The organism is Devosia sp. A449 (genome assembly GCF_054489375.1).
Genome location: NZ_JBTMWU010000004.1, coordinates 227,028 through 282,189 on the forward strand (window position 1 = coordinate 227,028; position 55,162 = coordinate 282,189).

55 protein-coding genes and 1 pseudogene (1 of these 56 running past the window's edge) are annotated in these 55,162 nt (G+C 63.5%); 39 read left to right on the top strand and 17 right to left on the bottom strand.

From position 1 onward, the window contains the following. The first annotated feature begins 83 nt into the window (after positions 1 to 83). A complete protein-coding gene (locus ACX3OW_RS13555; RefSeq protein WP_459096318.1) occupies positions 84 to 230 on the top strand; it encodes a DUF1127 domain-containing protein in 147 nt (48 codons plus the stop codon). Between the two features lie 65 nt (positions 231 to 295). On the opposite strand, the gene ybaK is transcribed toward ACX3OW_RS13555, so the two are convergent. Together ybaK and ACX3OW_RS13565 are read right to left on the bottom strand one after the other, a co-directional pair. Then, positions 296 to 769 (bottom strand): Cys-tRNA(Pro) deacylase, encoded by a 474-nt coding sequence (ybaK, locus tag ACX3OW_RS13560; protein ID WP_459096319.1) that lies wholly within the window; start codon positions 767 to 769, stop codon positions 296 to 298. A gap of 207 nt (positions 770 to 976) precedes the next feature. After that, positions 977 to 1,855, bottom strand: a complete 879-nt coding sequence (locus tag ACX3OW_RS13565; protein WP_459096320.1) for a LysR family transcriptional regulator — start codon at positions 1,853 to 1,855, stop codon at positions 977 to 979. Positions 1,856 to 1,950: 95 nt separating this feature from the next. Between ACX3OW_RS13565 and ACX3OW_RS13570 the strand changes: the two genes are divergently transcribed. Continuing rightward, entirely contained in the window at positions 1,951 to 3,447 is a 1,497-nt protein-coding gene (locus ACX3OW_RS13570) for a CoA-acylating methylmalonate-semialdehyde dehydrogenase (protein ID WP_459096321.1), read from the top strand. A gap of 155 nt (positions 3,448 to 3,602) precedes the next feature. On the opposite strand, the gene rhaI is transcribed toward ACX3OW_RS13570, so the two are convergent. Both rhaI and ACX3OW_RS13580 read right to left on the bottom strand, forming a co-directional pair. Next, positions 3,603 to 4,892 carry an L-rhamnose catabolism isomerase gene (gene rhaI, locus ACX3OW_RS13575; protein WP_459096322.1) on the bottom strand — a complete coding sequence of 430 codons (1,290 nt, stop codon included), beginning with the start codon at positions 4,890 to 4,892 and terminating at the stop codon, positions 3,603 to 3,605. Positions 4,893 to 5,021: 129 nt separating this feature from the next. Further along, positions 5,022 to 7,121, bottom strand: a complete 2,100-nt coding sequence (locus ACX3OW_RS13580; RefSeq protein ID WP_459096323.1) for a bifunctional rhamnulose-1-phosphate aldolase/short-chain dehydrogenase — start codon at positions 7,119 to 7,121, stop codon at positions 5,022 to 5,024. Between the two features lie 184 nt (positions 7,122 to 7,305). On the opposite strand from ACX3OW_RS13580, the gene ACX3OW_RS13585 reads away from it, so the two are divergent. The 7 genes from ACX3OW_RS13585 (at position 7,306) to rhaM (ending at position 13,616) form a co-directional block, all read left to right on the top strand. Then, complete coding sequence (locus tag ACX3OW_RS13585; RefSeq protein WP_459096324.1) at positions 7,306 to 8,106, top strand: DeoR/GlpR family DNA-binding transcription regulator; 801 nt, start codon at positions 7,306 to 7,308, stop codon at positions 8,104 to 8,106. Between the two features lie 40 nt (positions 8,107 to 8,146). Further along, on the top strand, positions 8,147 to 9,133 hold the full coding sequence (gene rhaS, locus ACX3OW_RS13590; protein ID WP_459096325.1) for a rhamnose ABC transporter substrate-binding protein: 987 nt from the start codon (positions 8,147 to 8,149) through the stop codon (positions 9,131 to 9,133). Positions 9,134 to 9,303: 170 nt separating this feature from the next. Next, positions 9,304 to 10,809, top strand: a complete 1,506-nt coding sequence (locus ACX3OW_RS13595; protein WP_459096326.1) for a sugar ABC transporter ATP-binding protein — start codon at positions 9,304 to 9,306, stop codon at positions 10,807 to 10,809. Then, positions 10,806 to 11,780: an ABC transporter permease gene (locus ACX3OW_RS13600; protein ID WP_459096327.1), complete on the top strand. Its 975-nt coding sequence runs from the start codon at positions 10,806 to 10,808 to the stop codon at positions 11,778 to 11,780. Before ACX3OW_RS13595 ends, ACX3OW_RS13600 begins: the two co-directional genes overlap by 4 nt. A gap of 113 nt (positions 11,781 to 11,893) precedes the next feature. Beyond that, positions 11,894 to 12,298, top strand: coding sequence for an endonuclease domain-containing protein (locus ACX3OW_RS13605; protein ID WP_459096328.1), 405 nt, complete (start codon positions 11,894 to 11,896; stop codon positions 12,296 to 12,298). After that, positions 12,295 to 13,287 carry an ABC transporter permease gene (locus tag ACX3OW_RS13610; protein WP_459096329.1) on the top strand — a complete coding sequence of 331 codons (993 nt, stop codon included), beginning with the start codon at positions 12,295 to 12,297 and terminating at the stop codon, positions 13,285 to 13,287. The genes ACX3OW_RS13605 and ACX3OW_RS13610 overlap by 4 nt, the downstream gene beginning before the upstream one ends. Then, positions 13,284 to 13,616 (top strand): L-rhamnose mutarotase, encoded by a 333-nt coding sequence (rhaM, locus tag ACX3OW_RS13615; RefSeq protein ID WP_459096330.1) that lies wholly within the window; start codon positions 13,284 to 13,286, stop codon positions 13,614 to 13,616. The genes ACX3OW_RS13610 and rhaM overlap by 4 nt, the downstream gene beginning before the upstream one ends. Before the next feature lie 3 nt (positions 13,617 to 13,619). On the opposite strand, the gene ACX3OW_RS13620 is transcribed toward rhaM, so the two are convergent. Next, complete coding sequence (locus tag ACX3OW_RS13620; RefSeq protein WP_459096331.1) at positions 13,620 to 14,885, bottom strand: DUF3422 family protein; 1,266 nt, start codon at positions 14,883 to 14,885, stop codon at positions 13,620 to 13,622. A gap of 73 nt (positions 14,886 to 14,958) precedes the next feature. Next, positions 14,959 to 16,092, bottom strand: a complete 1,134-nt coding sequence (locus tag ACX3OW_RS13625) for a LysR family transcriptional regulator (protein ID WP_459096332.1) — start codon at positions 16,090 to 16,092, stop codon at positions 14,959 to 14,961. Positions 16,093 to 16,196: 104 nt separating this feature from the next. On the opposite strand from ACX3OW_RS13625, the gene ACX3OW_RS13630 reads away from it, so the two are divergent. The 9 genes from ACX3OW_RS13630 (at position 16,197) to ACX3OW_RS13670 (ending at position 27,748) form a co-directional block, all read left to right on the top strand. Then, positions 16,197 to 17,756 (top strand): aromatic amino acid lyase, encoded by a 1,560-nt coding sequence (locus ACX3OW_RS13630; protein ID WP_459096333.1) that lies wholly within the window; start codon positions 16,197 to 16,199, stop codon positions 17,754 to 17,756. A gap of 95 nt (positions 17,757 to 17,851) precedes the next feature. After that, entirely contained in the window at positions 17,852 to 18,763 is a 912-nt protein-coding gene (gene osmF, locus ACX3OW_RS13635) for a glycine betaine ABC transporter substrate-binding protein OsmF (RefSeq protein ID WP_459096334.1), read from the top strand. 271 nt (positions 18,764 to 19,034) lie between these two features. Then, positions 19,035 to 20,228 carry an ABC transporter permease gene (locus tag ACX3OW_RS13640; protein WP_459096335.1) on the top strand — a complete coding sequence of 398 codons (1,194 nt, stop codon included), beginning with the start codon at positions 19,035 to 19,037 and terminating at the stop codon, positions 20,226 to 20,228. Continuing rightward, entirely contained in the window at positions 20,225 to 21,160 is a 936-nt protein-coding gene (locus ACX3OW_RS13645; protein WP_459096336.1) for an ABC transporter ATP-binding protein, read from the top strand. Before ACX3OW_RS13640 ends, ACX3OW_RS13645 begins: the two co-directional genes overlap by 4 nt. Further along, entirely contained in the window at positions 21,157 to 21,909 is a 753-nt protein-coding gene (locus ACX3OW_RS13650) for an ABC transporter permease (protein ID WP_459096337.1), read from the top strand. Before ACX3OW_RS13645 ends, ACX3OW_RS13650 begins: the two co-directional genes overlap by 4 nt. A gap of 167 nt (positions 21,910 to 22,076) precedes the next feature. Continuing rightward, positions 22,077 to 23,435: a dihydroorotase gene (locus ACX3OW_RS13655; protein ID WP_459096338.1), complete on the top strand. Its 1,359-nt coding sequence runs from the start codon at positions 22,077 to 22,079 to the stop codon at positions 23,433 to 23,435. A 160-nt stretch (positions 23,436 to 23,595) separates the two neighbouring features. Beyond that, the gene (locus tag ACX3OW_RS13660) at positions 23,596 to 24,849 is read left to right on the top strand and encodes a Zn-dependent hydrolase (RefSeq protein ID WP_459096339.1); all 1,254 of its coding nucleotides are present in this window, start codon (positions 23,596 to 23,598) and stop codon (positions 24,847 to 24,849) included. Next, entirely contained in the window at positions 24,849 to 25,949 is a 1,101-nt protein-coding gene (locus ACX3OW_RS13665; protein WP_459096340.1) for a DUF917 domain-containing protein, read from the top strand. Before ACX3OW_RS13660 ends, ACX3OW_RS13665 begins: the two co-directional genes overlap by 1 nt. Before the next feature lie 137 nt (positions 25,950 to 26,086). Beyond that, positions 26,087 to 27,748, top strand: a complete 1,662-nt coding sequence (locus tag ACX3OW_RS13670) for a urocanate hydratase (protein ID WP_459096341.1) — start codon at positions 26,087 to 26,089, stop codon at positions 27,746 to 27,748. A gap of 226 nt (positions 27,749 to 27,974) precedes the next feature. Here ACX3OW_RS13670 and ACX3OW_RS13675 read toward each other — a convergent pair whose 3' ends face one another. Next, the gene (locus ACX3OW_RS13675; RefSeq protein ID WP_459096342.1) at positions 27,975 to 28,832 is read right to left on the bottom strand and encodes an NAD-dependent epimerase/dehydratase family protein; all 858 of its coding nucleotides are present in this window, start codon (positions 28,830 to 28,832) and stop codon (positions 27,975 to 27,977) included. A 143-nt stretch (positions 28,833 to 28,975) separates the two neighbouring features. Between ACX3OW_RS13675 and ACX3OW_RS13680 the strand changes: the two genes are divergently transcribed. From ACX3OW_RS13680 to ACX3OW_RS13690, 3 genes are all read left to right on the top strand, one after another. Further along, complete coding sequence (locus tag ACX3OW_RS13680) at positions 28,976 to 29,314, top strand: SH3 domain-containing protein (RefSeq protein WP_459096343.1); 339 nt, start codon at positions 28,976 to 28,978, stop codon at positions 29,312 to 29,314. 205 nt (positions 29,315 to 29,519) lie between these two features. Further along, positions 29,520 to 30,518 carry an asparaginase gene (locus ACX3OW_RS13685; protein ID WP_459096344.1) on the top strand — a complete coding sequence of 333 codons (999 nt, stop codon included), beginning with the start codon at positions 29,520 to 29,522 and terminating at the stop codon, positions 30,516 to 30,518. A gap of 112 nt (positions 30,519 to 30,630) precedes the next feature. After that, positions 30,631 to 31,671: a GSU2403 family nucleotidyltransferase fold protein gene (locus ACX3OW_RS13690; RefSeq protein ID WP_459096345.1), complete on the top strand. Its 1,041-nt coding sequence runs from the start codon at positions 30,631 to 30,633 to the stop codon at positions 31,669 to 31,671. Between the two features lie 137 nt (positions 31,672 to 31,808). Here ACX3OW_RS13690 and ACX3OW_RS13695 read toward each other — a convergent pair whose 3' ends face one another. Further along, positions 31,809 to 33,083, bottom strand: coding sequence for a TIGR03808 family TAT-translocated repetitive protein (locus ACX3OW_RS13695; protein WP_459096346.1), 1,275 nt, complete (start codon positions 33,081 to 33,083; stop codon positions 31,809 to 31,811). A 131-nt stretch (positions 33,084 to 33,214) separates the two neighbouring features. Between ACX3OW_RS13695 and ACX3OW_RS13700 the strand changes: the two genes are divergently transcribed. Both ACX3OW_RS13700 and ACX3OW_RS13705 read left to right on the top strand, forming a co-directional pair. Next, positions 33,215 to 34,711, top strand: coding sequence for a helicase HerA-like domain-containing protein (locus ACX3OW_RS13700; protein ID WP_459096347.1), 1,497 nt, complete (start codon positions 33,215 to 33,217; stop codon positions 34,709 to 34,711). Further along, positions 34,708 to 35,274, top strand: coding sequence for an LOG family protein (locus ACX3OW_RS13705; RefSeq protein WP_459096348.1), 567 nt, complete (start codon positions 34,708 to 34,710; stop codon positions 35,272 to 35,274). The genes ACX3OW_RS13700 and ACX3OW_RS13705 overlap by 4 nt, the downstream gene beginning before the upstream one ends. A gap of 67 nt (positions 35,275 to 35,341) precedes the next feature. On the opposite strand, the gene ACX3OW_RS13710 is transcribed toward ACX3OW_RS13705, so the two are convergent. The 4 genes from ACX3OW_RS13710 to ACX3OW_RS13725 all read right to left on the bottom strand — a co-directional run bounded on the left by ACX3OW_RS13710 (position 35,342) and on the right by ACX3OW_RS13725 (position 39,125). Next, a complete protein-coding gene (locus ACX3OW_RS13710) occupies positions 35,342 to 35,641 on the bottom strand; it encodes a DUF6958 family protein (protein ID WP_459096349.1) in 300 nt (99 codons plus the stop codon). 3 nt (positions 35,642 to 35,644) lie between these two features. Further along, positions 35,645 to 36,190 carry a response regulator gene (locus ACX3OW_RS13715; RefSeq protein ID WP_459096350.1) on the bottom strand — a complete coding sequence of 182 codons (546 nt, stop codon included), beginning with the start codon at positions 36,188 to 36,190 and terminating at the stop codon, positions 35,645 to 35,647. Between the two features lie 158 nt (positions 36,191 to 36,348). Then, positions 36,349 to 36,954 carry a superoxide dismutase gene (locus ACX3OW_RS13720; RefSeq protein WP_459096351.1) on the bottom strand — a complete coding sequence of 202 codons (606 nt, stop codon included), beginning with the start codon at positions 36,952 to 36,954 and terminating at the stop codon, positions 36,349 to 36,351. Between the two features lie 74 nt (positions 36,955 to 37,028). After that, a complete protein-coding gene (locus ACX3OW_RS13725; protein ID WP_459096352.1) occupies positions 37,029 to 39,125 on the bottom strand; it encodes a S9 family peptidase in 2,097 nt (698 codons plus the stop codon). Between the two features lie 203 nt (positions 39,126 to 39,328). Between ACX3OW_RS13725 and mbhE the strand changes: the two genes are divergently transcribed. The 12 genes and pseudogenes from mbhE (at position 39,329) to ACX3OW_RS13785 (ending at position 47,864) form a co-directional block, all read left to right on the top strand. Continuing rightward, positions 39,329 to 41,668, top strand: a complete 2,340-nt coding sequence (mbhE, locus tag ACX3OW_RS13730; protein ID WP_459096353.1) for a hydrogen gas-evolving membrane-bound hydrogenase subunit E — start codon at positions 39,329 to 39,331, stop codon at positions 41,666 to 41,668. Further along, positions 41,665 to 42,090, top strand: a complete 426-nt coding sequence (locus ACX3OW_RS13735; protein WP_459096354.1) for an MnhB domain-containing protein — start codon at positions 41,665 to 41,667, stop codon at positions 42,088 to 42,090. The genes mbhE and ACX3OW_RS13735 overlap by 4 nt, the downstream gene beginning before the upstream one ends. Then, on the top strand, positions 42,090 to 42,467 hold the full coding sequence (locus tag ACX3OW_RS13740; RefSeq protein WP_459096355.1) for a Na+/H+ antiporter subunit C: 378 nt from the start codon (positions 42,090 to 42,092) through the stop codon (positions 42,465 to 42,467). Before ACX3OW_RS13735 ends, ACX3OW_RS13740 begins: the two co-directional genes overlap by 1 nt. 1 nt (position 42,468) lies before the next feature. Further along, entirely contained in the window at positions 42,469 to 44,031 is a 1,563-nt protein-coding gene (locus ACX3OW_RS13745; RefSeq protein WP_459096356.1) for a proton-conducting transporter transmembrane domain-containing protein, read from the top strand. Continuing rightward, positions 44,028 to 44,507, top strand: coding sequence for a Na+/H+ antiporter subunit E (locus ACX3OW_RS13750; protein ID WP_459096357.1), 480 nt, complete (start codon positions 44,028 to 44,030; stop codon positions 44,505 to 44,507). Before ACX3OW_RS13745 ends, ACX3OW_RS13750 begins: the two co-directional genes overlap by 4 nt. After that, positions 44,504 to 44,800: pseudogene (locus tag ACX3OW_RS13755) on the top strand (cation:proton antiporter); the annotation flags it as partial. The gene ACX3OW_RS13750 and the pseudogene ACX3OW_RS13755, both read left to right, overlap by 4 nt. After that, entirely contained in the window at positions 44,800 to 45,153 is a 354-nt protein-coding gene (mnhG, locus tag ACX3OW_RS13760) for a monovalent cation/H(+) antiporter subunit G (RefSeq protein WP_459096358.1), read from the top strand. The pseudogene ACX3OW_RS13755 and the gene mnhG, both read left to right, overlap by 1 nt. Positions 45,154 to 45,279: 126 nt before the next feature. Then, a complete protein-coding gene (locus ACX3OW_RS13765; protein ID WP_459096359.1) occupies positions 45,280 to 45,705 on the top strand; it encodes a Ros/MucR family transcriptional regulator in 426 nt (141 codons plus the stop codon). 171 nt (positions 45,706 to 45,876) lie between these two features. Beyond that, entirely contained in the window at positions 45,877 to 46,248 is a 372-nt protein-coding gene (locus tag ACX3OW_RS13770) for a helix-turn-helix domain-containing protein (RefSeq protein ID WP_459096360.1), read from the top strand. Further along, positions 46,238 to 46,744 carry a DUF6456 domain-containing protein gene (locus ACX3OW_RS13775; RefSeq protein WP_459096361.1) on the top strand — a complete coding sequence of 169 codons (507 nt, stop codon included), beginning with the start codon at positions 46,238 to 46,240 and terminating at the stop codon, positions 46,742 to 46,744. Before ACX3OW_RS13770 ends, ACX3OW_RS13775 begins: the two co-directional genes overlap by 11 nt. Positions 46,745 to 46,797: 53 nt before the next feature. After that, the gene (locus ACX3OW_RS13780) at positions 46,798 to 47,457 is read left to right on the top strand and encodes an acyltransferase family protein (protein ID WP_459096362.1); all 660 of its coding nucleotides are present in this window, start codon (positions 46,798 to 46,800) and stop codon (positions 47,455 to 47,457) included. Beyond that, on the top strand, positions 47,391 to 47,864 hold the full coding sequence (locus ACX3OW_RS13785) for an acyltransferase family protein (RefSeq protein ID WP_459096363.1): 474 nt from the start codon (positions 47,391 to 47,393) through the stop codon (positions 47,862 to 47,864). The genes ACX3OW_RS13780 and ACX3OW_RS13785 overlap by 67 nt, the downstream gene beginning before the upstream one ends. Position 47,865: 1 nt before the next feature. Here ACX3OW_RS13785 and ACX3OW_RS13790 read toward each other — a convergent pair whose 3' ends face one another. The 4 genes from ACX3OW_RS13790 to ACX3OW_RS13805 form a co-directional block, all read right to left on the bottom strand. Further along, positions 47,866 to 48,291, bottom strand: a complete 426-nt coding sequence (locus ACX3OW_RS13790; RefSeq protein ID WP_459096364.1) for a SufE family protein — start codon at positions 48,289 to 48,291, stop codon at positions 47,866 to 47,868. A gap of 68 nt (positions 48,292 to 48,359) precedes the next feature. Then, the gene (locus ACX3OW_RS13795; RefSeq protein ID WP_459096365.1) at positions 48,360 to 48,701 is read right to left on the bottom strand and encodes a hypothetical protein; all 342 of its coding nucleotides are present in this window, start codon (positions 48,699 to 48,701) and stop codon (positions 48,360 to 48,362) included. Between the two features lie 105 nt (positions 48,702 to 48,806). Next, entirely contained in the window at positions 48,807 to 49,016 is a 210-nt protein-coding gene (locus ACX3OW_RS13800) for a cold-shock protein (RefSeq protein WP_459096366.1), read from the bottom strand. A gap of 339 nt (positions 49,017 to 49,355) precedes the next feature. Next, the gene (locus tag ACX3OW_RS13805) at positions 49,356 to 49,649 is read right to left on the bottom strand and encodes a hypothetical protein (RefSeq protein WP_459096367.1); all 294 of its coding nucleotides are present in this window, start codon (positions 49,647 to 49,649) and stop codon (positions 49,356 to 49,358) included. Between the two features lie 358 nt (positions 49,650 to 50,007). On the opposite strand from ACX3OW_RS13805, the gene ACX3OW_RS13810 reads away from it, so the two are divergent. The 3 genes from ACX3OW_RS13810 to ACX3OW_RS13820 are packed head-to-tail and all read left to right on the top strand — an operon-like array spanning position 50,008 to position 53,245. After that, the gene (locus ACX3OW_RS13810; protein WP_459096368.1) at positions 50,008 to 51,783 is read left to right on the top strand and encodes a PAS domain-containing sensor histidine kinase; all 1,776 of its coding nucleotides are present in this window, start codon (positions 50,008 to 50,010) and stop codon (positions 51,781 to 51,783) included. After that, positions 51,780 to 52,907 carry a peptidoglycan-binding domain-containing protein gene (locus ACX3OW_RS13815; RefSeq protein WP_459096369.1) on the top strand — a complete coding sequence of 376 codons (1,128 nt, stop codon included), beginning with the start codon at positions 51,780 to 51,782 and terminating at the stop codon, positions 52,905 to 52,907. The genes ACX3OW_RS13810 and ACX3OW_RS13815 overlap by 4 nt, the downstream gene beginning before the upstream one ends. Continuing rightward, a complete protein-coding gene (locus ACX3OW_RS13820) occupies positions 52,907 to 53,245 on the top strand; it encodes a DUF1491 family protein (protein WP_459096370.1) in 339 nt (112 codons plus the stop codon). Before ACX3OW_RS13815 ends, ACX3OW_RS13820 begins: the two co-directional genes overlap by 1 nt. 4 nt (positions 53,246 to 53,249) lie before the next feature. Here the strand turns inward: ACX3OW_RS13820 and ACX3OW_RS13825 are convergent, their stop codons facing one another. Next, on the bottom strand, positions 53,250 to 54,398 hold the full coding sequence (locus ACX3OW_RS13825; protein WP_459096371.1) for a DUF2336 domain-containing protein: 1,149 nt from the start codon (positions 54,396 to 54,398) through the stop codon (positions 53,250 to 53,252). A 363-nt stretch (positions 54,399 to 54,761) separates the two neighbouring features. Here ACX3OW_RS13825 and ACX3OW_RS13830 point away from each other — a divergent pair, with 363 nt between their 5' ends. Next, positions 54,762 to 55,162 carry the 5' end (the start) of a hypothetical protein gene (locus tag ACX3OW_RS13830; RefSeq protein ID WP_459096372.1) on the top strand. The gene runs 415 nt beyond the window's last position, so the window shows 401 of its 816 coding nt (coding positions 1–401); it begins with the start codon at positions 54,762 to 54,764; its stop codon lies off the right edge, out of view.

Consider the following 55,162-nt stretch of genomic DNA (forward strand, 5'->3'; position numbering starts at 1 on the left):
ATAACGGATGTGCACAAAGCCTACCTTCTAATCACGACTGGATGGCTCTAGATATAGGTCATCAAAACGAAGGGGAACCGAAAATGAACATCCGCCAGAAAATCGCACAGTTTGCTCAGTATCAGCGCACGATGCGCGAGCTTAACGCTCTCGACGCCCGTCAGCTGAACGACCTCGGCATCACCAAGGGCGACATCAAGAACATCGCTCGCGGCGCTCTGGTCCGCTAATAGCGACCAAATACTGCTGACTTAGATGAAGGCGTCCACTCGGGCGCCTTTTGTCTGTCTGGGGTCTAGCGGATCAGATCCGCCGCCTTGCCGCCAAGCGCCGTCACCAGATCATCCGGCTTCATCCGGATCTGCAGCCCACGCTGGCCGCCATTGAGAAAAATCTCATCCTCCAGCGTCGCCAGTTCCTCGATTGCCGTCGGCACCAGTTTCTTCTGTCCGAACGGGCTGATGCCGCCGACCTTGTAGCCCGTCAGCCGCTCGGCATCGGCCGGCTTCATCATCTGCGCCGACTTGCCGCCAAACGCCGCCGCCAGCTTTTTCATGTTCACTTCTTCGTCCGACGGCACGACGACGCAAACCGGCTTGCCATCGACCTCGGCCATCAGCGTCTTGAGCACGATGGACGGCAACACCCCCATCGCCTCCGCCGCCTGCAAGCCGACCCGGTCGGCAGCGGGGTCATAGTCATAGGTCGCGGTGGCAAACGGCACACCAGCTTTGGTCAACGCCAGCGTGGCGGGAGTGGTCTTGGACATGGGCTATTTCTAGCGCAGCAAACACAAGAGGCAAGGGGGCTTCGCCCCGCTTCCTTGGCGCACCAGCGTCACCCCACCCCCGATGTCACCCCGGCCTTGAGCCGGGGCCCATCCTGAGATCCTGCCAAGGCCATCAATCTCAAGATGGAGCCCGGCTCAAGTCCGGGATGACACCGAGATTGGAGTGCGTCTCAAGGGACAAGCGACCTACCCAAACATCGCCCGATCCCGCATCACCACCTCGCTCAAAAATTCCGCCACCAGCGCCACGCGCCGCACCGCGCGCAAATCCTCATGCATCACCGTCCAGTAGCTGCGGGTCAGCCTCTGCTCGGGCAGCACCGGCACCAGGTCGGGATCGCCGATGGCCATGAAGCTGTGCAAAATCCCGATCCCAGCCCCAGCGCGCACCGCCTCGGTCTGGCCCATGGCGGAGGAGACGGCGAGGCTCGAGCGCCAGCTTTTGAGGAATTCGCCGGTATAGTCGAGCGAGGCGGTATAAAGCAGGTCTTCCACGTAACCGACAAGGCGATGCCCCGCGAGTTCGTCGTTCGTCACCGGCGTGCCATGTTTCGCCAGATAGTCCGGCGCCGCATACAGCCCGAGCCGATAATCGGTGAGCTTGCGCGCCACCAACCGCCCCTCACGCGGCCGCTCCAGCGTCACCGCGATATCGGCCTCGCGGCGCGATAGCGAGAAGGCCCGCGGCACCGGCACCAGCTCCACCCGCAGCCCCCGATGCCGCTCGGTGAGTGCGCCCAGCCGGGGCGCCAGAAACGCCACGCCAAATCCATCCGGCGCGCCGACCCGCACCGTGCCATCAATCAGGCTGTCGCCGCCGACCGATTCATGGGCGGCCAGCATGGCGCTTTCCATGCGCTCGGCATGCACCAGAAACCGCTCGCCCTCGCCCGATAATTCAGAGCCATTGGTGCGCCGGGTGAACAGCTTGCTGCCCAGCGCCTGTTCCAGCGCCGTCAACCGCCTCGCCACCGTGGCGTGATTGAGCCCCAGCGACTTCGCCGCGCCCAAAATCTGCCCGCTCCGGGCCACGGCGAGAAAGATGCGAACGTCATCCCAATTCATCGGGCTATAATTTCCGCACAACGGATGCCAAATCTATCGCGTTGCGATGCGGAAAATATAGCGCGAAGAAGGGTCAGCAAACAAGGGAGACCGCCATGCGCACCATTGGCCATTTCATCGACGGCAAGCAGACCACCGGCAACAGCGCCGAATTCCAGGATGTCTTCAATCCGGCGACCGGTGAAGTGCAGGCGCGCGTGGCGCTGGCCACCCAGGCCGATCTGGAAGCTGCGGTGGCCTCGGCCGCTGCCGCGCAGCCCGGCTGGGCCGCGACCAATCCGCAGCGCCGCGCCCGGGTATTCTTCAACTATGTCGCGCTGCTCAACCAGCATATGGACGAGCTTGCCGAACTGCTCAGCCTCGAGCACGGCAAGACCTTTGAAGATGCCAAGGGCGATGTGATGCGCGGGCTCGAAGTCAGCGAATTCGTCGCCGGCGCGCCGCACCTGCTTAAGGGTGCCTTCACCGAAGGCGCTGGCCCGGGCATCGATATGTATTCCATGCGCCAGCCGATCGGCATAGGCGCCGGCATCACCCCGTTCAACTTCCCGGCGATGATCCCGCTGTGGATGCTGTCGCCGGCCATCGCGGCGGGCAATGCCTTCATTCTCAAGCCCTCCGAGCGCGATCCCTCCGTGCCGGTGCGGTTGGCCGAACTGGCCATCGAAGCCGGCCTGCCCAAGGGCATTCTCAACGTGGTGCATGGCGGCAAGGCCACCGTCGACGGCATTCTCGAACACGAAGCCATCTCGGCCGTGTCCTTTGTCGGCTCCACCCCGATTGCCCGCTATGTCTATGCCACCGCTGCCGCTCACGGTAAGCGCGTGCAGGCCTTTGGCGGCGCCAAGAACCACATGATCATCATGCCCGACGCGGACATGGAAAAGGCCGCCGACGCACTGATGGGCTCGGGCTATGGCGCCGCCGGCGAACGCTGCATGGCCGTTTCGGTCGCCGTGCCGGTGGGCGACGACACCGCCGACAAGATCATCGCCGCCCTGCGTCCGCGCATCGAAGCGCTCAAGGTTGGCCCCGCCACCGACCGCGCCTCCGAAATGGGCCCGCTGATCACCGCCGCCGCCAAGCAGCGCGTGCTCGGCCTGGTCGACAAGGGCGTCGAGCAGGGTGCCACGCTGGTGGTCGATGGCCGCGACTTCTCGCTGCAGGGCTATGAAGGCGGCTATTTCGTCGGTCCATGCCTGTTCGACAACGTCACCACCGACATGGACATCTACACCGAAGAAATCTTCGGCCCGGTGCTCTCGGTGGTCCGCGCCAAGAACTACGAGGAAGCCCTCGCGCTGCCCTCCAACAATCCCTACGGCAATGGCGTGGCGATCTTCACCCGCGACGGCGATGCGGCGCGCGATTTCGCGGCTCGGGTCAATGTCGGCATGGTCGGCGTTAACGTACCGGTGCCGGTGCCAGTCGCCTATCACAGCTTCGGCGGCTGGAAGGCCAGCGCCTTCGGCGACCTCAATCAGTACGGCACGGATTCGATGCAATTCTGGACCAAGGTCAAGACCGTCACCACCCGCTGGCCCTCCGGCATCAAGGACGGCGCCGAATTCCAGTTCCCCACCATGAAGTAAGGGGCTTCGCCCCCCTTTTCACCTCTCCCTCTGGGGGAGAGGTCGGCGCGCAGCGCCGGGTGAGGGGGCCTTCTCCACACACGACTGAGACGACAAAGGCCCGTGGATCACTCCACGGGCCTTTGCCTTTTTCCACGCGGGGAGGGGCGTGAAACTCAGATAATGCCGCCGGTGCCGCCTTCGACAGCCGGGCGGATTGCCGCCACCTGCTGGCGATAGCCCGAAGCGCGATAGGCCCCCAGCAAATCAATCGCGCCGCCCTTTTCCAGCCGCGCCATCGCCAGGATCGGCTCGACATCGGTGCGATAGGCCACGCGCAGCGCCTGCGTCCCAGCCAGCGCATCATTGTTATTCTGCGCCTCGGTGAGCCCCACCCGATCCACCAGCAACGCCTGCGCATAAGCCCGCTGCACATCCGACGCCGACAGCATCAGCGATTCAATCGGATCGGTGACATTGTGGTTCTGGTCCAGCATATGCGCCGGCCGGAAATCAGCGTCATTGCGCTCGATATCCACCAGCTCGTTGAACACAAGGAACAGCCGGTACGGATCAATCGAACCGGCATCCAGATCGTCGTCGCCATATTTGCTGTCGTTGAAATGGAAGCCGCCGAGCTTGCCGAACTGGGCCAGGCGGGCGACGATCATCTCGATATTGACGTTGGGCGCATGGTGCCCAAGATCGACCAGGCAAAACGCCTTGTCGCCCAGTTCCTTGGCGATCAAATAATTGGTGCCCCAATCCTGCACCACCGTCGAATAGAAGGCCGGCTCATACATCTTGTGTTCGGTATAGATGCGCCAGTCATCGGGCAGGGCGGCATAAACCGCCTTCATCGACTCCAGATAATGCTCGAACTGCCGGGTGAAATTGACCTGGCCGGGGAAGTTTGAGCCGTCGCCGACCCACACCGTCAACGCCTTGGAGCCGATGGTCTTGCCGATCTCGATGCATTCGAGGTTATGCTCGATCGCCTGCTGCCGCGTCGCCGCATCGGCTGCCGAGAGCGAACCGAATTTATAGCTCTGCAACTGCCCCTTGGCATCCGAGAAGGTATTGGAGTTCATCGCGTCATAGCCGAGATTGAACCGGCTCGCCGCCTGCTTCAGCCGATTGGGATCGGCCTTGTCCCAGGGAATATGCAGCGAAATCGTATTGGTCGCCTGCGTCAGCTGCGAGATGACGGCGCAGTCTTCGATCTTGTCAAAGATATCGCGCGGCTCGCCCGGCCCCGGAAACCGAGCAAAGCGCGTGCCCCCGGTGCCAACGCCCCAGGAGGGCACGGCAATGGAAAACTCGGCAATCTTCGCCTTGATCGCCGCAATGGAGATCCCGCGCCGATCCAGCCGCTCGCCCAGACTGTCATAATCAGCCCGAAGATCCGCCTCCCGCTTGGCATTGTCGGCGGCGATGATGTCTGGATTGATGATGTGTTCAGTCATTTTTTCCTCCACGGCCGCACCCAACTCGGTGTCATCCCGGCCTTGAGCCGGGATCCATCTTGAGATCTCAGGATGGGCCCCGGCTCAAGGCCGGGGTGACATCGTGGTGTGGTTGACCCGTGCCCCTCTTTACCGCGTAAACGACTGGGCGTTGCCCGCGTCGACATTGATGATATTGCCCGTCGACTTCGCCGAGGCGTCCGAGGCGAAAAAGTAGATCGCCTCCGCAATATCCTCGGGAAACACGCTGCGCTTCAGCAGCGAGCGCTCGCGATACATTTCTTCCAGACCATCCTTGTCGGTCTTGTAGGTCGATGCGCGCTGCTCGAGCCATTCGCCGGCCCAGATTTTGCTGCCGCGCAGCACCGCGTCGGGATTGACCACATTGACGCGGATCTGCTCGCCCGCACCCTCAAGCGCCAGGCACCGCGCCAGATGAATTTCCGCCGCCTTGGCCGTGCAATAGGCCGCCGCATTGGGTGACGCGGCCAGCCCATTCTTGGACGCCACGAACACCACATTGCCGCCGATCTTCTGCGCCCGGAACAGCCGGAAGGCTTCGCGGCTGACCAGGAAATAGCCGGTGGACAGAATGTCCATGTTCTTGTTCCACAGCTCCAGCGTCGTCTCCTCGATCGGCGCCGACGAGGCCAGCCCGGCATTGGACACCAGAATATCCAGCCCGCCAAACTCCACCACCGCATCGGCAAACCCGCCGATCACCGCGTCTTCCTTGGTCACATTGATGATAGCCGGGCGCACGAAGTCCGCCCCGAACACTTTGCCCAATTCCTCATTGGCCGCGGCCAGCGCCCTCTCGTCGATATCGGCCAGCACCACGCAGGCGCCTTCGCGCAGCAGCCGCACCGCAGTCGCCTTGCCGATGCCGCCAGCGCCGCCGGTGACCAGCGCAATCTGCCCGGCCAGCGCTTTCGGCTTGGGCATCCGCGCCAGCTTGGCCTCTTCAAGCAGCCAATATTCGATATCGAAGGCTTCCTGCTCGGGCAGGCCGACATAGGTGGACACCGTCGACGCGCCGCGCATCACATTGATGGCGTTGACATAGAACTCGCCCGAAATCCGCGCCGTCGCCTTGTCCTTGGCGAAGGTGAACATGCCGACGCCCGGCATCAGATACACCACCGCATTGGGGTCGCGCACGGCAGGGGAATTGTCGTGCTTGCAGCGATCGTAATAGGCCTGGTAGTCGACGCGATAGGCGGCGATGTCCTCGGGAATCTTGGCAACCACCGCATCCACATCGGGCTTGGCCGGATCGAACTCGATCACCAGCGGCCGGATTTTGGTGCGCAAAAAATGGTCGGGGCAGGAGGTGCCCAGCGCCGCCAGCGGGCGGAGGTTTTTCGAATTGACGAATTCCAGCACAGCCGGGCTGTCATCGAAATGCCCCAGCTTATGGCTGTCTTCCGAAATCAGCCCACGAATCTTCGGCATCAGCTTGGCGGCAATGGCCCGGCGCTGCTCGGCCGGCAGAGCCTGCACCGCTTCTCCACCGAAAATCACCTTGCCCGCCGTCTGCTGCTCAAACCACTCGATGGCCTGATTGATCACCGCAATGGTGGTTTCGTAGCATTCCTTGGGCGTGTCGCCCCAGGTGAACAGCCCATGCGACTCCAGGATCAGCCCCTTGGCCTTGGGGTTTTCCTCGCAGAACTTGCCCAGCCACAGCCCCAGCTCAAAGCCCGGCTTCTTCCATGGCAGCCAGCCAATGGAGTCGCCAAAAATCTGCTGGGTCAGTTCTTTGGAATTGCTCGACGCCGCAATGGCGATGATGGCGTCCGGGTGCATGTGGTCGACAAACGGCCGGTTCACATAGGCATGCAGCGGCGTATCGATGGATGCAGCGCGCGGATTGAGGTTGAACGTGGCGTGGGGCAGATAGCCCACCATCTCGTCCTCGAATTCCACGCCGCGATAGAGGCCCTTCAGGCCCCGGAGCTTCTCCATATACAGCGTCGAAAACCCATCGAGCTTGATGGACGCATTGTCGCCGCCCGAGCCCTTGACCCACAACACTTCCACCGTTTCGCCGGTCAGCGGGTCTTTCTGCATGATCTTGGAGGAGGTGTTGCCGCCACCGAAATTGGTGACCCGCTTGTCGCTGCCGAGCAGGTTGGACCGATAAACGAGGCGTTCCGGCTCGCTCATCGCGGCGGCTTTGGCGTCGTCCCAGAGGTTCGCGAGGCGCTTGGGCGCGGTGGTGGACATGAGACTCCTCCCAGAGAGTAGTGGTGGCCAGATAGATGGACCGGAGATGGCCACGGCCAATCATCACTGTCAATCACAAACGATCATGATCAAGCATAACGCGCTTGCTTGTCGCAAATTTGACGGTGTGATGATTGACAGTGATTGGAATTGGTGTGAGACCTGCGTCAGGGAGATAGCTGCCTTGCACGAAACTGAACGCCAGAGAGTGATCATCGCCGCCGTGCAGACCCGGCCCGTGGTGACGGTTGCCGAGCTGTGCGAGGTCACCGGATCGTCCGAAGCCACCATTCGCCGCGATATTGCCGCGCTGCATGTGCGCGGCGAAGTGCGCCGGGTGCGCGGTGGCGCCGAGGCGGTCAACCCGCCGGAACAGGCGTCGCTGATGGGCCGCCCCTTCTCGGTCAATGAAACCCTCAACATCGCGCAGAAACGTGCCATCGCCCGCGCCGCCGCCGAGCTGTGCAATGATGGCGAACCGATCATCATAAATGGCGGCTCCACCACCTATCAGATGGTGCATCATCTCACCCATCGCCGGCTGTCGGTGTTCACCAACAGCTTCGGCATCGCCGAATTCCTCATTCACAATTCGCGCAATTCCGTCGTCATTCCCGGCGGCACGATCTACCGCGAGCAGAATGTCATCCTGTCGCCCTTTGGCGGCGTGGTGGCCTCGCATTTTTATGCCAAGCGCATGTTTATCGGCTGCCAAGGCATCGGCGCACACGGCTTGATGGAGGCCGACCCAATGGTCGTGCAATCCGAGCTGTGCCTGATCGACCAGGCCGACGAGCTGATCGTCTTGGCCGATTCTTCCAAGTTTTCGGGACGTTCGAGCCTGATCCTGTGTGGGCTCGACCGCATAACCGCTGTCATCACCGATAGCGGCATCCGCGACGAAGACCGCCAAATGCTGGAAACGGCAGGCGTGCGGCTCATTGTGGCGGAAACACTAGGCGACCGGCAGGCAACGGTGGCTTGAGGAAAACCAAGACCAGACCATCCCAGGGAGGGATCAACGCATGAAACTCTTGAAGCTTTTGGCCACCACCACGGCCGTTGCCGTGCTGCTCGCCGCTCCGGCCTATGCCCAGACGCGCATCGCGCTGGTGGTGAAGTCGCTCGGCAACGGCTTCTTCGACGCCGCCAACAAGGGCGCCCAGGAAGCTGCCGCTGAACTGGGTGACGTCGAAGTCATCTATACCGGCCCCACCGCCGCCACTGCCGAAGCCCAGATCGAAGTGATCAATGCGCTGATCGCCCAGCAGGTCGATGCCATCGCCATCTCCGCCAACGACCCCGACGCATTGGTGCCGGCCCTGCAGAAGGCCATGGAACGTGGCATCAAGGTGATCAGCTGGGACTCGGGCGTTGCGCCTGAAGGCCGCCAGCTCCACCTCAACCCGTCCGATATCGACCTTATCGGCGAAACCATCATCAAGCTGGCCGCCGATTATCTGCCCGAGGGTGGCGACGTCGCCATCCTGTCGGCTGCTTCCACCGCGACCAACCAGAATGCCTGGATCGAAGCCGCCAAGGCCGCCATCCCGGCCAAGTTCTCCAACATCAATCTGGTGGCCGTGGTCTATGGCGACGATGACTCGGTGAAGTCGACCGACGAAGCCAAGGGCCTGATCGCCTCCTATCCCGACCTCAAGGCCATCATTGCCCCGACCACCGTCGGCGTCGTGGCGGCGGCCCAGGTGGTCACCGACCAGAACCTGATCGGCAAGATCAACGTCACGGGCCTGGCGCTGCCCTCCGAGTTCAAGCAGTTCATCGACAATGGTGCTTCGCAGGCCGTGGCCCTGTGGAACCCGATCGACCTGGGCTACTCGGCCGTGATGCTGGCCAATGACCTGGTCAAGGGCGGCGAAGCTGCTCCCGGCGCCACCCTTTCGATGGGCCGCATGGGCGATCTGACCCTCGACGACACCAACTCCGGCGCCATGGCCGCACCCTTCACCTTCGACAAGACCAACATCGAAGAATTCTCCAAGATCTATTGATCTCTATGTCACCTCGCCCCTCAGGGGAGAGGTCGACGCGAAGCGTCGGGTGAGGGGTGAAGCGCTGCGGCTCGAGCCGAAGGGCATTCACCCCTCACCCTAACCCTCTCCCCTGAGGGGAGAGGGGACAGATCGCGCTCCCGTCCCCTCTTCCAGAGACCGCATCCCCCATGACCGAGCCCATCCTCACCCTCACAGCCATCTCCAAGAGCTTCCCCGGCGTGCGGGCCCTGCATGATGTGGCGCTGGAACTCTATCCCGGCCAGGTCACCGCGCTGATCGGCGAAAACGGCGCCGGCAAGTCCACCCTGGTCAAGACCATGACTGGCATCTACCAGCCCGATTCCGGCGAAATCCGCATGGCCGGGCAATTGGTTAGCCTGCCCACCGCCCATTCCGCCTCCGCTGTCGGCATTACCGCCATCCATCAGGAAACCGTGCTGTTCGACGAGCTGACGGTGGCCGAAAACATCTATCTCGGTCACGCCCCGACCAACCGGCTTGGCCTGATCGACTGGCGCAAGATGCGCGCCGAGGCGCAGGAAACCCTCGATGCCATGGCCGCTGGCGTCGATGCCGGCATCAAGCTCAAGGAGCTGGGCATCGCCAAAAAGCATCTGGTGGCCGTAGCCCGGGCGCTCTCCATCGAGGCGCGCGTCGTCATCATGGACGAGCCGACCGCCGCGCTGAGCCAGAAGGAAATCGAGGAGCTCTATGTGCTCATCGACCTGCTCAAGCAGGACGGCAAGGCGATCCTGTTCATCTCCCACAAATTCGACGAAATCTACCGCATCGCCGACCGCTACACCGTGTTCCGCGATGGCGAGCAGGTCGGCAAGGGTTTCATCAAGGACACTAGCCAGAGCGAAATCGTCCAACTGATGGTTGGCCGCGCCGTCAACGACATTTTCCCGCCGCGCAATGCCAGCATCGGCGCGGTGGTGCTCGAAGCCAAGGGGCTGAGCCACCCAACCGAATTCGACGACATCAACTTCGCCGTGCGCAAAGGCGAAATTCTGGGCTTTTACGGCCTGGTCGGCGCCGGCCGCTCCGAGGTGATGCAGGCCGTCTTCGGCATGACCAAACCCTCCAGCGGCACGCTGATCCTCAATGGCCAGCCCATCGCCCCCAAATCCCCCGCCGACGCGGTCGAGGCCGGTATCGTCTATGTGCCTGAGGAACGCGGCAAACAGGGCGTCATCACCGGCGAACCGATTTTCAAGAACGTCTCGCTGCCCTCGCTGACCAAGACCAGCAAATCCGGTTTCTTGCGCATGGCCGAGGAATTCGCCTTGGCCCGGACCTATACCGAACGCCTCGACCTGCGCGCCTCCTCGCTCAGCCAGGATGTGTCGACGCTGTCGGGCGGCAATCAGCAAAAAGTGGTGATCGCCAAATGGCTGGCCACCCTCCCCAAAGTCATCATTCTCGATGAGCCGACCAAGGGCATCGATATTGGCTCCAAGGCCGCCGTGCATGAGTTCATGGGCGAACTGGTGGCGCAGGGGCTCAGCGTCATCATGGTCTCGTCCGAGCTGCCCGAAATCATCGGCATGAGCGACCGCATCGTGGTGATGCGCGAGGGCAGGGTGATCGACACAATCGAGAACAGCAATCTCAAGCCCGAAACGCTGGTGCGCCTCGCCGCCGGCATCAGCGGGGAGCACACCGCATGAAGACCCTCAGCAAACACCGCGAAATCTGGCTGGGTCTGGCGATCCTGCTGGTGCTGGTGCTGGTCACCGCCCGCTTTCCGCGCTTCGCCCAGCCCGGCAATCTGCTGACCATTTTCAACGACAGCTCCATATTGATGATGCTGGCGCTGGGCCAGATGGCGGTCATCCTGACCCGCTCCATCGACCTGTCCATGGCCTCCAATCTCGCTCTGACCGGAATGATCGTCGCCATGACCAACGCGGCTTTCCCTGGCATCCCGATCCCGCTGCTGATCGCCGGCTGCGTCGTCACCGGCGGGATGCTCGGCGCGTTCAACGGCATTCTGGTGTGGAAACTCAACATCCCACCCATCGTCGTCACCTTGGGCACCCTGACCATTTTCCGGGGCCTGGTCTTCGTGATTTCCGGCGGCGCCTGGGTCAACGCGGCGCAGATGAGCCCCGATTTCATCCAGTTGCAGCGCGGTTCCTTCCTCGGCCTGCCACTGCTGAGCTGGTTCGCCATCGTTGTGGCGCTGCTGTTCTGGCTGGTGATGACCCGCACCCCGCTGGGCCGCTCGCTCTACGCCATCGGCGTCAATCCCACCGCCTCGGTCTATACCGGCATCAATGTCGGCCGCACCAAATTCTACGCCTTCACCATCGCCGGCGCCGTCTCGGGCCTCTGCGGCTATCTCTGGATTTCGCGTTACGTCATCGCCTCGGTCGAAGTGGCCGGCGGCTATGAGCTGACCATCATCGCCGCCTGCGTCATCGGCGGTGTCTCCATTGCCGGCGGCATCGGCACCGTCACCGGCGTGCTTCTGGGCGCGCTGTTCCTCGGCGTCATCAACAACGCCCTGCCGGTGATCAACATCTCCCCCTTCTGGCAAATGGCCATCTCCGGCACCGCCATCCTGCTCGCCGTCGTCCTCAACGCCCGCGGCGAACGCCGCAAGGGGCGCGTGATCCTGAAGCGGGCAGGGGCATGATGAAAGCTGCGCCTCACTTTGTTTCGCGCGAAATCCATGCTGTGATTAGACACGGAAGGCGAAGCCAGCGTCTCCCTCCCCCTTGTGGGGAGGGATCAAGGGTGGGGGGCGGTTTGGGCATTGAGCGCGCCAGGGAACTCCGCAAGCGCATGCCAGCGCCGGAAGCCAAGCTCTGGAACGCGCTCCGCGACCTCCGCCCGCTCGGCTTCCACTTCCGCCGGCAAGTCCCGCTCGGGCCATATTATGCCGATTTCGTCTGCCATGCGCGCCGACTGGTCATCGAGGTCGATGGCGACACGCATGGAGTAGATGCGGCGTTGCACTACGATGCCCGTCGCGATGCTTTCATCGCCGCCGAAGGCTATCGCGTCCTCCGCGTCGCCAATAGTGACGTCATGCACAACATCGACGGTGTGACGACGATCATTCTCTCCGCGCTTAGCCCACCCCCACCCTCACTCCCTCCCCACAAGGGGGAGGGAAGTCTGGCCGGTGGATCGGAAGACATTTTGCCATGACCGACATCACCCATCGCAGCCTCCCCGACCGCCTCGACAATCCGCTCAAATCCGCCGTGATGAGCTGGGAAAGCCTGCTCGTGCTGGTGGCCGTGGCGATTTTCATCCTGAATTCCTTCGCCTCGCCCTATTTCCTCAACGCCTATTCGCTCTCCGATCTCACCTTCAATTTCACCGAAAAGGCGCTGATTGCGCTGGCCATGGCGCTGCTGATCATCTCCGGCGAAATCGATCTGTCGGTGGCCGCCATCATCGCGCTGGCCTCGACCATGATGGGGCTGGCGCTCCAGTTTGGCGCCGATACTCCGGTGCTGATCGCGGTGGGTGTCGGCGTCGGCATTCTGTGCGGGGCGTTCAACGGCTTTCTGGTCACCGGGCTGAAACTCCCCTCCATCGTCGTCACCATCGGCACCATGAGCCTGTTTCGCGGCATCGCCTTCATCGTGCTCGGCGACCAGAGCTTCAAAGGCTATCCCAAGAGCTTTTCCTGGCTGGGACAGGGCTATGTCTGGTGGGTGATCCCCTTCGAGCTGGTGCTGTTTCTGGTTTGCGCGGTGATCTATTACGTGCTGCTGCACCGCACCAATTTCGGCCGCCGCATCTTCGCCATCGGCAATAATGACGTCGCGGCGCGCTTCTCGGGCGTGCGCGTCGAGCGGGTCAAGTTCATCCTGTTCTGCCTCACAGGCCTGATGAGCGGCCTTGCCGCCGTCTTGCTGACGGCCCGACTGGGCTCGACCCGCCCCTCCATTGCCGAAGGCTTCGAACTGGAAGCCATCACCATGGTGGTGCTGGGCGGCGTCTCCATTCTGGGTGGCGCCGGCTCGATCCTCGGCGTGGTGCTGGCGGCGCTGATCGTCGGCCTCGTCACCTTCGGGCTCGGCCTGCTCAACGTGCCCGGCATCGTCATGACCATCTTCACCGGCTCGCTGCTGATCGTGGTGATCGCGCTGCCAATCCTGTTCCGCATGTGGAGGCAGCGCGCATGATCACCGATGGCGACTACGAAAAGCACGCCTTCAAGATGCAGCTCAATCCCGGCATGGCGGCCGAATACAAAAAGCGCCACGACGCGATCTTCCCCGAGCTGGTGACGCTGCTGCACGACGCCGGGGTGAAGGACTATTCCATCCACCTCGACCCCGAGACCAACATCCTCTTCGGCGTCCTCTGGCGCCGCCGCGACCACAGCATGGCCGAGCTCCCCGCCACCGCCATCATGCAGCGCTGGTGGGCCCATATGGCCGACGTCATGGCCACCAACGACCAGAACGAGCCGCTCTCGACCGACCTCACGCCAATGTTCTGGATGAAGTGAGCCCTACGCCTTGGGCGCGTGCGATTTCCGGATCGACCGCACCATCAGCCAGACGAACAGCAGCACAAACGGCGCGGCGATCGACAGCGACATGGTCTTGTCGGCATGCAGCATCTCCAGCGGTCCGGCCAGCGCATAGCCGACAATGCCCAGCAGATAATAGCTGATGGCGATGGTCGACAGGCCCTCCACCGTGCGCTGTAGCAGGAACTGGCTGCGGCCAGTGCGGGCAATGCTGTCGAGCACGGCGGCGTTCTGCACCTGCATGTCGACGCCGATCCGCACATTCAGCATGCCGATGGCGCGCTCGATCTTGTCCGACAGCACGGCTAGTCGCTTTTCCATCGCCGCACAGGTCGCCAGCCCGGGATCGACCCGGTTGCCGATATAATGGGTGAGGGTGGAGCCGCGCGTGGTGGAGTTTTCGCGGATGCCGGCCAGCCGCATGCGCAGCACATCGCCATAGGCGTGCCCCGCCGCGAAACGATAGCCTAGCCGCTCCGACAGCTGCCCCGAACGCACCGACAGCGCATGCAGCCGCCCCAGCGCCGCCTGCACGGTTTCGGCAGTGGTGGCCTCCGACAGCCCTTCCATAAGCTCGGTCAGATCGATCTCGACGGTGCGCAATTCCTGATTGGAGGCGCGGGCCAGCGGCAGGCCGAGCAGCGCCATGGTGCGATAGGTCTCGATTTCGAGAATCCGGCGGACGATGATCGACCGGCGCAAGATCGACAGCCCACCGGCCGCCAGCTCGAAGCGGGTGTAGCGATCCGCATCGGGCACGAAGTCGGTGGCGAGCTGGGCCTTGCCGTTTTCCACATCGGCCAGGCACAGGCTGGCCAGATTGAAGCCCGGCACCATGCGGTCGGGAATGGTCTGGTCGGCGATCACGTCAAGCCGCATCGCCCCGATCAACTGGCCATCGCCCAGCGTTTCCAGCCCGATATCACTCGGCCAGTTTTCCGCATCATCCAGCGCCGAGCGCCAGGTGACGGTGACGAATTCGGTGTGGAATTCCCAGGTGACATGGGCGGTCGGCGTGTTGAAACTATGCTGCCGGCTGCTCGTATCCGGCACGTCGAAACCGTGGCTGGCGCAGAATGCGGTGAACTGGGCAAAGATCCCCATCATCGCCCCGGCCTTGGCCGGCATCACCACGACCAGCCGACGCAATCGGCAATAATCGTCGATGATTTCGACCGGCCTTGCATGGACTTCGGCCATGATCGCGGCGCGATAGGGGTGGTCGGCGAGAAGGGCTGCGGCCATGGCGTGCTCCGATTCCGCCCGGCAGGGTGGTCCGACGATGTGGCGCCGCCAAGCCGGATTTGGCAATGAGGCGTTACGGCGCAGAACTTTGGTCGATACTGGCCAGGATGGCCTGGGCGATGGTGTCGCTGCCGCGCGGCCAGCACAACCAGAAATTCATGTCGTATTCCGCCGCCAGCGGCAGCTGACGCAGATCGCTGCGAATGCGGCTCACCGAGGCGCGCGGCAGCACCGAGACAAAGCCGTGATGCAGCACCAGATTGAGAATGACCGGGATGGAATCAATCTCGATCATGCTCAGCGCGCCGCGCTCGGTGTCGCTGAGATGATCGTCGAGAATGCGGTTGATGCGTTGGCGCAGCCCACTGCGCGGGCTGGGAACGGCGAGCGGTGCCGACAACAGCGCCTCTGCAATGCTGGACTGCCCCTCCGGCACCCCGACAATGGCCAGCGGCGTATGCCCGACGATTTTGCCGTCAAGATCGGCCGGCAATTGCTCGGTATCGAGAAACGCCACATCGAACAGCCCCGATTTGAGCCCGGCCAGCAAATCGTCGGCGGTGGTGGAACTGACAAACAGCGGCGCACGCGGTCGCTCGGCCAGCCAGCGCGCCGCCAGATTGGCCAGCATCCGGGCAATCTCGCTTTCATAGCCGAGCGGAATGACCGAACCGAGCCGGGCGGTGGCGGCACTTTTGCGGAAACGCTCCTCGGCGGCGCGCGACAGGCGGTGCCAGCCGGCCAGCAATTGCCCGGTCGTCGCCGCAATGCGCATGCCGTCCGCGGTGAGCGTCGAGCCGCCGCTGCCGCGCTGCAACAGGGGCACGCCGAGGCGGGTTTCGAGCAGGGCCAGTTGGCGTGACAGCTGCGGCTGGCCCAGATTCATCGAGCGTGCCGCCCGGCGGATGCTGCCCAGATTGGCGATCTGGGCAAACCGGTCCAGCGCTTCGAGCTTGATGGCGTGGCTGGGCGAGATGCTGCGCGCCAGCTCGGCCATGGCGGCGATTTCAGGTTCGAGCCGCACCGCTTCGAGGCTGGCGACGATAGCCGAGCCGGCGCGCTCCACCATGCCGACCGAGATTTCGGCCTCAAACCGCGCTATGGATGCAGCGATGGTGGATGCCGGTCGGCCCAGCGAGCGCGCCGCGGCCCGCACGCTGCGCAGCTGCAGCGCCCGGTCCATCGCGATCAAGCTTGCCGTGTCCATTGCTCACCATTCAAGCAGGCTTGGTCGATGCACAGAAAAAGCGCATAGCCTGTTCAATATTTGGGATATCCCATAGTTCGAAACTATCCAATAGCGTGACCTCCATGAACGATCTGGCGATAACACTGCGAGCCGCTCCCATCAGCCTCAGCGGCAAGCCGTTGAGCTTCTCCGATCTGGCACGGATCGGCGCGCGGCGCGCCGAGCTGACGGCCGATCCGGCAGCCATGCAGCGCGTCGCCGAAGCGCGGGCCGTGGTCGAGGCCACCATCGCCAAGGGCCAGCCGGTTTATGGCTCGACCACCGGCGTCGGCGCCATGAAGGACGTCGAGTGGACGCCCGAGCAGTGGGACGAATTCAATATGGGCCTGGTGCGGGCGCATCATTTCGGCACCGGCGACGCCTTTTCCAGCGAGATCGTGCGCACTGCCATGGCCATTCGCGTCAATATGGCGCTGACCGGCCGGGTCGGCTGCACCCCCGAGCTGGTCGACGCCTTTCTGGATCTGCTCTCGGCCGATGTCGTGCCTCTGGTGCGCCGCACCGGCTCCATCGGCTGTGCTGATATCGGGCTGATGGGTCAGATCGGCGCAGTGCTCACCGGCGCCGGCGAGGCCACCTTTGACGGCAAGCGCCAGCCCGCCGCCGAGGCCCTGGCAGCGGCCGGGCTGAAAGCCTTCCGCCTGAAGCCGCGCGATAGCCTCGCCTCGATTTCCACCAATGCCGTCGGCTATGCCGCTGCTGCCGCCGCCATCCGCGATGCGGCAGGGCTCATGCGCGTCATGCTGGCCACCGGGCTGACCACGGCCGGGGCGCTGGGCGCCTCGCGCGATCCGTGGAAGGCCGTGGCCCATGTCGGCACCGAGCGCGAAGCCGGGATGGGCGCCTGGCTCTATTTCAATGCCAAGGGCTGGGACTGGCCCAACGCCACCCATATTCAGGACCCGCTCTCGCTGCGCATGATGAGCCAGGTGTTTGCCACCGGCTTCGATACGCTGGTGGTGGCCGGCAAGACCCTGTTGGCCGCGACCGGCCGCACCGACGACAATCCGGTGGTCGCGGGCGGCAATGTGCTGACCTCCGGCGGTTCGCTGCCGCTCGATGTCACCGTGTTCCTGCAGACCGCCCAGCTCGGGCTGGCCCATGTCGCGCGCAATTCCTTCAATCGCTGCGTGCTGCTGGGCAATGGCGGGCGCCGCGATCTGCCGGTCAATCTGGTGGCGCCGGGCGCCATCGCCACCGGCTTTGGGCCGATCATCAAGCTGGCCGGTGAGCTGTTCGCCCGGGTGCTGAGCATGACCAACCCGATTTCGCCGATGTCCATGGTGGTGGCCGGCGGCATTGAAGACGAAGCGGCGTTTTTGCCGCTGGTGGTCGAACGGCTGGAGCGGCAGGTGCTGGCGCTCAACCGGCTCGCCGCACTCGAAGCCATGCTGGCCGCGCAGGCCATGGATATTTCCGGGGATCGCCCGGGGAATGTACCGGGCATCATCTATAGCCTGGTACGCCGTCACGCCGCCTACTACGTTTCCGACCGCGCGCTCTCGACGGAAGTCGAAGCGGTGGAAGCAGCGCTTCGGTCCGATGCGCTGATGGACGAATTAATATCCCACTCAACGATCATGGAATTGGACGAGTTTTTCGCGCTGGGCCCGGTGCAGTAGCACCAGCACCCTCGCCCAATTTTGACAACAGGCTAGGTTAGGGACAAGCCGGGACCACGCGAGTGGACTAACCCCGGATATAAAAGGAGAAACCAATGCGCCTTAAATCCACACTTCTCAGCGCCGTCGCCGCGCTCGCCATTTCGATGACCGCTGCCAACGCGCAGGTCGTCGTGTCGTCCAAGATCGATACCGAAGGTGGCGTTCTGGGCAACATCATCAAGCAGGTTCTGGAAGCCAACGACATTGCGGTCACCGATCGCATCCAGCTCGGCGGCACGCCCATCGTGCGCGAAGCCATTACCGCTGGCGAAATCGACATTTACCCGGAATATACCGGCAACGCCGCCTTCTTCTTCGACAAGGCCGATGACCCGCTGTGGAACAACGCCGCCTCGGCCTATGACGAAGCCAAGAAGCTCGATTACGACGCCAACAAGATCGTCTGGCTGACCCCGTCGCCGGCCAACAACACCTGGGCCGTCGCCATCCGCAACGATGTGGCCGAGGCCAACAGCCTCAACACCTTCAGCGAATTCGGCGCCTGGGTTGCCGGTGGCGGCGAAGTTAAGCTCGCGGCCTCGGCCGAGTTCGTCAACTCGCCGGCAGCGCTGCCCAAGTTCCAGGAAGTCTATGGCTTCGCGCTCAAGCCCGACCAGTTGATCACCCTGTCGGGTGGTGACACGGCCGCCACCATTGCCGCCGCCGCCCAGCAGACCAACGGCGTCAACGCCGCCATGGTCTACGGCACCGATGGCGGCATTGCCCCCTCGGGCCTCAAGGTGCTGGAAGACGACAAGGGCGTGCAGCCGGTTTACCAGCCCGCGCCGATCATCCGTGAAGCCGTGCTGACCGAATACCCGCAGATCGAAGAGCTGCTGAAGCCCGTCTTTGAAGGCCTGTCGCTCGAGGTCCTGCAGGAACTCAATGGCCGCGTCCAGGTCGGCGGCGAAGCCGCCGCTGCCGTCGCCACCGACTACCTCACCCAGGGCGGTTTCCTGAAGTAGCCGCCTGCTCACCTCTCCCCTGAGGGGAGAGAGCCTGCCCCGGACTTGATCCGGGGTCGACCCGAAGGGTCGGGTGAGGGGTTCAGAGTTTCGGCATTTGTCGAGGACATCGCCCCCTCACCCCAACCCTCTCCCCGAAGGGGCGAGGGGGCCCATCCAGCCTGTGGCACCATGTTGCCTCACGAACCGAACGATCCCCTCTCCCCGCCGGGGAGAGGGCTAGGGTGAGGGGCTTTCGTCCCCCAGCCACCGGTCACATTGCGGAGTCCGCATGAGCATCGCCGAAACCACCCCCATCGCGAGCCGACCCGCCTGGCTGGCGCTCGATAAGCTGGGCGTGCTGATCGCGCTGATCGCAGCCGCCGGCGCCGCGCTGCCCTTTGCATTATTCCGCGCCAATCGCATCGTGCTCGGAGAACCCCGCTCGCTACTCGACGCACTTCCCAGCCTCCCATCGGCCTTTCTCATCGCCATCCTGCTCGCCGGCTTCCTCGTCGCCCTCTTGCGCCTGCCGGTGCTGGCCAAGCTGCTCGCCGGCTTCGTCGTGGTGGCCGTGCTGCTGCTCGCCATTGGCTGGTCCGCCAGCTATCTGACGCCGCCCGACAACACCTTTGCCCGCGTCTCGCCCGGCGCCGGCTTCTGGCTGCTGCTCTTCGCCTTTGCCCTCTTGGTCACCGACGCGTTGACCCGCCTGCGCTTTGCCCCCCTGGTCCGCATCGGCATCTTGCTCGCCGTCGCCCTATCCATCGCCGGCCTGCTGTGGAGCGGCGCCTGGAACGACCTCTCCATCCTCAAGGAATATGCCACCCGCGCACCGGCCTTCTGGGCCGAGGGCCGCACCCATCTGGTGCTGGCCTTTGGCTCGGTGGCCATTGCCATGCTGGTCGGCGTGCCCGTGGGCATCCTTTGCTACAAGGTCAAACCCCTGCGCGCCGGGGTGCTCAACATCCTCAACATCGTCCAGACCATCCCCTCCATTGCCCTGTTCGGCCTGCTGATCGCGCCACTCGCCTGGGTCGCCGCCAACATTCCCGGCGCCTCCGCCATCGGCATTTCCGGCATTGGCGTGGCCCCGGCCATGGTGGCTTTGTTCGGCTATTCGCTGCTGCCCATCGTTTCCAACACCGTGGTCGGGCTGCAAAGCGTCTCGCCCGCCGCCATCGATGCCGCCAAGGGCATGGGCATGACCGGCCGCCAGCGCCTGCTCGGCATCGAATTGCCGCTGGCCTTTCCGGTCATCCTCACCGGCATCCGCATCGTGCTGGTGCAGAATATCGGCCTCGCCACCATCGCCGCGCTGATTGGCGGCGGCGGTTTTGGGGTTTTCGTATTCCAGGGCATCGGCCAGACGGCGATGGACCTGGTGCTGCTGGGCGCCGTGCCGACCGTGGCGCTGTCCTTTGCCGCCGCCGTGGTGCTCGACGCCCTGGTTGAACTGACTTCGCGCGGGGGACGCCGTCCATGATCGAAATCGACGACATCACCAAGGATTATAGCGGCACGGTGGTGGTGGACCATGTGTCCCTCACCATCCAGCCCCGCAGCATCTGCACCATTGTCGGCACCTCCGGCTCCGGCAAGACCACGCTGATGCGGATGATCAACAAGCTGGTCGAACCCACGTCCGGCCACATCCGCATCGACGGCGAGGATATCGCCTCCATTCCCGCCTATGAGCTGCGCCGCCGCATCGGCTACGCCATTCAGGGCAATGGCCTCTTCCCCCACCGCACCGTCGGCCAGAACGTCGCCACCGTGCCCAAACTGCTTGGCTGGGACAAAGCCAAAATCGCCGACCGCGTCGATGAGCTGCTGACCCTGTTCCAGCTCGACCCCGCCGAATTCCGCGATCGCCTGCCGCACGAACTCTCCGGCGGCCAGCAACAGCGCGTCGGCGTCGCCCGCGCCTTGGCGGCTGAGCCCAAGATCCTGCTGATGGACGAGCCCTATGGCGCGCTCGACCCGGTGATCCGCGCCAAGGCGCAGGAGGATCTGCTGGTCATCCAGCGGCGCTTCGGCACCACCGTGGTGCTGGTCACCCACGACATGGAAGAAGCCATCCATCTCGGCGACACCATCGCGGTGATGGACAAGGGCAAGCTGCTGCAATGCGCCAGCCCCGCCGAAATCATCGCCCATCCGGCCACCCCTTTTGTGGCCGAACTGATCGGCAGCAGCGAACGCCCGTTCCGCCTGCTATCGCTATCCAGCGTCGCCGACCATATCGAGCCCGGCAGTGTTGATGGCGAACCTATCGCCGCCGAAAAATCCCTGCGCGACGCCTATGCCGAATTGTTGTGGTCGGGCCGTCCGGCCCTGCCGGTGCAGCGCGACGGTCAGATCATCGGCCAGGTCACCTTGGCCGGCCTGTCGCGACTGGCGGCGCGCCCGCAATGAAGATCGGCAATCTCATCCGGCTGCTCGTTTTGGCGGTGCTGATCCTGCTGCTGCTCAAGCCTGAGCTGTTCAGCGGCTTCTTCGCCCTGTTCGCCAAATCCACCCAGCCGGCGATCTATAATCAGGGCAGCCTGCTCGACATCACAATCAACCACCTCGCCATCGTGCTGGCCGCCACCGTGGCCTCGACCATCATCGCCGTCGGCCTCGCCATCATCGTCACCCGCCCCTTCGGCGCCGAGTTCCTGCCCTTGTCGCGCAGCCTCGCCAATATCGGCCAGACCTTCCCCCCGGTCGCAGTGCTGGCTTTGGCCGTCCCCGTCCTCGGCTTCGGCACAGCCCCGACCCTGGTGGCATTGTTCCTCTATGGTCTGCTGCCAATCTTTGAAAACACCCTGACCGGCCTCACCAATCTCCCCCCCACCGTCACCGACGCCGCCAAGGGCGTCGGCATGACCGGCTGGCAGCGCCTGCTCAAAATCGAACTGCCGCTGGCCCTGCCGGTCATCCTCGCCGGCATCCGCCTCTCGGTGGTGATTTCCCTCGCCACCGCCACCATCGGCTCCACCGTCGCCGCCCACACCCTGGGCGAAGTCATCATCGCCGGACTGCTCTCCAGCAACACCGCCTTCGTCCTGCAAGGCGGCCTCATCGTCGGTGTCCTCGCCGTCCTGATCTACGACGCCCTGGCCGCCCTCGAACGCTGGCTGATGGCCCGCACCGGCCAATTAGGGCGGGCCGCCGCGTGATTTTCTCCCGCTGCCCCACCCCCTCCCAACCTCCCCCATCAAGGGGGAGGTGCCGATCGAGTTTAAGGCACCCTCGAGCCACAACCACCAGCCCACACCCCCCCTTGATGGGGGAGGCGGGGAGGGGGTGATGGGAGCCACGATGCCAGCCTTGGAGTGCCGATAAAATGTCCGATTTTGATCTCGTCCTGGCCGGCACTGTGGTGCTGCCCGATACCATTGTTGAAAACGGCTACGTCGCCGTGCGCGCCGGCAAGGTGGTGCATGTCGGCTCCGGCGTCGCCCCTGCCGCCCATACCCGCCACGATCTTGGCAACGCCCTGATCCTGCCCGGCGCCATCGACGCGCAAGTGCATTCCCTGAGCCAGAAAAACCAGGAAGATTTCATCTGGTCGACCCGCTCGGCAGCCGCCGGAGGCGTCACCACCATCGTCGACATGCCCTATGACGAGGGCAATCTGGTCTGCTCCGCCGAAGCCGTGCGCATCAAGGTGGCCCATGCCACCCCGCAAGCCCGCGTCGATTTCGCGCTCTACGGCACCATCAATCCCGAGGAAGGCGCGTCCCGCATCGCCGAACAGGCCGCGGCCGGCGTCGCCGCCTTCAAATTCTCGACCTTCGGCACTGACCCCGTTCGCTTTCCCCGCATTCCCCCGGCCTTGCTGGAAGAATGCTTCGCCGCCGTCGCCAAAACCGGCCTCACCGCCGGCGTCCACAATGAAGACGACGAAATGGTCCGCGCCGCGATGGCCAAGGTCAAGGAAGCCGGCATCACCGACTACCGCGCCCACGGCCTCAGCCGCCCGCCGCTGACTGAATTGCTGGCCAGCCTGCAGATTTACGAAACCGGCGCCCAAACCGGCTGCCCGGCCCATGTGGTGCATTGCTCGCTGGCGCGCGGCTACCAGATCGCCCGCAGCTACCGCGACCAAGGCTATGCCGCCACCATCGAAGCCTGCATCCACTATCTGACGCTGGACGAAGAAAACGACGTCGCCCGCCTCGGCGGCAAGGCCAAGATCAATCCCCCGATCCGCCCCCGCGCCGAAGTCGAAGCGCTGTGGAAACACGTCCGCGCCGGCAATGTCACCCTGGTCTCCACCGACCACGTCAGCTGGTCGGAAAACCGCAAGACCAATCCCGACATGCTGGCCAACGCCTCGGGCGTGCCCGGCTTGGAGGTCATGGTGCCGCTCTTCGTCATGGGCGCGCTCAAGCGCGACATTCCCCTGACCTGGGCCGCCAGGCTGATGGCCGAAAACCCCGCCAAACATTTCCGCCTCGACCACGTCAAAGGCGCGCTGACCCCGGGCAAGGACGCCGACATCACCGTTCTGTTCCCGCGCCCCACCCGCTACAACGCCGCCGCCAGCGGCCACAATGTCGTCGGCTGGTCGCCCTATAACGGCATCGAATTGCCCTGGACCGTCGGGCTGACTTATCTGCGCGGCCAGCAGGTCTTCGACGGCACCACTGTCGCCGAACCCGGGGCAGGGCGCTTCGTGCGGCCGGAGGTGCGGACATGATGGACCTGTCGCCCAATTCAACCCCGCAGCCTAGCTTCGCTCAGCCGACACCCCAACCACAATGTCACCCCGGCCTTGAGCCGGGGCCCATCTTGAGATCTGGGGATGGATCCCGGCTCAAGGCCGGGATGACACCGCGTTTTTGGATTGCTCCAAGCCCATGATCCCCAATTCCCCCATCCGCACCGACCGCATCGCCGCCGATATCGACGCCCTCGCTGCCATCACCGAGCCGGGCCACCCCTACACCCGCCGCGCCTTCACCCCGATGTTCCTCGAAGGCCGCGCCTGGCTGACTCGCGCCATGCAGGCCGCCGGCGCCGTGACCCATATCGATCCCGCCGGCAATCTGATCGGCACCATCCCCGGCAAGCGCCCCCAGCTCGGCACCATCATGCTCGGCTCCCATTCCGATACTGTGCCCGATGGTGGCCGCTTTGACGGCATCGCCGGCGTCATCGCCGCGCTCGAAGTCGCCCGCGCCCTGCATGACCAGAATATCGTGCTCGATCACACACTCGAAATCGTCGATTTCCTCGCCGAGGAAGTCTCCATCTTCGGCGTCTCCTGCATCGGCAGTCGCGGCATCAGCGGCACCCGCCCGCCCGAATGGTTGACCCGTAGCCATGATGGCCTGACACTGGAACAGGGGATCGCCCAAGTCGGCGGCGACGCGCATCGCCTCGCCCAGCGCGACGACATAAAAGCCTTCCTCGAACTCCATATCGAGCAGGGCCCGGTGCTGCAGACCGAACAGCTCGATATCGGCGTCGTCACCGCCATTGCCGGCATCACCCGCATCGAAATCATCGTCGATGGCCGCGCCGATCACGCCGGCACCACCCCGATGGGCGCGCGCCAGGATGCGCTGACCACCGCCGCCTGGATCGCGCTGGGCGTCGAAGAATTGGGCAAGGCGCTGGCCAGCGGCGAAACCCATTTCGCCGCCACGGTGGGCGAGTTCGAGATGACCCCCAATGCCGCCAATGTGGTGCCGGCCCGTGTGCGCATGCTGATCGACGCCCGCGCCGAACTGCGCGACGACATGGAGCGCTTCATCGACGAATTGGCGAACGGCATCGCGGCAATTTCCGAAAAGACCGGCGTCAAAGTCAGCACCCCGCGCCTCGTCTCCGACAATCATCCCACCCCCTGCGACGCCGATCTGCTCGATATTCTCGACGCCGCCTGCGACAGCGCCGGTGCCCGCCATCGCCGCATGGCCTCGGGGGCAGGGCATGACACCGCCTGGCTGGCGCGCATCACCAAGGCGGCGATGATTTTCGTGCCCTGCGTCGATGGCCGCAGCCACGCGCCCGACGAATTCGCCACCACCGAAGATATCGCGCTTGGCGCGGCGGTCCTGCTGGACGCCGTGCGGGCGCTCGACACCAAGCTACAAGGGGAATTTTGATGGGCCGCATTCTGACCGAAAAAGATGTCGAACCCGCCGTGCGCGGTGGCTCCGTCTATGCGGCGGGCGGCGGCGGCTGGGCCGATCATGGCCGCATGCTCGGCATGGCGGCCGTCAGCATCGGCAAGCCCGAACTGGTCAGCATCGAGGAACTGGACGAGAACGACTGGGTGGCCACCGCCGCAGCCATCGGCGCGCCGGCCTCGACCACGCCCTGGGAAATGCAGGGCGTCGATTATGTCAAAGCCGTGCAATTGCTGCAGGACGCGCTGGGTGAAAAGCTCAGCGGCTTGATGATCGGCCAGAACGGCAAATCCTCCACCCTCAACGGCTGGCTCCCCTCCGCCATCCTCGGCACCAAAGTGGTCGACGCCGTGGGCGATATCCGCGCCCATCCGACTGGCGACATGGGCTCCATCGGCATGGCCGGCTCACCCGAACAGATGATCCAGACTGCTGTCGGCGGCAACCGCGATGAAAACCGCTATATCGAGCTGGTCACGCGCGGCGCCACGGCCAAAATCTCGCCCATCCTGCGCACCGCCGCCGATATGTCGGGCGGCTTCATCGCCTCCTGCCGCAATCCGCTACCTGCCAGTTATGTGAAGAAGCACGCGGCGCTGGGCGGCATTTCCCTAGCCCTCAAGCTCGGCGAAGCCATCATCGCCGCCGAGGCCAAAGGCCCCGGCAAGGTGATCGACGCTATCGTCGCCACCACCGGCGGCAACATTCTCACCCAGGGCAAGATCACCGCCATGGACGTGGTTTACACCAAGGAAGCCTTCGACATCGGCCGCATCACTCTTGGGTCCGGCGACAGCGCCACCACGCTCCACGTGATGAACGAATATATGGCCGTCGACGATGCTGGCGGCACCCGCCTCGCCACCTTCCCCGACGTCCTGACCACCCTCGACGCCACCGGCCACCCCCTCTCCGTGGGCGAACTCTCCATCGGCCTCGAAATCTTCGTCCTCCACGTCCCCAAAGCCATCATCCCCTTGAGTTCGAGCGTCCTCGATCCCACCGTCTACCCCTTCGTCGAAACCCGCATGGGCATCGAATTGGCGAAATATGCGCTGGATGGCGCTGGAAACTAACGCCACGCTCGATGTCACCCCGGCCTTGAGCCGGGGCCCATCCTGAGATGGTGCCGCACTGAACAATCTCAGGATGGATCCCGGCTCAAGGCCGGGATGACACCGGGTTTTTGGACTGCTCACGGAAAGATTGCATCATGCCCACACCCAACCCGCGCCACCCCAATTTCCCGATCCCCGGCGGCCCCGAGCTCCGCGCCAAGGGCTGGCGGCAGGAAGCCTTGTTGCGCCTCCTCGAAAACGTGCTCAGCGTCGGCGAAGACCCTGACAACCTCGTGGTCTACGCTGCCTTGGGCAAAGCCGCGCGCAATTGGGCCAGCCACAAGGCCATCGTGGAAACCCTGCTGCGCATGGACGAGGATCAAACCCTGATCATCCAGTCCGGCAAGCCCATCGGTCTGCTCAAGACCCATGCCAAAGCGCCGCTGGTCATCATGGCCAATTGCAACATCATCGGCCAATGGGCCAAGGCCGAAGTGTTCTACGAGCTGGAGCAGAAGGGCCTGATCTGCTGGGGCGGGCTGACCGCCGGCGCCTGGCAATATATCGGCAGCCAGGGCGTCATTCAGGGCACCTATGAGATTTTCATGCGCATCGCCGAAAACCGTTTCAACGGTTCGCTGGCCGGGCGCTTCATTCTCACTGCCGGACTCGGTGGCATGGGCGGGGCCCAACCGCTGGCCGGGCGCATGGCCGGTGCCGCCATCCTCTGCGTCGATATCGACGCCGACCGCGCCAAGATGCGCCAGGACATCGGCTATCTCGAAGCCATCGCCCCCGACCTCGATACCGCTCTGGCGATGATCGACAAGGCCGTGGCCGAAAAGCGCGCGACCTCCATTGGCCTGGTCGGCAATGCCGCCGAAATCTACCCCGAAATCGCCCGTCGCGGCATCGTCCCCGATATCGTCACCGATCAGACCTCGGCGCATGATTTGGTCTATGGCTACGTCCCCAAGGGCATGTCGCTGGCCGAGGTCAAGCGCCTGCGCGTCGAAGGCCCGGCCCAGCTGATGGCCGCCAGCCGCGCTTCCATCGCCGACCACGTCCGCGCCATGCTGGCCTTCCAGCAGGCCGGCAGCGAAGTCTTCGACAATGGCAATCTGATCCGCACCCAAGCCCAGGCCGGCGGCGTCGACAATGCCTTCGATATCCCGATCTTCACCGAAGCCTATCTGCGCCCGTTCTTCGCCCGCGCCATCGGCCCATTCCGCTGGATGGCGCTGTCCGGCGACCCGGCCGATATCGCCAGGATCGACGACAGACTGCTGGAAATGTTCCCCGACAACAAGATCGTCACCAATTGGATCGCGCTGGCCCGCCAGCATGTGCCCTTCGAGGGCCTGCCGGCCCGCATTGCCTGGCTCGGCCATGGCGAGCGCACCGCTTTGGCCCGTGCCGTCAACGCCATGGTGGCCGATGGCACCCTCAGCGGTCCGGTCGCCTTCAGCCGCGACCATCTCGATGCCGGCGCCATGGCCCACCCCAATATCATGACCGAGAACATGAAGGACGGCTCCGACGCCATCGCCGACTGGCCCCTGCTCGACGCCATGCTGCTGTGCTCATCGATGGCCGATCTGGTGGTGGTCCACTCCGGCGGCGGCGGCTATGCCGGCTACATGACCTCCGCCGGCGTCACCATCATCGCCGATGGCACGGCCGAAGGCGACGAACGCCTCGACCACGCCCTCACCAACGACACCGCCCTCGGCGTCATGCGCTACGCCGACGCCGGCTACGAGGACAGCCTCGATGAAATCGCAGCTAAGGGCATCGGCTACATCCCGGTGGGGTAGGGAGATCGGAGTACCCCAGCCTCTGGAGTGGAGCCGAAGTCACCTCTCCCCTGAGGGGAGAGGTCGAGCCGAAGGGTCGGGTGAGGGGTTCAGCGTCGCGTTGGGACACAGTGCCTGCACCGGCATTGAACCCCTCGCCCCGCCCTCTCCCCTCAGGGGCGAGGGAGCCCACGCGCAGTGGGACTAATGGAACCGGTCCCCCGATCCATATGCGATCGAGTCCCCCTCAAACCTCCCCCTTCCAGCTAAACTGCGGCGAATATCCCAGCATCCGCTTGGCCTTCTCGATGCTCAGCAGCGTGCCATTGGTGGTGAGGTGCCCCTTGACCGGTACCTCGGGAAACACTTCCGCCAGCAGTGACATATTCGACCGGCTCATCACCGTATCCGCATTGGCGATGATGAACGCCTCGAACCCGGTGAAATCGGCCTGCACCGCCCGCCGCACCGCCTGCGCGCCGTCGCGGGCATCGATATAGCCCCATAAATTCCACTTCCGCGTCATCGGATCGGCGTCGAATTTGGGGAAGGCGGCATAGTCCTCCGGGTTCATCACATTGGAAAACCGCAGCCCGACAATGCGCAATTCCGGGTCCCAGCGGCAGAACTGCGCCGCCATGGTTTCATCCAGCAGCTTGCCCAGCGAATAGGCGCTTTCCGGGCGCGGATAATATTCCTCATCCACCGGCGCATAGGGCGGCGGCGTATCGAACGGCAGCCCGAGCACCGTCTCGCTTGAGGCAAACACGACATTCTTGATCCCCGCCAGCCGGCAGGCCTCGAACACATTATAGGTCGTCGGCACATTATTGGCGAAAATCCGCGCATTGGCCGCCAATCCCGGCGCCGGAATCGCCGCCAGATGCACCACCGCGTCGAACGGCCCCTGGCGCTCGTCGATCCCGCCCAGCACTGCCGCCGCCACCTCGCCGAAATTACTCAGATCGATGCGCACGCTGGGGCAGATCGGCTCGCTCAGCGCCTGCTGGTCGAGATTGAGCACCTCATAGCCATGCGCCACCAGATCGCGCAGCACCGCACGCCCGAGCTTGCCGCTGCCGCCGGTCACCAGAATTTTGGCCATTGGGGCCTCCCTTTTGCCCGCCAGATTAAGCGCGAACCGCGGCGCTGCCAACATGAACGGTTTCTGAACGCAGCTATCACGGTCGGTTCAAGCCAGCCCGGTCATTGTGTTCCCAAGGATGACGCTCTCCAGGGGACAGCAAAATGAACAAGCACCAGGAAAAACTATTGATCGCCTCGCTCTGCGGCCTCGTGATGGTCGCCGCCGGCGCCTTCGCCGTGCAGCCCGCCATGGCTGCCGGCTATCACGTCGAGCAGCCGGCCAAGGTGAGCGGCGTCGCCCGCTGGGACCAGCTCAATGTCCGTAAATGGCCCGCCTCCTATTCCCAACAGGTCGGCGCCATCCGCCCCGGCGCCCAGGTCTGGGTCGAACGCTGCATCGAGGTCAAAGCCAGCGCCGATTGGTGCCTGGTCAGCGCCCGCAACACCACCGGCTGGGTCAATTCCAAGTTTCTGACCGCCATCCGCCATCGGGATCGCTGATCCCGCCCGCCGTCGGCGACGGCGGCGACCCGGCCAGTCTGCGGTTTCACCATCGCCGCAGATCGCAACTGCAGCCCGACCGGGCCGCCACCCTCGCCGATGCGAGAAAAATCGACTTCCTGCCTGCCTCCTGACTTCCCATGCTCTGTTGACTTTTCCGGTCCTGCGCTGTTCGTGAACACAGCCTGGACCGGAGTTTTTTACTATGGATGCCAATCCCATTCTTGCCGAAACCATTCGCGGCAATTGGGTCGAAAACCGCCACCGTGGCGCCTATGTGGTGATGGACGCGGCGGGCACGATCATCGCCGCGCAAGGCGATATCGAGCGGCCGATCTTCCCCCGCTCGGCCATCAAATCCATGCAGGCGCTGCCGATTTTTGCCCGCCACGCCGATGACAAATTCCACCACACCGCCGAAGAGCTGGCCCTGGCCTGCGCCTCCCACCATGGCGAAGCCGACCATGTCGCCACCGCCAATGGGTTGCTGACCCGCATCGGCCTCTCCGCCGCCGATCTCGAATGCGGCGCCCATGTCCCCGCCAATGCCGCGGCCCGCGAAGCGCTGCGCGCCTCGGGCAATCCGCCCAGCCCGCTGCACAATAATTGCTCGGGCAAGCATTCCGGCATGCTCAGCGTCGCGCTCGCCATGGGTGTGCCCACCGCCGGCTATGTCAGCCGCGAGCACGAAGTGCAGCGTGCGGTGCGCGCCGCCGTTGAAGCGGTGATCGGCGAACAATTGACCGAAGGCAAATGCGGCACCGACGGCTGCTCCATCCCCACCTTCGCCGCCCCCTTGCGCGCCTTCGCCTTTGGCTTTGCCCGCATGGCAACAGGGCAGGGCCTTGCCCCCGAGCTAGGCACCGCTTCCCAACGCCTGTTTGACGCCGCCACCAGCCATCCCCATCTGGTTGCCGGCACCGGCCACGCCGATACGATGCTGATGGAAGCCTTCAAGGGCCGGCTGATGCAAAAAGTTGGCGCCGAAGGCGTGCAATGCGGCGCCATCCGCGACAAGGGCTGGGGCTACGCCCTCAAATGCGACGACGGCAACATCGCTGCCTCCCAAGCCATGCTGGCCGGCATGCTGCTCAAGCTGGCCGACCCGAACGACGAACAGCGTGCTTTGCTACAAACCCTGGCCCACCAACCCATCAAAAGCGTCCGCGGCGCCGAAGTGGGCGAATTGCGCAGCGTCGGGTAGCCGCTCTGAATGTTTGCAACAGTTTTGCGGTTTTTGATTATTTGTGTTGAAGCTATTGTGATATATGCATAATTTATGTTTCAATAGATTTTGAATGAGGTCGCCAAAATTGATGAACTCATTGAAAATAAACGAGTTAGATAACGAGCAGCGGCGCGAACTCATCAACACGCAGCAACGCTTTTCCACGTGGCGCGATGCGCGGGAGCGGCTTGACGCGTCGCGCGGCTCCATGGTGTGGCACACTGTGAACGGCGTCGAATATCTGTTGCGCAGCTATTACGAGAAGGCCGGCACCCGAAAACAACGGTCGTTGGGCGTGCGATCCGAGACGACCGAAGCGCTCAAGGCGGATTTCGAGCGCGGCCGCGACGAGGCTAAACAGCGGTTTGCCACGATTGACGCCGCGATGGATCGACAGGCCGCCATCAACCGGGCGCTTCGGCTGGGTCGGGTCCCCATGATCAGTGCCAGGATTATGCGCGCTCTGGACCGAATTGGCGCGTTGGGGGCGGGGCTGCGCGTTGTGGGCACGCATGCCCTGTTTGCCTATGAGGCGGTCGCCGGTGTGATGGTCGATACCGAGTTGACGACCACCGGCGATATCGACCTGCTGTTCGACAGCAGGGGTGGACTTCGCTTTATCGTTTCGGACGATGTGTCGGAGCGATCGCTGATGGCGGTGCTGCGCAATGTCGACAAGAGCTTTGAGAAAAGCCGGCAGCCCTACCGCGCAGAAAATGCGCAAGGCTACATGGTCGATTTGATCAAGCCGATGCGCAATCCGCCTTGGGCGCCCGACGCCAGCCAAATCCAGCAGGGCGAGGCCGATGACCTTACGGCATCGGAAATTGAGGGCTTGGTCTGGCTGGAGAACGCGCCGTCATTCGAGGCCGTCGCGCTGGATGAACGCGGTTATCCGCTTCGGATTGTTGCGACTGACCCGCGTGTATGGACGATTCACAAGCACTGGATTTCCCAGCGTGTCGACCGGGACCCGCGCAAAAAACGCCGGGATGCGGAACAGGCGCAAGCGGTTGGTGCGATCGTGGCTGAGCACTTCCCGCATCTGCCGGTCCAGTCAGATGCCTTGCGCATGCTGCCCAAGGACGTCGTTGCTGATGCTGCCCATCTTTTCCAAGCGCAGCTTTAGCTTTTTCCCCCTCCCACCCCCGATCGTCACCCTCGGGCTCGACCCGAGGGATCTATACTTCCATGCGCAAAACGAGTGGAACCCCCTCGGGTCAAGCCCGAGGGTGACGGCCCATTGGGAACAGCAACGGCGCCCCCCTAATTCACCACCACATTCCCATACCGCTCACCATTCCCCAGCAGATCCGGCTCCACCACCTCTGTCCACGCCAGCCCGACGATCTTGTGCAGCCGCGCGGCGACATGATTGCCGCTGAGCGTCACCGCCCCGGCGCCGTCCACCACGCTGACCCCAATGCCGATATCGCTCTCCGCCACCACATTGCCCGAGATCAGCACATTGCGCAGATACGGCCCGTAGCCGGCCGCAATGCCGACGCCGGGCACATTGTGCACCGCATTGCCGGTGATGGCGGTTTCCGCTTCGGCAAAAATGCCGATGGGCGTTGTGTCCGGGTTCACCGCCGAAACCGGCGTGATGTTGCGCACGATATTGCCCGAACACACCGCGAGCTGCCCGCCGCTATCCAGATTGGTGATGGAAATGCCGGTGGCGGCGCCGTCGATGATGTTGTTGGCAATCACCGAGCCGGAAAAGCCGAATTCGGAAAAAATCGCCACCTCGCCCGAGCGCAGGCAAATATTGCCGCTGACCTGAGTGTTGTTGGTGGCATTGAGCCGCACGGCACTGAAGGCGCAGTCGGCGATGTGGTTGTCGGCGACGATCACCTCGTCGGCCTTGAAGATATTGATGCCATTGCCATTCTGGCCATTGCCGCCGCCAGCCCAGCCGATCTTGGCAATGCGGTTGCCGGTGACGATGGAGCCGTCCGCGCCGTTGGCGCTGCGCCAGATGCGAATGCCGGCATTGCCGCAGCCATCGATGCGATTGCCGTTGATGACCAGCCCCCGGCTGTCCATGGCGTGAATAGCGGCATCGCCCAGTTCGGTGAACTGGCAGTCGCGAATGGTGACGCTGGCGTCGCTGATACTGAGGCCGATCGCGGCATCGCGAAAGCGGCAGCGCTCCAGCGTGATGTCATCACTGGCGCTGATGCTGAGCCCGCCGGAAAAACCGATATCGCGCAACACCAGCGCAGCCCGATCCTGCACGGCTAGCCCTCTGCCATCGGGCAGCAGCGTCAACTCAGTGCGCCCGGGAACCCCCTGAACCACCAGATTGGCCGGGAAATCGAGGCCACGCACCGCGATGCTGCCGGACGGCAATTGCAGCACCTGGCCACTGGCGGCGGCCTGATCGAGCGCAACCTGCAGGGCGGCACCCTGATTCTGTCCGCTATCGCCGATCACGCCGAGCGTTGCCGCATCCAGCACCGCTTGGGCGCGGGCGGCGACGGGCGTGGCGGCCAGAACGGCAAGTGCGGCAAGGATACGGCGGCGATGGACGAGCATGGCTTTCCTCTTTGGCCCATCATGCCGCTCGCAGGCCGCTCTCGCCATCAGCAATGGAAAACAGAGTTACGAGTTGTCCCGGCGCGAGGCGGGCGGCTATAAGACTGCAACTCAAAAGAACGGCGGCACCGATGCTCGTTGACGACAAGATCTTTCTCGGGACCAGCACGCAGCCCGAATATCTCGCGCTCAAATATGGCAATCGCCATGGTCTGGTGACCGGGGCGACCGGCACCGGCAAGACGGTGACGCTGCAGGTTTTGGCCGAGGGATTTTCCGCCGCCGGGGTGCCGGTATTTGCCGCTGACATCAAGGGCGACCTCAGCGGCGTCGGCAAGATGGGCGCGGCGCAAGGCTGGCAGACCCAGCGGGCCGAAGAAATCGGCTTCACCGATTTCAAGGATGACGTGTTCCCGGTGATTTTCTGGGACCTGTTCGGCAAGCAGGGGCATCCGATTCGCGCCACCATTTCGGAAATGGGCGCGCTGCTGCTCAGCCGCATGCTGGAGCTGAATGACACTCAGGAAGGCGTGCTCAACATCGCTTTCAAGGTGGCCGACGACGAAGGTCTGCTGCTGCTCGATCTCAAGGATTTGCGGGCGCTGCTGGTCAATCTGCAAGAGCGGGCCAAGGAAATCTCCACCCGCTACGGCAATGTCACCACCGCCTCCATTGGCGCCATCCAGCGGGCTTTGCTGGTGCTGGAACAGCAGGGCGCGGAGAATTTCTTCGGTGAACGCGCGCTCGAAATCGCCGATCTGATGCGCACTGATCGCGACGGGCGTGGCTTCATCTCGATTCTGGCCGCCGACGAATTGATGCGCGCGCCCCGGCTTTACGCCACCTTCCTGCTCTGGATGCTGAGCGAGCTGTTCGAGGAGCTCCCCGAAGTCGGCGACGTCGACAAGCCCAAGCTGGTGTTCTTTTTTGACGAAGCCCATCTGCTGTTCGATGACGCGCCAAAGGTGCTGATCGACAAGGTGGAGCAGGTGGTCAGGCTGGTGCGCTCCAAGGGCGTCGGCGTCTATTTCGTCACCCAGAACCCGGTCGATATTCCCGAGTCGGTGCTGGCGCAATTGTCCAATCGCGTGCAGCACGCCCTGCGCGCCTATACCCCGCGCGAGCAGAAGGCGGTCAGGGTCGCCGCCGATACCTTCCGCCCCAATCCGGCGTTTTCGACCGCCGAAGTCATCACTCAATTGGGCATTGGCGAGGCGCTGGTCTCGGTGCTTGAGGCCAAGGGCATTCCCTCGATGGTTGGCCGCACATTGATCCGGCCACCCTCGGCACAGGTCGGGCCGATCAGTCCGGCCGAACGCGAATCGATCATCGCCAATTCGCCGGTCGCCGGCCTCTACGACAATCCCATCGACCGCGATTCCGCCTTTGAGGTGTTGGGCCGCCGCACCCGGGACAAGCAGCTGGCCGAAGAACGCGCGCAACAGGATGACGAACGCCTCAAGCGCGAGCGCAGCTATGCTGACGACCGTCCCGCGCCGCGCCCGCGCGCCTCGACCCGCCAGACCCCGACCGAGGCGGCGATGAACTCACTGGCCCGCACTGTCGCCAACCAGTTGGGGAGCGCGCTGGTGCGCGGCATCCTCGGCGGCTTGAAGCGGGGACGATGAGCATGGAAGGCGCCGCCACCGGACACGTCATCGCCGTCTTTGCCTCGGACCGGGGGCCGGGAAATCCCGAGCGCGCCTCGATCATGAGCCAGGCCGGCACCTATTTCGCCAAGCGCGGCGCCCGCATCATCTGCCTCGCGGAAAATGACGTCATCCCGGTGCCGCTGATCACCGCTGCCCGCGCCGCCGGCGGCCATGTGCAGATCATCGCCGATTGCGCCATCGTGCTGCCGCCCGCTTTGGCCGGCGTCACCATGGAAGTGCTCTCCACCAGTGCCGAACGCTCGGCCCGCATCGCCGAACTGGCCGAGGCCTTTGTGGCGCTGCCCGGCTCGCTGGCTTCGGCGACGTCCTTGTTCGGCGCCTGGGGTTCGGCAAAGGCGCAGGGGCGCACCATTCCGGTGATCATGCTCAATCGGCATCGCGCCTATGAAGTGATCCGTGGCTATGCCGCCGACGTGCTGTCGCCCGGTCTGCGCGGCTACGAACGCGCCGTGCAATTCGCCGATACCATCGAAGATTTGTGGGCCCGGCTCAGCCGCCTGATCAGCGAAGCGCGATAGCCAGAAATCTGCAAGAAAACCGCAAGAAAACCACCAGCATGCTGGCAGCAAACCGTCAGCCTGCTGGCTAAATCTTGTAGAGTCTGACGGGCTTGGTGCTGCGGGCGATGACACCCTTGAATTCCAGGTCGAGCTGCACGCCCTTCATCCACCAGCCGGCCTTTTCGCCGCCGGGAAAATGGGTCTGCGACAGGATCGGCGTGATGCGCTCACGCAGCTCGGCCGGGGTGATTCCTGGCGCTTCGCTGGGCAGCACGGCGAGCACTGCTTCCTTCATTGCCATGAACTTGGCGGCATCGACCCGCACCTTATGGTCCGGGGAAACCCCGTTTTCCATCAGATACTTATCGCCGTCGTCCTTGGCCATGGCTTAGCCTTCGAGGCCCGGATGGCGCGGCTTGCGGCGGTCGGGAAACAACGGCACGACGTTGTCGGTATTGCGGCGCGTCGGCACCGGATGCGGCGTCGGCAGCGGCGTGCGGTTGCGCCGGTCCGGCCCGCGATAGCCGCCCAGCAGGCCGACCACGCTGCGATTGCGTAGCCGCGCCTGGATGCGCTGCAGCAAATGGCGCGGCGACATCGGCTTGATGATGACCTCGTCAATCCCGGCGCTGATCGCCTGATGGCGCATCGGCGGGGTGATGGTGCGGGTCAGCGCAATCACCGGAACGTCTTGACTTATAAGGGAATTATTGAGGCGGATGCCTTCGACCATCTCATAGGCCGGGCGACCCTCACGGTCGAAATCGCAGACCAGCATGTCGACCGGCGCCAGGCGCATATAGGCGATCAGGTCGATATCGCTGTCGAACTGCCGCACCTTGAGATGTGAGTCGCCGGCCACCACCATCGCCAAAAGAGACGATAGCGCCGGATTAGCCGCAATGATGGCAACGACCTTGGTCGGCTCGGACACTGGCATCCCCTAATAGTAAACGAACCGTTATCACGGGCCAACGACTCGCAGAAGAGCCGGGTTCCGGAAATGGCTAATTCATGGGGGGAAATAACGTTGCGACCCAAAAAAGCCCGCCAGTGCAGGGCACTAGCGGGCGTCTGTAGTGTTAGAAAAGCCTACTTGGCTTCGTCGAACATCAGCTCGACATGTTCCCAGTTCACCAGATTGTCGAACCAGGCTTCGAGATACTTCGGACGGGCATTGCGGTAGTCGATGTAATAGGAGTGCTCCCACACGTCGACGCCAAGCAGCGGATGGCCGCCATGGACCAGCGGCGATTCGCCATTGGCGGTCTTGGTGACTTCCAGCTTGCCGTTCTTCAGCGACAGCCAGGCCCAGCCCGAACCGAACTGGGTGGTGCCGGCAGCGATGAAATCAGCGCGGAACTTGTCAAAGCCGCCCAGATCCTCATCAATTTTGGCTGCCAGAGCGCCCGGCAGCTTGTTGCCGCCGCCATTGGGCTTCATCCAGTTCCAGAAATGCACGTGATTGTAATGCTGGCCGGCATTGTTGAAGAGCCCGGCATTCTTGCCAAAGGACTCCTTGACGATGTCCTCGAGCGGCAGGATTTCCAGGCCCGAACCTTCCAGCAGCTTTTCGCCATTGGTGACGTAAGCCTGGTGGTGCTTGTCGTGGTGGAACTCAAGCGTTTCCGCCGACATATAGGGGCCCAGCGCATCATAGGCGTAGGGCAGGGGCGGCAGAGTAAACTTGGTGGACATTATGGCCTCCGTTTTGGGATTAGACGCTGAGGAAATTCAGCCCTTGGTATAGGCCGAATGTGACGACACAACAATTACTTGGAGGCGAATGATCCTTCCAAACCGACCGCGTTGAGCGCAAAGGCGTAACACATCGCAGTTTCCTTGAGCCGATCGAAGCGCCCGGAAGCGCCGCCATGACCGGCGTCCATGTTGGTCTTGAGGTATAATGGTGCGGTGCCCGTCTTGGTTGCGCGCAGCTTGGCAACCCACTTGGCCGGCTCCCAATAGGTGACGCGCGGATCGGTCAGCCCGGCCAGCGCAAAAATCGGCGGATAGTCCTGCGCCGCGACCTGCTCATAAGGTGCATAGGCAGCGATACGGGCATAATCCTCGGCCGAAGCCAGCGGATTGCCCCATTCCGGCCATTCGGGCGGGGTCAGCGGCAGGGTTTCATCCAGCATGGTGTTGAGCACGTCGACAAACGGCACCTGCGCCAGCACGCCGGCCCACAGATCCGGCCGCAGATTGGCGATGGCTCCCATCAGCATGCCGCCGGCCGAACCGCCCTGCGCCACGATACGCCCCTTGGACGTAAAGCCTTGTTCGATCAGCATTTCTGCGGCAGCGATGAAGTCGGTGAACGTGTTTGACTTGTGCTCGCGGCGACCCTGCACATACCAGCGATAGCCCTTTTCCATGCCACCACGGATATGGGCGGTGGCATAGACAAAGCCGCGATCGACCAGCGACAGCGCCGAGATGGAGAAGGCCGCCGGCATCGACATGCCATAGGCGCCATAGCCGTAAAGCAGCGCCGGAGCGGAGCCGTCGAGCTTGGTGCCCTTGCGATACAGCACAGTGACCGGCACCAATTCGCCATCGGAAGCGGTGGCGAACAGCCGGCGCGTCTCGTAATCGTCCGGGTTATGGCCCGAGGGCACTTCCTGCTCCTTGAGCAGGCTGCGCGTGCCGGTATTGAGGTCGACATCATAGGTGCGCGACGGGGTGGTGGGCGACGAATAGGTCAGCCGGAACACCGAGGTATCGAATTCGTAGCCGACCGACATGCCCAGCGCATAGGCTTCCTCGTCAAACCGCACCGTCTCTTCGGCATTGCTGCGCAGATCGCGCACGACGATGCGCGGTAGACCCTCAAAGCGCTCCAACCGCAGCAGATGGTTCTCGATCACCACGGTATCGAGGATCAGCACGCCTTGCTGATGGGCCACGAGATCGACCCAGTTTGCGGCACCCGGATTGTCGACCGGCGCGGTGACGATCTTGAAGTCCTCGGCACCATCGGCATTGGTGCGGATATAGAGCACGCCATGGCGCTCATCGATGTCGTATTCGCGATCGGTCAGGCGCGGCGCCACAAGACGGGGTTCGCCGCCCAGCTCGGCATCGATCAACCAGCATTCCGAGGTCTGGTGATCATGCGCGTCGATGACGATGAACTTGTCCGACAGCGTGCGGCCAACGCCGACGAAAAAGCCGGGATCGGCTTCCTCGAAGATGATCTTGTCATTGGCCTGATCGGTGCCGATGACGTGCAGCCGCACCCGGTAGGGGCGGTGGTTGTCGTCATACTCGGTGTAGTAGATCGCCTTGGAATCATTGGTCCAGACATAGGAGCCGGCGGTCTCGGTGATGATTTCGGCACTGTCTTCGCCGGTGTCGAGATCGCGGATGACGATGTCATAATATTCCGAGCCGGCGCGGTCGGCGGCCCAGGCGAGATAACGATGCGAGCGGTCATGCTCGGCGCCGGCAAAGCCGAAATAGCTGTCACCAGCCTCGATATTGCAATCCAGCAGCACGGTTTCGGGGCCACCATCACGCGCGGTGCGGACGATCTGCGGGTACTGCTTGCCTTCAAGCATCCGCGAATTATAGGCGAAGGGGCCATCGGGCGAGGCGATACCGCTATCGTCTTCTTTTATGCGGCCACGAATTTCCTTGTAGATGGTGTCCTGCAGCGCGGCGGTCGGTTCGCCGAATTCAGCGTTGAAATAGGCGTTCTCGGCGTCGAGATAGGCGCGAATTTCCCCGTCCAGCGTTTCGGGCTTCTGCATCACCTCCTGCCAATTATCCGCGCGCAGCCAATGATATGGGTCGTTACGCGCGATATTGTGGAACGTGACGGCGTGGGGCTTGCGGGCGGCGACGGGTGGGGTGGCTTTGGTCATGGGGCGGGTCCAGCTGCGGCAGGTCCATTCACATAGGCGCGCCGGCAAATGAAAGAAAGGGTTGGGCGCCGGGAAGGTGTTTTCCCCACAACTCGGACTTTGTGGGCCGTTTTGACTTGTTGCAGGATGATCAATGAGTAAGGTCTTGCCGCACGCGGGCCCGAAGAGTCGGTCGGCGGGGGTATTTTCGGTTGGGGCCTGGAATGGATGCAAGCATAGCGCTCGTGGCGATTGTGCCATTTGTTGCCGCTGTGCTGGCGCCGCTGGTGCATCGGCTGACCAAGCCTTTTGCCGGTTGGGTGCTGGCGCTGGTTCCTGCCGGAATTTTTCTGTTTCTGCTGAGTTTGATCGATCCGGTGCTGGCCAATGGCTCGGTCGCCGCGCGCATTGGCTGGGTGCCCGCCTATGATCTCAACCTGTCCTTCTTCGTCGACGGGCTGAGCCTCACCTTCGCGCTGACCATTTCCGGCATCGGCACGCTGATCGTGCTCTATTCGGGGGCCTATCTTAAAGGCCACCCGCAGTTGGGCCGCTTCCTGGCTTTCCTGCTCGCCTTTATGGGGGCGATGCTGGGCCTTGTGCTGTCAGACAACATGCTGGCGTTGTTCATGTTTTGGGAGCTGACCTCGGTCACTTCCTTCCTGCTGATCGGCTTTGATCACACCCGACAGGCGGCGCGTCGCGGGGCGATCCAGGCGCTGGTGATCACCAATATTGGCGGCATGGCCCTGCTTGCGGGCGCGGTGCTGGTGCATCAGCTGACCGGCGTGTGGGAGCTGAGCGCGCTGGACGACACCGTGCGCAATGGCGGGTTCTACGGCTTGGTGCTGGGCCTGTTCCTGCTCGCCGCCTTCACTAAATCGGCACAACTGCCATTCCATGTCTGGCTACCCAACGCCATGGAAGCGCCGACGCCGGTTTCGGCGTTCCTGCATTCGGCGACCATGGTGCAGGCCGGGGTTTATCTGCTGGCACGCACCACCCCATGGCTGGGCGGCACGCCGGCCTGGACCACTATTCTGGTGTGCTTCGGCGGCGCGACTTTGCTGTGGGGCGCGCTGGGTGCACTGCGCCAGACCGATCTCAAGCAGATGCTGGCCCAGACCACCGTGGCGTCGTTGGGTCTGTCGGTGCTGCTGCTCGGGCTAGGGACACCGGCCGCGATTGCCGCCGTGGTGCTCTATTTCGTGGCGCATGCGCTGTATAAGGCCGGGCTGTTCATGGTGGTCGGCGCTGTCGACCATGAGGCCGGGACGCGCGACATCACCATATTGGGCGGGCTGGCCGACAAGATGCCGCTGACCTTCATCGGCGCGGCGCTGGGCGCGCTGGCGATGATCGGCCTGCCGTTGACCCTGGGCTATTTCGCCAAGGAAGAAATGTATCTGGGCCTCATGAGCTGGCATTGGCCGGATGTGGCCGTGTTGCTGGTGCTGCTGGCCGGCAATGGCCTGCTGGCGGGCGTCGCCATGTTGATCCTGGTCAAACCCTTCCTCGGCCCCGTGCTGCCGACGCCGAAGCCGGCCCATGAAGCCCCGCTCGCCATGCTGGTCGGGCCGATTCTGCTCGGCGGTATGGGCATTGTCGCGGCGGTGATGACCGATTGGCTGGGGCAGACCCTGCTGGCGCCTACCGCCTCGGCGATTGCCGGACAAGCAGTGGAAAGCCATCTGTCGCTGGCGATCAACCCCACCAGCCCGCTGCTGTGGCTGTCCATCGCCACCTGGGGCCTGGGTGTGCTGGTCTATCGGCAGGCGGCGGCGTTGCGCACCGTGCTGCGGCGCTTCGAGGCTTGGCTGGGCTGGACGGCCGACACGGTATTCGACGCGCTGATGTTCGGGCTGATCCGCTTTTCCGGTGCGGTGACGCGCATGCTGCATCACGGGCGGCTGGAGATTTATCTCGTGGTGGTGTTCAGCGCGCTGGCGCTGGCGCTGATCCTGCCGCTGCTGTTGCTCCGCGGCTACGACGTGCTGTTGCCGATCGCTGAACTGGGCGATTGGTCGGCCAAGCTACGCTGGCCCGAGCTACGGCTCTACGAGTGGGGCGTGGTCGCGCTGGCGCTGATCGGGCTGGGCGCGGTGCTGATGGCGCGCAGCCGGCTGGTGGCCATCATGGCGCTGGGCATTCAGGGCACGGCGGTGGCGCTGATTTTCCTGCTGTTCGGCGCGCCCGATCTGGCCTTCACCCAGTTCATGGTCGAAGTGCTGTCGGTGGTGATCCTGGCGCTGGTGATGACGCGGCTGCGGCTCGATGAGCGCGATCCTCGCCCGTGGGAAGATCTGGCGCGCGACGGCACGCTGGCGCTGGTCTGCGGCGCGGGCGTCAGCCTGCTGCTGATGGTGGTACTGTCGGGCACGCTCGATACGCGCCTGTCCGACCTGTTCGCCGCCACCAGCGTGCCCATCGCCCACGGCTCCAATATCGTCAACGTCATCCTGGTGGACTATCGCGGCTTTGATACGCTGGGCGAGATTTCCGTGGTGATGGCGGCGGGCATCGCCATCACGGCGCTGTTGCGCCGGCGCAAGGTGAAGCCATGAATACCGTCATCTTCCGCACCATGGCGCCGCTGATCGTCGCCATCATGCTGGTGTTTTCCATCTATGTCTGTCTGCGCGGCCACAATGAGCCGGGCGGCGGCTTCATCGGCGGGCTGATCGCCGCGTCCTCCATCGCCGTCCTCGGCATGGCGCTGGGCGCTGCGGAGGCGCGGCGGGCGCTCAAGGTTGATCCGCTGACCATTGCCGGCTTCGGCGTGTTCATTGCGGCTCTGTCGGGGCTGCTGTCGCTGTTCACCGGTTCGCCCTTCATGACCAGCATCTGGCTCTATCTCGAACTGGGCGAGGCCGTCGTGCCGCTGTCGACGCCGATGGTGTTCGATATCGGGGTGTATCTCGTGGTGTTCGGCACCATTGCGGCGATTGCGCTGGGGCTCGAAGGCGACGGCGGGGAGGCCAAGTAATGGATTATGTACTGGCGGCCCTGGTGGGCTGTTTCATCGCGCTGGGCATTTACCTGCTGCTGTCGCGCTCGGTGATCCGCATGCTGCTCGGCCTGACCATCTTCGGCAACGGCGTCAATCTGCTGATCTTCACCGCCGGACGGCTGACGCGCGAAGCCGCGCCGATTGTTCCGGCAGGGCTGGCGCAGCCGGCCGGCCCGATTGCCAATCCGCTGCCGCAGGCGCTGATCCTGACCGCCATCGTCATCGGCTTTGCCATGTTCAGCTTCCTGCTGGTGTTGGCCTTCCGCGCCTATCAGAGCCTCGATGCCGACAACACCGACGCCATGCGCGTCGCTGAGCCGGTGAACGAGCCCAACCCGCCGCTGAGTTATTGAGATGGAAGAACTGGTGCTGCCACCGGCGATGATCGACACGGTAACCGCTGCCGCCGACTGGGTGGTGGTACTGCCGCTGGCGCTGTCGCTGCTGGGCGCCGCCATGGCGCTGATGCTGCGCAAGGCGGGCGGGCTGACCTTCATGCTGGCGGTGCTGATCGTCCTCGCGGTCATGGCCTGCGAAGTGAACCTGCTGGTCCGCGTCGTCGAAAGCGGCCCGCTGAGCATGACCATGGGAAAATGGCTGCCGCCTTTCGGCATCAGCTTTGCCGCCGATATCTTTGGCGCCGGTTTCGCGCTGGCGGCATCGGTGGTGACCCTGGTGGTGCTGGTCTATGCGCAGGGCGAACGCGGCCTGAGCGACGGTGGCGATGGCTTCCACGCGCTGGTGCTGCTGCTGCTGGCCGGTGTCACCGGCTCGTTCCTCACGGGCGATCTGTTCAATCTCTATGTCTGGTTCGAGGTGATGCTGATTGCCTCCTTCGGGCTCATGGTGCTGGGCGGCAAGCCGATCCAGCTCGATGGCGCGGTGAAATATGGCTTCATCAATTTCCTCGCCACCACCTTTTTCCTGCTGGCGCTCGGCCTGCTCTATGGCCTGATCGGCACGCTCAATATGGCCGACATCATGCGCGTGGCGCCCTCGGCCAATCCCGCCGCCATGGCCGGGGTGGCGGCGCTGCTGCTCTTGGCCTTCGGCATGAAGGCGGCGGCCTTCCCGGTCAATGCCTGGCTGCCGGCGGCCTATCACACCCCGCCAGCGGTGATTTCGGCGCTGTTTGCCGGCCTGCTGACCAAGGTGGGCATTTACGCGCTGATGCGGGCGCTGGTGGTGCTGCTGCCGGCCAGTCGGGACCTGCTGGAGCCGGTGCTGGTCACCATCGCCATCGGCACGCTGCTGATCGCGCCGCTGGGCGCCATCGCCGAAACCAATCTGCGGCGCGCTGTCGGCTTCATGCTGATCGGCGGCGTTGGCGCGGTGCTGGCCGGTATCGCCATTCCCTCGCTGGCCGGGGTGAGCGGGGCCGGGCTCTATGTGTTCCACGCCATTCTGACGATGACGGCCTTCTATCTGGTGGCGGGCCTTGTTGAACGTCTGACCGGTGAAACTGATTCCCGGCGCATGGGCGGGATTTATGCGGCCAGCGCGCCGCTCTCCATTCTGTTCTTCATCATGGTGATGGCGACGGCCGGCGTACCGCCCTTTCTCGGCTTCTGGCCCAAACTGCTGCTGGTGCAGGCGGCCTTGGCTGAGGCCGGCTGGGTTGGTGGGCTGATGACCTTGGCGCTGCTGGTCAATGCCGTGCTGACGCTGATCGCCGGCGCCCGGCTCTGGGCGCATATCTTCTGGCGTGCTGTGCCCGATGGCGTAAGCGCACCGCCGGCGCTGCTGCGCTCCGAAGCCTGGCTGCGCTTCGGCGCCACCGGCGCGCTGGTGACCATTGTCGTCGCCGCCGGGCTATGGCCGAACGGGCTGTTTGAGGCGCTGAATGCCGGCGCACCCGACCTGCTGGATCCGGCGCGCTACGTCACTGCTATCGGGCTGGCTGGAGGCACGCCATGAAACCGATCACGCTTATTCTTGTCCTGGCGCTGGCCTGGGGTGGCATTACCGGCAATTTCAGCGGGTTGAACCTGCTGCTGGGCGCTGCCATTGCCGCCGTAGCAATATTTCCGCTGCGCAATATCGTGGCGCCACCGAAAACCCTGCGGCGACTCGGCCGCATCGTTGCGCTGGCGGTGCTGTTTCTCCGCGAGCTGGCGATCAGCGCCGTGCGCGTGGCCATCGTGGTGTTGACCCCCAATCTCAAGGCGGCCCTGCGCCCGGCCATCATCGCCTTCCCGCTGAGCGTGAAATCCGATGCCGAGATTACCCTGCTGGCCAATCTCATTACGCTGACCCCCGGCACGCTGAGCGTCGATGTCAGCGAGGATCGCAGTGTGCTCTACGTCCACGCCCTGACGCTCGACACGCGCGAGGCCCTGATCGCCGATATTGCCGGTGGTTTCGAAGCCAAGGTGCAGGAGGTCTTTGCATGACACCGGCAGATGCATTGTCACTGGCGACGCTGATCGCCTTGCTGTTGTTGGGATTGGCGTTGCTGATCTCGGTGGTGCGGATCATTCTCGGGCCAACCCTGGCCGACCGGGTGCTGGCGCTGGACCTGCTGACGGTGGTGGCTATGGGCTTTGTCGGCACCATCGCCATTCGCACCGGGCTCTATCTCTATCTCGATATTGCCATCGCGCTGGCGCTGCTGGGGTTCCTCTCCACCGTCGCCCTGGCGCGCTATATCCTGTCGCGCGCCACACCATCGTCGGGTGACACGCCATGATTGCTGATATTGCCATCTATGCCGGATGCCTGATCCTGCTGCTGGGGGCGGTCTTCAGCCTGCTGGCGGCTATCGGCGTACTACGACTGCCCGATCTCTATACTCGCATGCATGCCGCCTCCAAGGCCGGGGCAGTCGGGGGCGGGCTGGTAATGCTGGCCGTGGCGCTGATGTGCTTCGACTTTGGCATAGCGTTACGGGCGATAATCGGTTTCGTCTTCCTTTTGCTCACAACGCCAGTCTCGGCGCACCTGCTGGCAAGAGCAAATTATCGCGCCACTGATCAATTACCCGTCAATACGGTCGTTGATGAACTAAAGTCTAAAAGAAGCCGAAATCTCGGCGCATGAATTGCCATATTGGTAACATGTTAATTGCAGCCCGTCGGGTTGCGGACGACACTAAACAGTCATAATAATCTATCGTGGTCGTGACTGCCCTCGTCATGGCCCGAAAAGAATGCGAAAGGTTGAAATATGAGTGACACCGCCGGCTCGACGACCGGTTACGAGCACGATCTTATCGAGCTCAGCACCGAAATCGTCTCAGCCTATGTCAGCCACAACTCTGTGAGCGTTACCGATCTGCCCAAGCTGATCGCTGAGGTTCATGGTGCTTTGCGTGGTCTGCAGTCTAACGAGGTTGCCGTTCCTGTCGAGGAACTGAAACCCGCAGTACCGATCCGCAAGTCTGTTTCCGCCGACTTCATCATTTGCCTCGAAGACGGCAAGAAGTTCAAGTCGCTGAAGCGTCACCTGCGTACGCATTACAATCTGTCGCCGGAAGAATACCGCGAGAAGTGGGGCCTGCCCACGGATTATCCTATGGTCGCGCCCAGCTATTCGGCAACGCGCTCCAAATTGGCCAAGGATAATGGGCTCGGCCGCAAGGCTGCTGCCTGATCCAGGCACTACACGACGAAACGTCGCGTCCATCTGGACCCCGGCGACAACGAGGTTCAAACGGCCGCTCCCAAGAGCGGCCGTTTGAATTTGTAGTTCGCACTTATCCCCGTCTGGCTTTCCCTGTCGCAGTATGTAGGAATAAATTCCGTCATGCGATGAGGCATGCCAATGCACGACGCCCACACCTGCTTCTCCAAGCGCCGCTCCGCTGCTGGGCGCCCCAGCGCGCAACGCGCCTGCGATGATGTCATCGCTCTGGTAGCGCGCCAGAAAAACGTGCCTATTCGGCTGCTTACCCACAAAAGCCGCAGCCGCTTGCCGGCCGCGCGGGCCCGCCAGTTGGCCATGTATCTATCTCATGTCGTGCTCGGGCGCAGCCTGACCGAGATTGGCGAGGCTTTTGGCCGGGATAGGACAACTGTCTCATATGCCTGTGCCTTGATCGAAGATATGCGCGATGATCCGCGCTTTGATGCCGAGGTGGAGGGGCTCGAGCACCAGATCGAAGCCGGCATGGAGGAGATCCGCCATGCCGCGTAAGCTCAGGGACGACGAGGCGGTGCTGTCTCGGCTGGCGACGGGGCGGGAGCAGGGCGATACCGGCTTTCTGGCGGCGCACCATCTGGCAGCGGCTGCGCGCCTCGAACGGCTGATCCAGCGGGCGCAACTCGCGCCGCGTGTCACCATGTCATATGATCCGACGCGACTTGGCGGCCGTAGCGGCGGCGCGAATGGCGTGGAAAGCGCCAGCGACGGCGCTGCCCAGGCGCGGCTCGCGCTTAGCAAGCTGGCCGGCATGTTGCCCGCCGATTGCTGGGGCGTGCTGTTCGATGTTTACGGCCTGGGTAAGGGCCTGCAACTGATCGAGACGGAGCGGCGCTGGCCGCGACGCAGCGCCAAGCTGGTGCTGCGCATCGGGCTTGAGCAATTGGCCGCCCAATTTGGTCTGTCAGCACAGGCGAGGGGCAAGGGTAGTGGGACGACGCAGGGCTGGCTTGAGGCCCGCTTGCCGCTGATCGCAGAGAACAGTCCTTAACTATGCAATGATCCGTAATAATCGGCGCGTGACCAGGCGTGGTAGAAAACGCCATGCGGCAGAAGTTCATCTCCATCCAGTATTTGCGCGGCCTGGCGGCCATTTTCGTGCTGGCGTCGCATGCGTTGCTCTATCCGATCGTCGAACACCATATCGGCTATGGCCGGCTGGGATGGCTCGGCGTCATCCTGTTCTTCGTCATTTCGGGCTTCATCATGGTCGCGGTGACCGGGGAAGGGCGCTTTTCGGCGGGTGATTTCCTGCGTCGCCGCGTCATCCGCATCGTTCCGATGTATTGGGGCGCCACCCTGATCGCCGCCGCATTGGCGCTGCTGGCGCCGCAGCTGTTCAAGACCACGGTCTATGACACCGGCCAACTGCTGCTGTCGCTGCTGTTTATCCCGTTTTACAACCCGGTGAGCGAAGGCCTCCACCCGCTCTACAAACTGGGTTGGACGCTGAACTACGAAGTCTTTTTCTATGTCTGTTTCGCGCTGCTGGCATTTTTTGGCGCTGGCGCGCGGGTGCTGTGGCTGACGATCGCGTTCACCGCACTGGCGGTGACGGGCGCGCTGCTGCAGCCCGAGCCGGCCATTCCCCAATTTTACACCAGCTTCATGCCACTGGCTTTTGTGCCGGGGCCTGGTTGGGCCTGGCGACTCTCCGCGACCGCATCGGCACGCTGCCGCGTTTGGCGCTCTATGCGGCGCTAATTTTGGGATTGGCCGGGCTGATCGAAGGCTTCGCCGTGGATCGCGGGGTGATGGAGGACGGCCTGGCCTTTGCCGGCTTTGTGCTGTTCGCCTCGGCGCTGGTGCTGCTGGGAATCCACTTTGAGCCGCGGCTGCCACGCGTGGCCATTCTCGAACGGATCGGCGACGCGTCCTATTCGATCTATCTGGTCCACATCTATGAGGTGGCGATTCTGGCGGGGCTGGCCTTCAAGCTGCTGGACCCGGCCGATCTGTGGGCTGACTATTTCGTCGCCGCCGTATCGATTGCCGGGGGCACCATCGCCGGCTTGCTGCTGTATCGTTTCGTCGAGCAGCCGGCCTTGCGCTATTTCAGCGCCTTGCTCGGCGCACGGCGTCCAGCGCCGGTGGCACAGGCGGCCGAATAGGCTACAGCAACTCGGCGGCTTCCCGCCTGATGCGGTTGACCATGGCGACAAGGCCATTGGAGCGCTGCATGCCCAGATGCTCGCTCAGGCCGATATTCTTGAACCAGGCAACAGCATCGGTTTTGGCGATCTCCGCGGCCGGTCGGCCGGAATAGAGCGCGATGAGGACCGCCACCAGGCCCTTGGTGATGATGGCATCCGACTGACCGCGGAAGGTCATGATGGGAGCCCCGTCAGAGCGGTCCGCGCTGGACACCAGCCAGACATTTGACACGCAACCCTTGACCTTATTGTCGGCGGTCTTGTCGGTTTCCTGCATCTGCGGAAGGGCCTGGCCAAGCTCGATGACGTAATTCAGTCGGTCCTCCCAATCGTCAAGAAAGGAAAGATTGTCGGCAATGTCCTGGAAGGCTTGGGGTTCGCTCATAAGCGGATATCTAGTCAAAGCAGGGCGGCTTTACCAGAGCGGCGTGTGCCGCTCTGGTGGTTTATGGCCTAGGCCATGACCGCGTGGTTGGCCCGGCCGATGCGCGTACGCGTCGGCGTCTGGGCAGCCCGACGATTGCGGGCGCGGCGAGCGCGTGAGCGCTTGATATCGCCCTTGCGAGGCAACGGGAAATCGGGGCTGCGATACAGCGCCGCAAGTTCGTCGCGCTCAAAAGAGGCGTCGCCGATCAGGAGCTTGGCGCCGCGAAGGCTCACAGGAGCGGCTTCTTCGAGGGCAAAGCGGATAGCTTGGGCTGCAGTAGCAAAAGAGCGAGCACCCTGCGCAGCTGCAGTGTGCCAGTCGCTGCCGAGGTAAAGCTCGGCGCGAGCGTGAAAGTCTGGGTATGTCATTGTTTCTCTATTGGCCCGGGCAAATGCGCGGGGCCTTATCTGCGCCTCGGCCTGTTGGCCTTGAGGCGGTTGCCAGGCCCGCCGATGGCGGGCCCGGCACGTCGTTTACTGAACGAGCGTCAGGTTCGTGGCCGAAGCCTTGCCGTCACGGCCGGTCTCGAGCTCATAGGTGACCTTGTCACCTTCGTAGAGCCCGTTGAGGCCGGAGCGCTCGACGGCGGACACATGGACGAAAGCGTCCTTGCTGCCGTCTTCAGGCGAAATAAAACCGAAGCCCTTGGTGGAATTGAAGAATTTTACGGTGCCGGTGATCATGGATAGTCTCTCTTAGGTAGTGCCCTGGCATAGCCAGAAAGCATCATTGCTGCCCGACACATGCCGGGCAGGGATAAACGCTCTCAAAAACAGGGGGGTATCTAAGACCGGCAAGCCGGGGGGTCAGGTAGCCATGTAGCTCAAACGTATGACGGACATATAGGTGCTGTTGGTGGCGATAGCAAGGCAGGACGAATCAGTGGCGATTTTGGCCGCCTGCACAAAGGAAAAAGCCGCAAGCACGGGGCAGCGTGCTTGCGGCAGGGCCAGGGTCGCTGGAGTGCGTCGCTTGGGGAAGTGACGCGACCGCTGGGTTTCGTTCGGAGGCCGAGCCTCCTGTTATCCCGCCCAGTCCGGCCGGGGCCGGGGAATGGGGGCCGAATTGTTCGCCGGCTGCACATGCATGGGGAGACCGACGGACGGGGAGGCCTGCAGTGCTGCCGCCACAATGGCCTTGCCGCCGGCGCACTGGAAATTGTCGCATTCGATGCTCTGGATCTGTTCGGCAACGACGCGGCTGCCGGCTTCCATCGCCTGCGCCGACAGCGCGCTGGCGTCGGGCAAGTCGATGCCGGGCTTGATCACCATATAGGCGAGTGTCAGCCAGAAAACGGAGCGAACCACTACGAACATTGCTTTATCCAGAACCTGTGTCGCAGACCTGCCTCGGCCTGCATGACCCAGATTAAGCAGCCCCCGTTAAGCCGGATTGGGGCATTTCGATAAAATTTTACACAAATACCACCGACCGCCATCGCGAGCAGGGCAACGCCTTGTTTACTCTAACCCGTGAAAGGCCCGGTACAGAGCCGCCGCAGGCCGGCCACAGCCGCAGATTTAAGCTCGCCTTCAACTCTTGGACGGCAGGGTAGGGGCAACAAGACCTGAAACCCATTCAGGCGTTCTGGAGCACCAGGCTCCATAACTGCTGGCGTCGTGATAGTGAGTAATGCGTATGCGTAGCCTGTTCTCTTTCAGCGCAAGCAAAGAGATGTCCCTGGCCGTTGCCGGGGGCGGTCACCGGCCGGAAATGCTGCGCCGCAAGACGCTCGCCAATAATTCCCGCATCCTGATTCTGCTCGGCGCGCTGTGCATGCCGCTTGCTGTCTATTGGCTGGTGACCGGTAGCCCGGTGCCGTTTGCCATCGCGGCAATCGGGCTGGCAGCTGGCATGACCACGCTGGCACTGCATCAGCGTCAGCTGTTCGAGCAGGCCGCAGCCGGGCAGGTCTATGCCATGCTGGTCATGGGCTGCATTCTGACGCTGGCCGACAGCCGGCTGGGCGATGCCGGGCTGGCCATCGCCGTGCTGGCGCCGATCATGGCGTCCTTGCTCGGCCGTCAGCAATTGCGGCGCCAGAGCTGGGTTATGTTTGCCGGCGTGCTGGCACTGGCCTGCATCACCGCCGCCTTTGGCGTGCCGGCCATTCCGGTGGACGCATCTGTGCTGCTGGGCACTGCCGGCGCGGCTTTTATTGGCTGCGCGGGTGTGGTGGTCCACAGCGGCAACCGCATCAATGCGGGCTATGAAGTCTATGACAAGGCCCAGATGACGGCCTATCGCCACCTGATCGAGCATGTGCAAGACGGCGTTATCCGCTTTTCCAGCGACGGAGAAATCCTGCTGGCTTCGCGCTCGTCCGAGCAGCTGTTCGGCTGCCGTCGCTATGAATTGTCGGGTGGCGGGCTGGGCGAGCGCCTGCATGTGCTGGACCGCCCTGCCTATTTGACGGCGTTTGCCGATGCCAATCAGGGTGGGCAGTCGCGGATCATCGAGGTGCGGATGCGCCAGGACGATGCCCGCGCCGCGACCGCTGTGCCGCATTTCATCTGGGTGGAAATCAGCTTTTCGCCGGTGCTTGATGCGGAGACCGCCGGACAGCGGCATGAGGTGGTGGCGCTGTTCCGCGACATCACTAGTCGCAAGGATAACGAGATCGCCATGAGCGAGGCGCGCCGCGCCGCCGAGGAGGCCTCCAATGCCAAATCGCGCTTCCTGGCCACCATCGGTCACGAATTGCGCACCCCGCTCAACGCCGTGGTCGGCTTTTCCGAAATGATGACCAGCGGCATCGGCGGCGAATTGTCGACGACCCATCGGGAATATGCCGGCCTGATCCATCAGAGCGGCAAGCATTTGATCGAAGTGGTACGGATGCTGCTCGATATGTCCAAGATCGAAGCCGGCAAGTTTGAACTGCAGACTGAGCCCTTCGTGGTCGAGACCATGATCGAGCCCTGCTTCAGCATGGTCGAGGCCATGGCGCAGAAGCAGCAGGTGTCGCTGGTGACCGATATCGCCAGCCAGCTGCCGATGCTGGTCGCCGATGAGCGCGCCTGCCGGCAGATTTTGCTCAACCTGTTGTCCAATGCCGTCAAGTTCAGCCAGCCGGGCGGCCGGGTGACGGTGAGCCTCAAGCGGCAGGGCCAGAACCTCAATCTGTCGGTCAGCGACCACGGCGTCGGCATGGCGCCCGAATCACTGAGCCGGATCGGCGAGCCGTTCTTCCAGGCTCAGGACGGGTTGGCGCGCCGCTATGAGGGCACCGGGCTCGGTCTGTCCATCGTCAAGGGTTTGGTGGACTTGCATCAGGGCACGCTGCGGGCCATGTCTGAAATTGGAGCGGGGACAACCGTGACTGTTTTGCTTCCTATAAACGGTCCGGCAATAAAGACCGGCGAGACTGCGTCCATCACTCCACTCCGTAAAGAGCCGCCCGCCGCTCCGACATATTCATGGCAAGACGAAAAAAGAAAAGCGCAATGACGGCAACCACCTTCTCTCGCCTGCCCCTCGCGGCGGGCAGCGCCGTTGCGGCCACGCTCGGCCGCGCAGGACTTTGGACCATGGCGCAGTATATGCGCGCGCCACTGGCCTCGACGGGCCTGCTGGCCATGGTCACGCTGACCGCGCTGGCGGCCAGCAACGCCCTGTATTTCCAGACCGAACGCCACCCCTCGCCATTCTTCGCCCCGGCGATGGATGTGCCGGTGGCGGTGATCCAGCCCCAGCTGGCGCCCGAGCCGATGCCGGCGCCGATGCGCCAGGCTGCGACGCCGGTCGTTCAGGAAACCACCGGCAGCGTTGCGCCAAGGGCACTTCCCGATGCGCCCGTCGGCAACCCCGATGCCTTCGCGGTACAAAAGAAGCTGTTCGAGCTCGGCATATTCAACGGCACCGTCGATGGCTTTTACGGTCCGATGACCGCCAACGCGATTCGCCTGTTCGAGACCCGCAATGGCATGGCGCCGACGGGTGCGCTCAGCCGCGATGTGATCGACGCCATCATGCGCGCCGATGCGTCGGGCCGGGTGCCTGTGGCCCAGCAAGCGCCGGTAGCGCCAGCGCCCGTGCAGCAGGTCGCCGTGGTACAGCCGGCGCCGCAGCCGGATCGTGTCGTGGCGCGCCTGCCCGATTTGTCGCCCGTCGATCAGGCGGTGGACACCATCGGCAATGCCGCCGCCCAGACCATTGATTCTATCGTTGCTGCCGTTGATGGTGGCCGAGGCACCGCGCCCACGGCTCAGCAGATCCCGGCGCTTCCCTTGATGGCAACGCCCAGCCCGCAGCCCATGCCGGCTCCGGTGCAGGTGGCGTCACTTGAGCCGATGAGTGCGCCGCGACCGGTAACGGCGGTGCAGCCCGAAGCGGTGCCCGCCCAGATGCTGGCGGCGACCAATGTCGCGCCGGCCAATAACATGCAGCTGGTCAGCTCGATCCAGAGCGGACTGGCCAGCCTCGGCTTCTATCACGGCTCGATCGATGGCCATCCGGGCGACGCCACGGCGCGGGCCATCCGCGAGTTCGAGAATTTCCATAGCTACAGGGTGACCGGACAGGTGAAGCCTGATCTGGTGGGTCTGTTGCGGCAGGCCGGCGCGGATATCTAGTGAGTTCGCTCCGCAGCGATTTGTGGTGCGGCGTCTTCGTGCGGCGCCACAATGATCTGGGCAATATGTGCGTGGTGTCGCGCCGTGGCGACCCGATCGCCGGGCAGGTGTTTATCGAGGTCGATCACCTCGATGGCACGCGCTCGCTATTCATGCCGGCCCCGATGGCGAGCCGCCGAGAAGATGCCAGCCTGATGTTCCAGCGCCGTTTCAGCCATGCCGCGGCACATGACGTCAGGGACCGCATTGCCCGCGAGATCGAGTTCGACCCCGATCTGTGGGTGCTGAGCCTTGATCTGCGCGGCGATGATCCGGGGATCGAAGTGGTTTCCCCGTAAGCCGCTAGCTCGCCCGGCGGGCGCCGATGCGGGCGAGGGCTTCGATGGCCTGATCGACGATTGGATTATGCGCCGGAGCCAGCGAGGCGGCCGGTGTGCGGCGGCTGGTGTCGATGAAAGGCCTGTATTCGGCCTTGTTCAGCTCGAGCAAATTCACCTCGCCGCGCCAAGCGCTCATCAGATAAGCCATTGATTCTGGCGTCACATTGCCGAACAGCGTCGCGAAATCGGCCAGCGTGCGCGAGCGTTCACTGTCGTGGCTGGTGGCGTGGATCAGCACCTTGAGCCCGTCATAGGCAGTGCAGCCAAAGGCGCGCAGGATGACGAACAGCGAAGCGCCGGTAACGTCATGGGCGATCTGGCCGCAGCGGACTTCATCTAGCCCGGTAATCTGCGACAGCAGGCGGGTGACTTCCGGGCGGCGGTTCTCGGAGAACAGCTTCATCAGCGCCTGGGTCAGTTCGGCATTGGCCACCGACAGCTGCTCGATGGTCTTGCGGATCGGCGCCACCGGGGTTTCGCGATGGGCAAAAGCCTGGATGACCTTGACCCGGTCGGCATCGGACAGATCGAAGAAGGCCGGCGCGAGCAGGGCGGTATCGAAGTCGCTGCGCTGGGCCAGCGCCTCGGCGACCATGTGATCCATCTGAGCGGAACGGGCTAGCGCGCTGAGGTAAGCGCCGCGTGGCACGATGGCCGTATTGGCCGCCAGGGCCCGGTAAACCTTGCGGGAATTCATCTGGAACAGCTTGGCCAGCACCACATTGGTGAGGTCGGCGCGGGCCGCGATGGTGGCTGCAGCCGGCACATCGTAGCGGGCGATGATGTCGAGCATGGTCGGCTCGGACAATTCCGTGGCCCCGGCCAGGAAGGTGTTGAGGTCCTCACCGATATTGTCGACCACCAGCTGTTCCAGCGGTGCCGACAGCATTTCGGCGCGGCCAAGAATGGCAGCGCCCTTGGCGCGAGCCTGGGCGCCGGCAATCGGGAATAGCCGGCCGGCCAGAGCTTCGAACTGTTCCATTTCGGGAGGGGTCGGTTTGCCGCGCCGCGCATAGGCGTCGCAGGCCGCGATCAGCAGAGTATTCGTCCGGTCGACGCCGCCCGTCTCGATAAGCAGTTGAAACGTCTCGTAAGGCTGAAAACCAAGCATGTCTCGGGGACCGTCTAAGCTGAATCGCATCACATTTGATGTGCTTCCACTCTTGCCGCTAATTCGTTAGCAGACTGTTAACCTTGACGATCTCTTAATGCGGACATCGGCGGGAGGGCGAGGGGCGTCGCACCGGCCGATGGAAAACACGAACCGTGGCCTCCAATGGGAATGGGGGAGCGAGCAAATTGGAGGCTGGCTTGGGAAAGCTCGTCAAATTCGATCAGTGGCCGAAAGCCACCAAAATTGGGCCGCAACAGCCCGGTGACGCCCAGATATTGATGTTTACTGGGGTGCGCTATGAGCGCCAGACGCCGCCGCCACCTAGCAAGCGGCTTAATTCGACGCGGAACAAGCAGACGCGTGGATAAGATTATTCGTTGGGCTGGCGTCGTGGCGCTGGTGACAGTGCTGGCTGCCTGCTCGAGCGCGCGACCGGTCGGCGATTTCGGCCGCGCCGCGCCCAGCTATATTCATGACGTGTCGATGCCCGCGACCGGCGAGCGCAATGCGCGCAATCGCAAGGAGCCGGTGTCACAATTCAACCAGACCGATCAGGAAACCGAGATGCATGACCGCGTCTGGCGCTTCCTCGTCGCGGCGCATGCCAAGGACTGGCAATTTGACAGCGCGGTTGAACTGCAGCGCACCCGGATTTCGCCGCCCCGGGACGGGGCCTTTACCGCCGACCGCTATTACGCCTGGCTGCAGCGCACCGAATATCAGTCGTCGCGCACGCGCTATTCGACGGTGGGTCGCCATAT

Coding starts and splice junctions, on each gene's coding strand:
- ACX3OW_RS13700 (WP_459096347.1), top strand. CDS start 33,215: ATGCTCGTTGACGACAAGATCTTTCTCGGGACCAGCACGCAGCCCGAA.
- ACX3OW_RS13775 (WP_459096361.1), top strand. CDS start 46,238: ATGCCGCGTAAGCTCAGGGACGACGAGGCGGTGCTGTCTCGGCTGGCG.
- ACX3OW_RS13800 (WP_459096366.1), bottom strand. CDS start 49,016: ATGATCACCGGCACCGTAAAATTCTTCAATTCCACCAAGGGCTTCGGT.
- ACX3OW_RS13685 (WP_459096344.1), top strand. CDS start 29,520: ATGGATGCCAATCCCATTCTTGCCGAAACCATTCGCGGCAATTGGGTC.
- ACX3OW_RS13660 (WP_459096339.1), top strand. CDS start 23,596: ATGATCCCCAATTCCCCCATCCGCACCGACCGCATCGCCGCCGATATC.
- ACX3OW_RS13780 (WP_459096362.1), top strand. CDS start 46,798: ATGCGGCAGAAGTTCATCTCCATCCAGTATTTGCGCGGCCTGGCGGCC.
- ACX3OW_RS13735 (WP_459096354.1), top strand. CDS start 41,665: ATGAATACCGTCATCTTCCGCACCATGGCGCCGCTGATCGTCGCCATC.
- ACX3OW_RS13805 (WP_459096367.1), bottom strand. CDS start 49,649: ATGTTCGTAGTGGTTCGCTCCGTTTTCTGGCTGACACTCGCCTATATG.
- ACX3OW_RS13790 (WP_459096364.1), bottom strand. CDS start 48,291: ATGAGCGAACCCCAAGCCTTCCAGGACATTGCCGACAATCTTTCCTTT.
- ACX3OW_RS13745 (WP_459096356.1), top strand. CDS start 42,469: ATGGAAGAACTGGTGCTGCCACCGGCGATGATCGACACGGTAACCGCT.
- ACX3OW_RS13680 (WP_459096343.1), top strand. CDS start 28,976: ATGAACAAGCACCAGGAAAAACTATTGATCGCCTCGCTCTGCGGCCTC.
- ACX3OW_RS13720 (WP_459096351.1), bottom strand. CDS start 36,954: ATGTCCACCAAGTTTACTCTGCCGCCCCTGCCCTACGCCTATGATGCG.
- ACX3OW_RS13565 (WP_459096320.1), bottom strand. CDS start 1,855: ATGAATTGGGATGACGTTCGCATCTTTCTCGCCGTGGCCCGGAGCGGG.
- osmF (WP_459096334.1), top strand. CDS start 17,852: ATGCGCCTTAAATCCACACTTCTCAGCGCCGTCGCCGCGCTCGCCATT.
- ACX3OW_RS13770 (WP_459096360.1), top strand. CDS start 45,877: ATGCACGACGCCCACACCTGCTTCTCCAAGCGCCGCTCCGCTGCTGGG.
- ACX3OW_RS13725 (WP_459096352.1), bottom strand. CDS start 39,125: ATGACCAAAGCCACCCCACCCGTCGCCGCCCGCAAGCCCCACGCCGTC.
- ACX3OW_RS13580 (WP_459096323.1), bottom strand. CDS start 7,121: ATGTCCACCACCGCGCCCAAGCGCCTCGCGAACCTCTGGGACGACGCC.
- ACX3OW_RS13620 (WP_459096331.1), bottom strand. CDS start 14,885: ATGGCCGCAGCCCTTCTCGCCGACCACCCCTATCGCGCCGCGATCATG.
- mnhG (WP_459096358.1), top strand. CDS start 44,800: ATGATTGCTGATATTGCCATCTATGCCGGATGCCTGATCCTGCTGCTG.
- rhaS (WP_459096325.1), top strand. CDS start 8,147: ATGAAACTCTTGAAGCTTTTGGCCACCACCACGGCCGTTGCCGTGCTG.
- rhaM (WP_459096330.1), top strand. CDS start 13,284: ATGATCACCGATGGCGACTACGAAAAGCACGCCTTCAAGATGCAGCTC.
- ACX3OW_RS13675 (WP_459096342.1), bottom strand. CDS start 28,832: ATGGCCAAAATTCTGGTGACCGGCGGCAGCGGCAAGCTCGGGCGTGCG.
- ACX3OW_RS13650 (WP_459096337.1), top strand. CDS start 21,157: ATGAAGATCGGCAATCTCATCCGGCTGCTCGTTTTGGCGGTGCTGATC.
- ACX3OW_RS13555 (WP_459096318.1), top strand. CDS start 84: ATGAACATCCGCCAGAAAATCGCACAGTTTGCTCAGTATCAGCGCACG.
- ACX3OW_RS13640 (WP_459096335.1), top strand. CDS start 19,035: ATGAGCATCGCCGAAACCACCCCCATCGCGAGCCGACCCGCCTGGCTG.
- rhaI (WP_459096322.1), bottom strand. CDS start 4,892: ATGACTGAACACATCATCAATCCAGACATCATCGCCGCCGACAATGCC.
- ACX3OW_RS13815 (WP_459096369.1), top strand. CDS start 51,780: ATGACGGCAACCACCTTCTCTCGCCTGCCCCTCGCGGCGGGCAGCGCC.
- ACX3OW_RS13710 (WP_459096349.1), bottom strand. CDS start 35,641: ATGGCCAAGGACGACGGCGATAAGTATCTGATGGAAAACGGGGTTTCC.
- ACX3OW_RS13645 (WP_459096336.1), top strand. CDS start 20,225: ATGATCGAAATCGACGACATCACCAAGGATTATAGCGGCACGGTGGTG.
- ybaK (WP_459096319.1), bottom strand. CDS start 769: ATGTCCAAGACCACTCCCGCCACGCTGGCGTTGACCAAAGCTGGTGTG.
- ACX3OW_RS13810 (WP_459096368.1), top strand. CDS start 50,008: ATGTCCCTGGCCGTTGCCGGGGGCGGTCACCGGCCGGAAATGCTGCGC.
- ACX3OW_RS13595 (WP_459096326.1), top strand. CDS start 9,304: ATGACCGAGCCCATCCTCACCCTCACAGCCATCTCCAAGAGCTTCCCC.
- ACX3OW_RS13665 (WP_459096340.1), top strand. CDS start 24,849: ATGGGCCGCATTCTGACCGAAAAAGATGTCGAACCCGCCGTGCGCGGT.
- ACX3OW_RS13825 (WP_459096371.1), bottom strand. CDS start 54,398: ATGCTTGGTTTTCAGCCTTACGAGACGTTTCAACTGCTTATCGAGACG.
- mbhE (WP_459096353.1), top strand. CDS start 39,329: ATGGATGCAAGCATAGCGCTCGTGGCGATTGTGCCATTTGTTGCCGCT.
- ACX3OW_RS13630 (WP_459096333.1), top strand. CDS start 16,197: ATGAACGATCTGGCGATAACACTGCGAGCCGCTCCCATCAGCCTCAGC.
- ACX3OW_RS13705 (WP_459096348.1), top strand. CDS start 34,708: ATGAGCATGGAAGGCGCCGCCACCGGACACGTCATCGCCGTCTTTGCC.
- ACX3OW_RS13670 (WP_459096341.1), top strand. CDS start 26,087: ATGCCCACACCCAACCCGCGCCACCCCAATTTCCCGATCCCCGGCGGC.
- ACX3OW_RS13655 (WP_459096338.1), top strand. CDS start 22,077: ATGTCCGATTTTGATCTCGTCCTGGCCGGCACTGTGGTGCTGCCCGAT.
- ACX3OW_RS13765 (WP_459096359.1), top strand. CDS start 45,280: ATGAGTGACACCGCCGGCTCGACGACCGGTTACGAGCACGATCTTATC.
- ACX3OW_RS13600 (WP_459096327.1), top strand. CDS start 10,806: ATGAAGACCCTCAGCAAACACCGCGAAATCTGGCTGGGTCTGGCGATC.
- ACX3OW_RS13570 (WP_459096321.1), top strand. CDS start 1,951: ATGCGCACCATTGGCCATTTCATCGACGGCAAGCAGACCACCGGCAAC.
- ACX3OW_RS13795 (WP_459096365.1), bottom strand. CDS start 48,701: ATGACATACCCAGACTTTCACGCTCGCGCCGAGCTTTACCTCGGCAGC.
- ACX3OW_RS13750 (WP_459096357.1), top strand. CDS start 44,028: ATGAAACCGATCACGCTTATTCTTGTCCTGGCGCTGGCCTGGGGTGGC.
- ACX3OW_RS13690 (WP_459096345.1), top strand. CDS start 30,631: ATGAACTCATTGAAAATAAACGAGTTAGATAACGAGCAGCGGCGCGAA.
- ACX3OW_RS13610 (WP_459096329.1), top strand. CDS start 12,295: ATGACCGACATCACCCATCGCAGCCTCCCCGACCGCCTCGACAATCCG.
- ACX3OW_RS13695 (WP_459096346.1), bottom strand. CDS start 33,083: ATGCTCGTCCATCGCCGCCGTATCCTTGCCGCACTTGCCGTTCTGGCC.
- ACX3OW_RS13740 (WP_459096355.1), top strand. CDS start 42,090: ATGGATTATGTACTGGCGGCCCTGGTGGGCTGTTTCATCGCGCTGGGC.
- ACX3OW_RS13625 (WP_459096332.1), bottom strand. CDS start 16,092: ATGGACACGGCAAGCTTGATCGCGATGGACCGGGCGCTGCAGCTGCGC.